Raw genomic sequence first — 51,638 nt, 5'->3', positions numbered from 1 at the left:
AACCGAACAAGTCCTGCGGGTACTCGGCTTTCTGTTCGCGCGCCATCAATCGCGCCAATCCTTCTGCGGGAGTCACACTTCCATGCAGCACGTCGCGTACCCCTTCCGCAATGGGAAGTTCGATGCTGTGCGCAGTCGCCAGCCGCATCACTTCGTCGGCGGTTTGGATGGACTCCACCACTTGACCAATTTCGCGCACCGCATCCTCGATCGAGGAGCCGCGCCCCAGCGCCAAGCCCAGCCGGCGGTTGCGTGACAGATCGCCGGTGCTGGTCAGCACCAAGTCACCCAAGCCGGCCAAGCCCATCAGGGTTTCCGGGCGGCCACCCAGGGCGATATTCAGCCGCAGCATTTCATTCAAGCCACGGGTGATCAGGCCGGCGCGGGCGTTCAGGCCCAAGCCCATGCCATCAGCCACACCGGTGGCCACCGCCAGCACGTTTTTCATCGCCCCACCCAACTCCGCCCCGCGCATGTCGCTGCCGGTGTAGGCGCGGAACGCCGGGCCATGCAGCACATCGGCCACTTGCCGGCAAAACGCGGCATCGTCCGAATGCACGGTCAGTGCGGTGGGCAGGCCTTGCGCCACTTCTTTGGCAAACGACGGTCCAGTGACCACCGCTAGCGGCACATCGTCACCCAAGATATCGGCAGCGACTTCGTGCAAAAACCGCCCACTGCCAGGCTCAAATCCTTTGGTGGCCCAGGCCACACCGGCCTGCGGCGGGCGCAGCGGGGCCAGTGCACGCAGGGTTTCGGCAAAGGCGTGGGAGGGCGTCACCACCAGCACCAATGCGGCATCAACTAGCGCTTCGTGTAGGGATGTGGTGGCACGCAGGTTGCCGGGCAACGCAATACCCGGCAGATAACGCGGGTTTTCACCGTCACCATCAATTGCTGCCACGGTAGCCACATCGCGACCCCACAACACGGTGGGATGACCATGGCGGGCAATCAGGGCGGCCAGCGCGGTGCCCCAAGAGCCCGCGCCAAGAACGGCAACCGCCGCGGTATTGGATGCTGTCATGCAGCCGGACGTATCAAGCGTTGCCGGCAGTTTCGGCATTGGCCAGGGCGTCGCCGCCTTGACCGATCTGCTCAGCGCGTTGGCGCAAGGTTTCGCCATACAGCGCATCAAAATTGATCGGCTGCATCGGGAACGGCGGGAAGCCGCCGGCGGTGATCAGCTGGCCAACGGCCGCACTGGCGTACGGGTACAGGATCGTCGGGCACTGGATGCCCAGCATGGCATCGATGATGTGGTCTTCCATGCCGCCCAAACCAAACACGCCGCACTGCTCGACTTCAGCTAGGTACGCAGTCTTGCCGTTCAAGGTGCAAGTCAGGGTGATACCCAAGCTGACTTCAAACGCGGTATCGGCCAGTCGCTGCACCTTTTGGTTCAGCTTCATCTGTAGGTCCGGCTGGCCCTGTTCGTTGAACACTTGCGGCGCATTCGGCGCCTCAAAGGACAGATCTTTCACATAGAGCTTTTCAACAGTGAAGACCGGGCCTTGCGGCTGGGCGTCGGCAACCGGAGTGGCACCGTTCAGGATTTCATCGGACATGGACAACTCCAAGGTATGCGTTTGAATGTGCGTATGGCACACAGGTAATAGGGAATTATCGCACCGTTGGCGGGCGATACGCTAAGACATGGGGTGGCGATGGCCATTCACAAGGGCAACCGCGCCGCCATTGATGCGCGCAAGCGGCTCAGCGCCCCTTGACTAGCGGCAGGTCGGCCGATTGCCACGCCTGGATGCCGCCTTCCAGCACCGCGACATGCGCAAAGCCGGCTTTACGCAAGCGCTTGGCGGCGGTGTGCGCGGTTTGCCCAGCTTGGCAAACCAAGACCACCGGCAACGCCTTGGCCGGTGCCAGCGCTTTGTTCTCGGGATCGAACTGGCTCATCTGCACGTTTTTGGCGCCGGCAATATGGCCTTTTTCGAAATCGCCGATCGCGCGCAAATCCACGACCAAGGCGTTATCGCGGTTGACCAAGGCGGTCAGTTGCGCCGGGCCGATGCGACGCACACCGCTCAGCAGGCCAAGGATTTCATTGACGATGATGGCCACCGTCAGGCCCACCAAGGCCAGCGACAACACGGGATTACGGCCAGCAAAGGCGGCCAGGTCGGCAAAGGTCACGGCAACTACCACGAATCACGGGGCGGCAATTGTACCTGCCGCCTCGTCCGTACGCGCTCACTTCGCGGGCGCGACTTTACTCGCCCTGCCACAAATCCGGCATCCCCGAGGTCAGCCACCAGGTTTTGGCGGCTTCGTCATAGCGCCAACGCTCGCGATAGCGCACGCTGCGTTCGGCCAAGGTGTTGCGATTGATGACGCCAATTTCGATGTCGCGCACCACTTCGCCCCCCAAGACACTGCTGCCGGTATCGCGATAGGTCGAAATTTGGACTTGTTTGAAGCGGGAAAAATCCAAATCGGTCATCGGATGGGCTTCGCGCACCTTGGGATCAACCAGACCCCATGCACCCTCGAAGTCACCCCAGCGAATCGCTGCCGACCAGGTGTACTGGATTTCATCCAGCGCGGTGCCTTTGCTGGCAGACTTGGGGCAACCCGCCAACATGGCCAAGCAGGCAATCAACACACAGCGCAGTAGCAATCGAAACATCGCGGACTCTCCGCCGGGGGAAGCTCGCATCCTAACGGGTTTATGGTTTAGGTCTTGCCAATCGCGACATAACGGCCCACAAACGTTGCCGCAACGCCACCTTCGGCCAGTATGGTCTTGGCGTGCAAGCGAATCCCCGCACGCCCTTGCCGACGCAGGGTTGCGGCCAGTTGCGCGTGTTCGCCGGCATCATCAAACACCGCTTCCACCACGATCGTTTCAAACACCGGCTTGAGATAGCGCACGCGACTGTCGGCCACAAAAATATCGGCATGCAACTGGGCCTGCGCTAATTCCAGCGACACCAGCCCCCAGCAGGCAATCGTCATCAGCGATACCAAACTGCCGCCGAAGGCACAGCCTTTGTCGTTGATGTTGGCGGCCAGCGGCGCCTGCACGCGCAACTTGCCGTGCTGCCAGTCCAGAATGTGCGGATGCATGCCGGCCACTGGCGGCATGCCATTGAAATGTGCGGCCAAAGCGTCCAGCGCCGCGTGCTGCGTGAGTGCGTCCATCTGCAAAGCCTGCCGTATGCGGGCCGGCTATGCCAAGCTTGGCACATGCCGCGTCTTGCAGATCAATCACTTCCGCTTCAACACTGCACCGTATTGTCGCTGCGACCGCGCGGACAGCACGCCAGTTTGCGGGCGGCATGCGCGCGGCATGGTGCGCGTCTTTTGGCATTGTCTCCACTCGCCATTACACCGCTGGCCAGCGTGCAGACGCGCACCGCGCTGCTCGCCGCACTGGCCGCCGATGTGCTGTTGTTTACCAGCCCCAATGCGGTGCGTGCCGCCGCCACCTTGCATCCCCTGCATGCGCGCCATGGCCAGCACTGGCTGGCAGTGGGCCGCGGCACCCAGCGCGCGCTGGCGCGTGCAGGCATCGCAGCGCTGGCGCCGACGCGGATGGACAGCGAGGGCTTGCTGGGCCTGCCGGCACTGGCCAATGTGCATGCCCTGCGCATTGCCTTGGTCACGGCACCGGGCGGGCGCGGCGTGATCGCCCCCACCTTGCAAGCGCGCGGCGCGCAGGTACTGCGCGTGGACGTGTATGCGCGCGCAGCGGTGACTATTCCGAAGCAACGTTGGGCCCTGCTTGCCACCGCATTACGCCAACCTGCGCATGTGGCGCTGGCGCTGAGTAGTGGCGAAGCCTTGCATGCGTTGTTGGCACAAACCCCGCCTGCGCTATTGCCCATTTTGCGCAAGGTCCGCGTGGCCGCCGCCAGTGCGCGGCTGGCGCAGGCAGCGCACGACGCTGGCTTCCGCCTTGTCGAACAAGCCAGCAGCGCCCGCCCTGCGGATGTCTTGGCTGCGATTGCACGCACATGGCCGCGCGCCAGCACGTGATGCTGCGAATGCTCTTTACACTAGCGCCATGAGCATAGTGATTCCCGACATCGACAACGTCCGCAGTTACCTGACCGGCCTGCAAGACCGCATTTGCATGGCGATTACCGCGGCCGACGGTTCCGCCGTGTTCGCCGAAGATGTGTGGCAGCGCAGCGAAGGCGGCGGTGGCCGCACCCGCGTGCTGCGCGACGGTGCGGTGTTCGAACAAGCCGGCATCGGGTTTTCCGATGTCTCCGGCAGCACGCTGCCGCCGTCGGCCAGCGTGGCGCGCCCGGAGCTGGCCGGCGCATCGTGGCGCGCAGTCGGTGTGTCGCTGGTGTTCCATCCGCGCAACCCCTACTTGCCCACCACCCACGCCAACGTGCGCCATTTCCGCGCCCAGCGTGATGGCGAAACGGTGGCCTGGTGGTTTGGTGGCGGCTTTGACCTGACCCCGTTTTATCCGTTTGATGAGGATGTGCTGCATTGGCACCGCAGCGCGCGCGACCTGTGCGCAGCATTCGGCGGGCAGGCACGTTACGACGCGCACAAACGCTGGTGCGATGAGTATTTTTTCCTGAAACATCGGCACGAGACCCGTGGCGTCGGCGGCTTGTTTTTTGATGATTTGCATACCGACTTCGACACCGACTTTGCCTACTTACAGGCGGTGGGTGACGGCTTTCTTGATGCCTATCTGCCAATCGTCGCGCGTCGCAAGCATCTGCCCTATGGCGAGCGCGAACGGCAATTTCAGTTGTACCGCCGTGGGCGCTATGTCGAGTTCAATCTGGTGTTCGATCGCGGCACCTTGTTTGGCCTGCAATCGGGTGGACGCAGCGAAAGTATCTTGATGAGCCTGCCACCCTTGGTGCGTTGGGAATACGGCTACAGCCCCGAACCTGCCAGTGCCGAAGCGCGGCTGCTTGACTATCTGCGCCCACGTGACTGGTTGCAGGAGCTGCGTTAACCCGGCTTGCTGTTGCGAAGCTCAATACTGATGTGCCCGTTGGTTTCCAAAATGGCGCGCTGGATATCCGCCACATTCTTGCACCCGGCTTGGCGCATCGCGGTTTCAAAATCGGCGGTACTCACCAGTTGTTTGCGCAACATCGCGTGATCCACATGCCCGGCATGCGCCAACACCACCGGCGCACCTTCCACCAACCGCCGGAACCCGGCGTGCCGCGCCGAACCCCACGCCACAACATAGTTCAACGCAATCAAGGTGCTGGCCATCACCAGTGCACCGGTCAGCGAGTTGTCGCCCCCGTTGATGCCGTTCTGCACGGCATTGCCGATCAAGATCAACAAGATCAGATCGAAGGGTGTGAACTGCCCCACTGCGCGCTTGCCGGAGATCCGCATCAGCACCATCACCAACACATAAATGACGGCGGCGCGCAGCACGAAATGCCACCAAGGCGCGGACAGTTGCAACAGGTCATTCACGGCGATCCCCACGGCTGGTGTTACCGCCGAGTGTAGCGGCCCGGGCAGCCCCTTCAGCACGCCTCCAGCCGGCAATCCCCCATCCTGCCCCACACTGCGCTAGGCTTGCGCCTCGCTACCTGCATCGGGGATGAGTGCATGAGCTGGTCGGAACTACAAGTAATGGTGGTTGAAGATCACGGCTTTCAGCGCCGTATTGCGCTGCGCCTACTGGCCGAGCTTGGCGTGGAGCGCACCTTGGAAGGTGCCGACGGCCTGCACGCGCTGGACGTGCTGCGGCAGCAGTCCAGCGCACCCGATGTGGTGTTGGTGGACTTGGACATGCCCGGCATGGATGGCATCGAATGTATTGGCCAAATCGCCCACGAACGTTTGGCGCGTTCCGTGGCCGTGGTCAGTGCATTGGACCCGGCATTGCTGCACACCGTGCAAAGCATGGCCCGCGCCTATGGCCTGCGGGTTTTGGGCAGCGTGGAAAAACCACTGACCCGCGAAAAACTGGAAATTTTGCTGGCGCGATTTGGTGAGCACACCGGTGAAACCCAAGACGAAGGCGCGGCCGACTTCAATGTGGCCGATCTGGTGGCCGCGCTGCAACAAGGCCAGGTCGTGCCGTGGTTTCAACCGCAGGTGGAATTTGGCAACGGCAAGGTGGTGGGTGTCGAAGCCTTGGCGCGCTGGGAGCGCCCCGATGGCAGCGTGGTGGGCCCGGTGCTGTTTGTGCCCGTGCTGGAGCGCGAGGGCTACGCCAATCTATTGACCGACCGCATGCTGGAGCAAGGCTGCCAGTGGTTACAACGCTGGCATCAAAGCGGCATGCGCTTGAAGTTGTCGGTCAATGTGTCGCCACTGGCGCTTGCCGATACCACCGCAGCTGATCGCTTCCAGGCCATCGTCGAAAACTACGGCATCTTGCCTGAGGATGTGGTGCTGGAAATTACCGAAAGCTCGGTGATGTCCGATGCCGCACGCGGGTTGGGTTTGCTGGCGCGTTTGCGGCTGAAAGGGTTTGGTCTGTCGATCGACGATTTTGGCACCGGCTATTCCTCGCTGGCGCAGTTGGCGCAGGTGCCGTTTACCGAGTTGAAAATCGACAAAGAGTTCGTGTTCACCGCGCATGCGCAGCCACGCAAGCGCGCGATGGTGGAAGCCAGTTTGGACTTGGCACGCAAGCTGAGCCTCGTCACTGTGGCCGAGGGCGTGGAAACGATTGAAGACTGGCAGATGTTGGCGGAGCTGGGTTGCGACATTGCGCAGGGCTGGCTGATTGGGCGACCTGTTCCCGGCAGCGAGATGCAAGCGGCGGTGGCGCGCTGGCGGCGCCCAGGCAACTGACGCCGACGCACGGACTGGCCATGCTGCTCGACCCTTCCAAATCCGGGATCCGCCACCAACTGTTGGGCCTGTTCGGGATGTTTCTGCTCACCGGCTTTTTGGTGCTGGTGCTGGATCAGTTTGGGCAGTTTTACATGCAGCGCTCGATGACCGCACTCCAAGACGATGTGCTGACTGGCATGCATCGCATTCGCCGCCTGTCCAATGCCTACGAACAGGATTTGATCGATACCACGTTCCGCACCCGCAATTACCTGATCGACTGGCAGCACGCCGAAAACGTTATCGAACACGCCCAAGCGACATCGCAGACACAGTGGCAGGCATTGCAAACGATGCCGATGGATCCCGAAGCAAAAGCGCTGTTGGTGCAGGCCCAACAAGCGCGTCCGCGTGCCGATGCCGCATTCGATCAACTGCGCACGATTTTGCGCCAACGCGACATCCTTGCCCTTGGCCAGTTTGCCGATCACGACTTGTTTCCCGCCACCGACCCACTGGTGCAGCGTCTGGAGCGACTCGACAGTCTGGTACAGACCCGCGCAACCACCCTCGTGGCCACCGAGCAAACCCGCACCCGCTGGCTGGGTCATATTCGCCTCGGTTTGTCCTTGCTGTGCCTGCTTTTGGTGGTGGTGCTGGGCCGGCGCATCTTGCGCAATGGCTATCGCGGGGTGGAAAGCCTGACCGCATTGGCGCGGGCGATGACCCACAACGACTACACCACCCAGCCGCGCTATCTCCCGCACGGCGAACTTGGCGAGGTGATGGACAGTTTTCTGCGCATGCGCGATCACGTGCGCCGCATCGAGGGCCAACTGACCGAGCAATTGGGCAATACCGAACGTGTGCGGGTTGCGCTGGAACGTCGCGAGCAATTCCAACGCCTGCTGCTGGAGGCCGCACCTACTGCAATTTTTGCGGTCGATGAAGATGGCGTATTTTCGCAGATCAACCCATTTGCGGAACGCTTGCTGGGCTGGCCGGCGGGCAGTTTGCTTGCCCGCGAAACACTGGATGTGGTGCTGGACCCGGAAGCACTGGGCGCGCTGGCGCGCTCGCTCAGTGAAGCCTATGGCAAGACGATTCCAGCCAATTGGACGGCGCTGCACGAGCTGGCCCGGCACCGCGAACCACCACGCGAATTTGCCCTGCGCCACCAACGCGGGCGCACCTTGCCGGTGTTGCTGGCACTGTCGGCGATGCGCGATGACAGCGGCACCATGGTGGGCCTGCTGGCGGTGGCCACCGACTTGACCATGCAAAAGCGGCTGGAACGTGCTCTGCGTGAGAGTGAAAGTCGCGCGCGCGATGCCAACCATGCCAAGAGCGCGTTCTTGGCCACCATGAGCCACGAAATACGCACCCCGATGATCGGTGTGACCGGCATGATCGAAGTGTTGGGCCACACCCATCTGGATCACGAGCAACGCCGCGCGCTGTCGGTCATCCAAAGCTCGGCTGAATCGCTGCTGCGCATCATCGGCGACATTCTGGATTTCTCCAAAATCGAAGCCGGCAAGATGGAGCTGGAGCCGTTGCCCACGTCGCTACCAGAATTACTGCGCAGCGTGACCGCCAACTACTCCGGCTCTGCATCCAGCAAGGGCTTGCTGCTGGAATGCAAGACCGACCCACGCATCGCACCGGCCCACTACGCCGACCCCGTACGGCTGCGGCAGGTACTCAGTAATTTCCTATCGAATGCGCTCAAATTCACCGAGCGCGGCCGCATCACGGTGGCCGCAGAATGTATCCGCCACGACCCGAATCATGGCGCGATGGGCAGCGATACCCTGGTGTTATCGGTGACCGACACCGGCATCGGCATCAGTGCCCAGGCGCAGGCGCGACTGTTCCAACCCTTTGCCCAAGCCGAGACCGACACCACCCGGCGCTTTGGCGGTACCGGCCTGGGGCTGGCCATCTGCCGCCGGATTGCGGAATTGATGGGCGGCAGCATCGACATGGCATCGGAACCCGGCAAGGGCACCCGCATGTGCCTGCACGTCAGTTTGCAGCGTGCGCCGGAAGAGGAATTGCCCGACCTGCTACTGCCCGGCAAACAAGCCCCCGGCTTCCACCCCCGGCAACTGCCCAGCGTGACCACGGCGGAACACGAACGCAGTTTGATTTTGTTGGTGGATGACCACGCCACCAACCGTCAAGTCATCCAACGACAATTGGCATTGGCCGGCTATGCCTCGGAAGTGGCCGAAGACGGCGTGCAGGGCGTGGCGGCGTGGCGCACAGGCCGCTATGCATTGGTGTTATCCGACGTGCATATGCCGCATATGGACGGCTACCAGATGGCGCGTGAAATCCGCCGCGACGAAGCCCAGCGTGGCCTGCCGCGCACGCCACTGGTGGCACTTACCGCATCGGCACTGAAGGGCGAAGCCGAGCGCTGCCTGGATGCCGGGATGGACGACTATCTGGCCAAGCCGGTCGGGATCGCCACCTTGGGCGCTTGCCTGCAACGCTGGTTGCCGCATACCCAAGGCGATGCCGATGCCAGTTCGGCCGATAGCCTGCGCATCCAGACCGAGAACAATCGTCAAGCCACCGCAACCGGACACATAACGCAACCGGAGAAGGCGCCGGGTAAAGATGCGGATGTGGATGCGGGCATCCTCGACCGTCAGGTGTTGACCGAACTGACCGGCGGTGATCCCGATGAATTCGCACTGCTACTTGCCGATTTTTTGGCCAGCACCGCCGCCGACATGGCCGAACTCGACCGCCTGCATGCTGCCGCTCTGCTACCCGACATGACCCGGCAAGCGCACAAAATCAAAGGCGCGGCGCGGCTGGTGGGCGCACACCACTTGGGCGAAACCGCCGCCGCACTGGAAGCCGCCGGTCGCAGCGGCCACGGGGACGCCGTCGCCATACTGATCGACCGCCTGCACGCTGCCGTCGCACAACTACAAGCGCACACACAGCACGCGGGGTAATCCACGGAAGTGCGGCATTGTCCTCACGTGGGCCACGTGGGCCAGCCGTGAAACCACGCAGAACCGTCGCGGCTCAGGGCAACGCCGCCGATGGCCTGAGCAATAAGCGAAAATCTTCGCCGACAATGGCGCTATCGACACGGTGCATCTGCATCCGCTGCGTCATTGCATCGATATGCAGGCCATCAAACAATGGCCGCGCTTGCTCGCCCAACACGACGGGGGCGACATACAGCAACAGCTCATCCACCAGGCCTGCCGACAAGAACGCGCCGGCCAAGGTGGCGCCGGCTTCCAGCTGCACTTCATTGATGCCGCGTGCAGCCAGCAGGCGCAACACGGCATCCAGATCAAAACGGGTGCCTTGCACCGGCACGGCGACGTGGTCGATTTCAATGCCGCGCGGCAATTTGGCATCGGGGGCGTGGATGTAGAGCGTGGGCGCAGCGCCTTCGCGGACATGCCCGCGCGTCACCGTGGCAAGGCCGGGGTCTAACACCACCCGCAGTGGCGGGATGAAATCGCTGCCGTCTTCCAAGCGCACGGTGAGATGCGGGTCATCGGCCAGCACGGTGCCCGCGCCGGTGACCAGCGCACCGCTGCGTGCGCGCCAACGCTGCACATCGCGGCGCGAGGCCTCGCCACTGATCCATTTGGAATCCCCCGAGGCCATCGCGGTACGGCCATCCAAACTGGTGGCCAACTTCACCCGCAACCACGGCCTCCCGCGCTCCATTCGGGTCAGAAAGCCGCGATTGAGTTCACGCGCCTGCGCTTCCATCAGGCCGAATTCAACCGCAATCCCCGCCGCGCTGAGCTTCTCGAAACCAGCCCCATCCACTTGCGGAAACGGATCGCGCATCGCCGCCACCACACGGCCGACACCGGCGGCGATCAAGGCGTCTGCGCACGGCGGCGTGCTGCCGTGATGCGCGCACGGCTCCAGCGTCACATATGCCGTTGCACCGCGCGCTTGCGCGCCTGCCGCTTGCAATGCAAACACTTCCGCATGCGGCCCACCCTTGCGCTGGTGCCAGCCCTCGCCCACCACGGCATCGCCTTGCGCGATCACGCAGCCCACCATCGGGTTGGGCCGCGTGGTGTAGAGGCCGCGTTCGGCCAAGCGCAGCGCGCGCGCCATCAGTGCGTGATCGGTGGCGGAAAAAGCACTCATCGTTTTTTCCCTTTCCCGCCGTCGGCGACCCCACCCAGCAATGGCAATTGCCCCTCACCCGGCAATTCGCGTTCCAGCCGGTCGAGTTCTTCGCGGAAGTCGGCCACGTCTTCAAAGCTGCGGTACACCGACGCAAACCGCACATAACCCACATGATCGAGCTTGCGCAGCTCATCCATCACAAAGCCGCCAACCCGGCGCGAATCAATTTCGCGCTCGGCGGTCATGCGCAGTTGATGCACCACTGCGCGCACTGCCGCCTCAATTTTTTCTTCCGATACCGCCCGCTTTTGCAGCGCACGGTCGAACCCCACCCGTAGTTTGCGCGCATCGAAGGCTTCGCGCCGACCATCGGATTTGATGATGGCCGGCAATTTCAGTTCGATCATTTCCAAAGTGGAAAAACGCTCGCCACAGGCCTCGCAACCGCGCCTGCGGCGAATCGTCGCGCCGTCTTCGGACACCCGCGAATCAATCACGCGGGTATCACTGTGCTGGCAGAACGGGCAGTGCAAGGCTTAGCCGTACACCGGGAACTGCTTGCACTGCAGTTCAACATTGCCACGCACGCCGGCGATCACGTTGTCGTCGGTGGGGTTGTCCAGCACATCGCAAATCCACTCGGCCAACGCCACGCAGTCGGCTTCCTTGTAGCCACGGGTGGTGACCGCCGGGGTGCCGATGCGCAGGCCCGAGGTGACGAAGGGCTTGCGCGGGTCGTTGGGCACCGAGTTTTTATTGACGGTGATGTGGGCCTTGCCCAGCGCCTCCTCGGCCTGCTTGCCGGACACGTCCTTGCCAATCATGTCGACCAGCATCAGATGATTTTCGGTGCCGCCGGAAACGATCTTGTAGCCACGCGCAATGATGACCTTCGCCATCGCCTGCGCGTTCTTCACCACTTGCTGCTGATAGGTCTTGAAGGACGGATCCAGCGCTTCCTTGAACGCCACCGCCTTGGCCGCGATCACGTGCATCAGCGGGCCACCCTGAATGCCGGGAAAGACGATGGATTGCAGCTTCTTTTCGATTTCGTCGGCCGCATCGCCCATCGCGGCGCGGCTGGCGATGATGATGCCGCCACGCGGGCCGCGCAGGGTCTTGTGGGTGGTCGAGGTGACAACATGTGCATGCGGCACCGGGCTGGGGTACACACCGGCGGCGATCAGCCCGGCCACGTGCGCCATGTCCACGAACAGATACGCACCCACCTTGTCGGCGATGGCGCGGAAGCGCGCCCAATCGACCACTTGCGAATACGCCGAGAACCCAGCCACCACCATCTTCGGCTTGTGTTCCAGCGCCAGCCGCTCGACTTCGTCGTAATCAATCAGGCCAGCATCGTTGACGCCGTATTGCACCGCATTGAACAGCTTGCCCGAGGCATTGACCTTGGCCCCATGGGTCAAGTGGCCGCCATGTGCCAGCGACATGCCCAGGATGGTGTCGCCCGGTTGCAGCAGCGCGAAATACACCGCCTGGTTGGCCTGCGAGCCGCTGTGCGGCTGCACATTGGCGTAGTCGGCTTGGAACAATTGCTTCAAGCGGTCGATCGCCAGCTGCTCGGCCACATCGACATATTCGCAACCGCCGTAATAACGCTTGCCCGGATAGCCTTCCGCATATTTATTGGTGAGCTGGCTGCCTTGGGCCTCCATCACCCGTGGGCTGGCGTAGTTCTCAGAGGCGATCAGCTCGACGTGATCCTCCTGGCGACGGTCTTCATCGGTAATGGCCTTGGCCAGTTCAGGATCAAAAGTGGCAAGCGTGTCGGCACGGGAGAACATGGGGGACTCCGGGGGGTTGGGGGGATTGCGATTGTAGCCCGAGGGCGGCGACACCGAGGATGCCGCCAACCTAATGGCATATCGATATGCAAAATCATCATGCCGCCGCCCAAAACCTGCAAAAATGACGGCTTCGGATTCAGAAACCCCCACCATGCTGCGTGTGTCCTCTGTTTCAGGTCTATGGCCCGGCCTGCTGTTGGCCTGTGTGCCTGCACTCTTGGCGTGGCTCGGCGGCATGGCATTGCCGCTGGTGGGCGGCGCAGTCTTGGCCATTGTGCTGGGGGTGGTCTTGCGCAGCGCATGGACGCCGCCCGCACGCTACCAGCCGGGAATTGAATTTACCGGCAAATACGTCTTGCAGGCCGCCATCGTGCTGCTGGGCTTTGGCCTGAATCTGCACGACGTGGCGCGCGTGGGCCAAGCCTCGCTGCATGTCACCTTGGCCACGCTGGCACTGGCCGGCATCGCCACGTGGCTGTTGCACCGCTGGCTGCAGATACCCGGAAAACTGGCAGTCTTGGTGGGTGTGGGCACGGCCATTTGCGGAGCTTCGGCCATTGCGGCGGTGGCCCCCATCCTGCGTGCCGACGAGCACGACACCGCGTTTGCGCTCTCCACGATTTTTCTGTTCAACCTGCTCGCCGTGCTGTTCTTTCCGCCCTTGGGCCACATGCTGGGGATGGATGCCAGCCAATTTGGGCTATGGGCGGGCACCGCCATCAATGACACGTCTTCCGTCGTCGCCGCAGGCTATGCCTATGGCCACGCTGCCGGCGATTACGCGGTGATCGTCAAACTGGCGCGGGCCAGCATGATTGTGCCGATCTGTCTGTTGCTTGCTGGCGCACTGGCCTTGCGCGCCCGCACGCACGCCACCGCCGGCCCAGCATCACCGCTGCGGGGCGGGTTTTTCCCGTGGTTCATTGTGTGGTTTATTGCCGCCTCGATGCTGCGCAGCGCCGGGTGGGTGCCCATCCGCGCCCTGCCAAGCCTGCATCTTGCCAGCGACCTTGCCATGGTGCTGGCACTGGCCGCCATTGGCCTGAGCGCAAACCTTGCGCAGATGCGCGCCACCGGCCCACGCCCTATTTTGCTGGGGCTTGGGGTGTGGTTGGCGGTCGCACTCGGAAGCCTTGCGGTGCAGGCGCTATAATTCACCGATTCCGCTTCCCTCTTCGCGGCCCTGCCCGGTGCAGGCCGCCATCGCACGCCCGGAGCCTGCATGTCCTCGCAATATATCTACACCATGAACCGCGTGTCCAAGATGGTGCCGCCCAAGCGGCAGATCATCAAGGACATCTCGCTGAGTTTCTTCCCGGGGGCCAAAATCGGCCTGCTGGGCTTGAACGGTGCCGGCAAGTCCACCGTGCTGAAAATCATGGCCGGGGTGGATAAGGATTTTGAAGGCGAGGCACGCCCGCAACCCGGCATCAAGGTGGGTTATCTGGCGCAAGAGCCCGAGCTCAACCCCGAACACACGGTGCGCCAGGCCGTGGAAGAAGGCGTGGGCGAGGTGCTGCAAGCGCAGGCCGCGCTGGATGCGGTGTATGCCGCGTATGCCGAAGACGGTGCCGATTTCGACGCGCTGGCCAAAGAGCAAGAACGCCTGGAAGCCATTCTCGCCGCCGGCGATGCGCATACCTTGGAAAACCAGTTGGAAGTGGCCGCCGACGCGCTGCGCCTGCCGCCGTGGGATGCCATTGTTGGCAAGCTGTCCGGTGGCGAAAAACGCCGCGTGGCGCTATGCCGCCTGCTGCTGCAAAAGCCCGACATGTTGCTGCTCGACGAACCCACCAACCACTTGGATGCCGAATCGGTGGAATGGTTGGAACAATTCCTGCACCGCTACACCGGCACCGTGGTGGCGGTCACCCATGATCGCTACTTCCTCGACAACGCCGCCGAATGGATTTTGGAACTCGATCGCGGCCGTGGCATTCCGTGGAAGGGTAACTACACCGAATGGTTGCAACAAAAAGATGAGCGCCTGAAGCAAGAAGACAATCAGGAAAAAGCCCGCCAAAAGGCCATCCAGAAAGAATTGGAATGGGCACGGCAAAACGCCAAGGGCGGCCGCAGCAAGGGTAAGGCGCGTTTGGCACGCTTGGATGAATTGCAGTCGGTCGATTATCAACGCCGCAACGAGACCAACGAAATTTTCATCCCACCGGGCGAGCGCCTCGGTAACAGCGTCATCGAATTCAAAAATGTGTCGAAGAAATTCGGCGACCGCCTATTGATCGACAATCTCTCTCTCATCGTGCCACCGGGTGCCATCGTCGGCATCATCGGTCCCAACGGCGCAGGTAAGTCCACCCTGTTCAAGATGATCACCGGACAGGAAAAACCCGACAGCGGCACGATCAACGTCGGCCCGACGGTCAATCTTGCCTACGTGGATCAAAGCCGTGGCGCGCTGGAAGGCAACCACACGGTGTTCCAAGAAGTGTCCGGCGGGCTGGACATCCTCAACATCAACGGCGTCGAAATTCAGTCGCGCGCCTACATCGGCCGCTTCAACTTCAAGGGCCAAGACCAGCAAAAGATGGTCGGTGCGTTGTCCGGCGGTGAGCGCGGCCGCTTGCATATGGCGAAGACACTGCTGCAAGGCGGCAATGTGCTGCTGCTCGACGAACCCTCGAATGACCTCGACATCGAAACCCTGCGCGCACTGGAAGACGCGCTACTGGAGTTCCCCGGCAACACCTTCGTGATCTCCCACGACCGCTGGTTCCTCGATCGCATCGCCACCCACATCCTCGCCTTCGAAGGCGACTCGCACGTGGAATTCTTCCAAGGCAACTACCGCGAGTACGAGGAAGACAAGAAGCGCCGCATGGGCGACGACGCCGCGCCGAAGCGCTTGCGGTTCAAGGCGCTGAAGTAATCCAACGCGACGACGTGGAACCAGACGCCGGGATTTCCCGGCGTTTTCCGTTTCTGGAGGCCACAAACTGGACGACCCGGCCTACATCCTCAATCTGGTCAAGCGCATCGTCACCGTGAGCGTGGAGACGATGAAGATCGTCAAGCGGCTTCCTCCGCTTGAAGAACTGAACTGAAACGCACCCGGGCTTGACTGCGCCCACCGGAATCGCCAAAGTAAGGAATCCTTGCTTTGGCGATCATCATGCTCACCAAACTCACCGCCAAGAACCAGCTCACGCTGCCCAAGGCTGCAACGGCGGCGGTGGGCGCGACGGAGTATTTCGACGTGCAGACCCGCGACGGCGTCATCATCCTGACGCCGGTGCGAATCCAGCGTGCCGACGCGGTCCGCGCCAAGCTGGCGGAGCTGGCATTGGATGCAGGTGATATCGACGATGCCGTGGCATGGGCACGTCGGCGGGTGACTGAACCCAAAGCGGCCTACCCCGTCAAACCCGCAGCGGCATTGCCAAAAAAATCGCCCGAGCCATCGTCCAAGACCAGCAAGCGCAAGCCGTGAGCCGCGCGATCCGGGTGGTACTCGACACCAATGTGGTGCTGTCCGCCCTTGTCTTTAGAAACCCGAATGCCGCAAAACTGCGGCAAGCATGGCAGCAAGGCGGCATTGTTCCCTTGGTGAGCACCGCGACTGTGCAAGAACTGCTACGCGTCTTGGCCTATCCAAAATTTCACCTAAGCGCCGATGACCAACACGAGCTGCTAGCCGACTACCTGCCGTACACCGTCAGCATCTTGATTGCGCACCCCGCCCCCGCAACCCCCCAGTGCCGCGATCCGTTTGACCTGCCGTTTTTGCAACTGGCCATCGCTGGCCGCGCGAACTTACTGGTCAGTGGGGATCGTGATCTGCTGGCATTGGCGGGGCAAACCCCGTTCGCTATTCTTACGCCTGCGGATTTTTTGCTGCAACTGCGCGAAAATACCGCCCCATGACCTTCACCCAAAAACTCCGCAGCCGCTGGCAGCAAGCCAACTCCCTTGTGTGTGTGGGGCTGGACCCCGATCCGGCAAAATTTCCGGATCACTTTGTTGCTGACGACGACGCGCTTTTCAATTTTTGCCGCGATATTGCGGATGCCACTGCCGAGTACGCTTGTGCGTTCAAGCCGCAGATTGCCTATTTCGCCGCGCACAATCATGGCGAGGCGGCGTTGCAACGCTTGATCGCGCATATCAACGGCGCGCACCCGGATGTGCCGGTGATTCTGGACGCCAAGCGCGGCGATATCGGCAGCACCGCGCAGCAATATGCCTGCGAGGCATTCGAGCGTTTTGGTGCAGATGCGGTCACGCTGAACCCATACATGGGCAAGGATTCGGCGCAACCGTTTTTGGAGTACAACGATCGCGGTTGCGTGTTTTTATGCCACACCTCCAACCCGGGTGCGCGTGATTTTCAAGAGTTGGATGTGGGCGGCGCGCCGCTGTATCAGCACATTGCCCGCACGATTGCCGCAGACTGGAACCGCGATGACAACTGCGCACTGGTGGTGGGTGCCACCTTCCCCGAAGAACTGCGCGTGATCCGCGCCATCGTCGGTGAGATGCCGCTGCTGATTCCGGGTATCGGCGCACAAGGCGGGGATGTGGAAGCGGTGGTGAAAAACGGTAAAACCGCCGACGGCAGCGGGCTGATGATCAATTCTTCGCGCGGGATCCTGTATGCCTCGCGCGGTGAAGGCTACGCCGACGCGGCGGCCGATGCCGCGCGTGAGTTGCGCGACAACATCAACCGTTATCGCTGAATTTGGCTAACCCAAAAACCCCAGTTTGGGCGCATTGAAATTACCAATGCCCGGAAAAATGGTGGCCAAGTTGGCATCGCCCACACCCAGCCAGCTGGCGAAAGTCGCGCCATATTGTTGCAGTGACGTGGTCGGGATCATCCGGCCACGGCCCACCGATTGTTCGCCGTCGAGCTCCAGCAGTGGGTATTGGCCCCACACCTTGCGCCCCTGCAACGCGCCACCATTGGCCGCCGCACCGCCCATCACCAGCTGCACGCCGCCCCAAGCGTGGTCGGTGCCATTGCCATTGCTGTTCAAGGTGCGGCCAAAATCACTCATGGTGAACGTGGTGACGTTGTTGAGCATGCCAATTTCTTGCAAGCCATTTCGGAAGGCCGCCAAAGCACCTGCGATTTGCCCCAGCAGCGCGGCATGCCGGCTGGGATCCATCTGATTGTCGTGCGTATCAAACCCGCCTAGACCGGCAAAATAGATTTGCCGCCGGTGCCCGATTGACGCGGTCTGACTGACTTTGATCAGCCGCGCAATCATGCGCAGTTGTGCGGCCAGAAACGTTGGCGGAAAGGTGGTGGCGATGTCGCCGTTGTTTTCCGGCTTCAAGGCGCTCCGCAGCACGCCATTGACGTCGATCGAGGTTCGCCCCAGCTTGCTGTAGCGGGCTTCCATTGGCTGTGGATGTGCGGCCTTCAACAACTCTTCTAACGCCTGCATGCGGATGGCATCGGCATTGCCGCCGGTGCTGCTCATGCGTGCCAGTTCAGCAGGGCCACTGGCCGCCAGTGCATACGGTAACGCGGCGGTGCCACTTTGATACAAGTTGTTGCCAAACAACGAAATCGTCGGCGGCAGTTCTTTCAAGCCAATATTTTGTGCGGCCAATAGATCGCCAGATAATCCGCCCCAGCCATTGGCCACATGGGTGCCGGTGGAATGCCCACGCATCCATTGCCGTTGTTGATCGTTGTGGGAGAACAGATAGGGCGGTAGCGGGTCAGTGGCGTATTGGCTCTTGCTCAGCGGTTGGGTCAAGCTGCCCACATTGGCCAAAAATGCCAGCTCGCCATTGGCGAACAACGGCGCGGCCTCGGCCATTGCCGGATGCATGCCCCAGGATTTACCACTGCCATCGGTGATGACGCTCAACGCATCACGCGCGATGCCCAGCCCGTATGGATTGCTGTTGGCGTCATACACGCCACCACGGCTGGCCAGATACAAGTTGTATTCGTCCTGCGCTTGCGGGATCAGCATATTGAACGAGTCATTGCCGCCGTACAGAAAAATGCATACCAGTGCGCGGTATTCGCCTACGGGGGGCTCTGCTGCCAGCGCACGACCCACCAAATCAAATTGCGGAATGAACGCGCTGGCGGCGCCACCCGCCAATGCGGCACTGAGCCCGCGCAAGAAGCGGCGGCGGTCTTCGCGTGTGGAATGTGACATGGGTGTGCTCCCGGTCTGCCGCTGCGTTGCGGCGGTACTGTCAATGGATGTGGATCAGCGTTGGATGGCGTATTCGGGCGAGAGCAATGCCACCAGCAACAACGAGCGCGCACGTTCGGAACTGTTGCGACCATCGCTGCGCAGTCTGTCCAGCATGGTCTTCAAGGTGGTACTGGTGGCGGTGGACATGCCGCCTGCAAACAGCAGCAGATTCACGTCTTGCACCATGCCCGCGTGATCCCCGGCATCGGCCAATTGCACCAAGCGGGTGATATCCACGATCGGCGCTTTGGTGTTTGCGGTCGGTGCGGCGGTGAGTGCGTAATTCCACAACAGCGCATCGCTTTGATTGTGCCCACTGGTGAAGGTGGACTCGTTGATGATTTGCAATTCGGGGGCATACACGCCCTGACTGCCATCGCTGGTGGGCAGACGATAATCGGGTTCAAAGAAGTTGAAGACCGACGGTGCGCGCTGTGAGTCCTGCGCGATAGGGATGCTCAGATCATCCATGCCACCAATGCGAAACCGCAGGCTGCCATCCGCAGGCGGCACGTACTTGGCCTCGTATGACCGCCACAGATGTGCAAGCCGCAACAACGGCTCGCGTGGCTTGCCGAAATTGGCATCGTTGCCGGCGGGTGGGTTGCGCGCGTCCGCATCCAACAAAATGGCGCGCAGCACTTGCCCAAGGTTTCCTTGATTGTCCGCCCACACCTTGCTGATACGACCAATGTAGGCGGGGCTGGGATTGCTGGTGACAAACCGCTGGATCAACTGGCGGCTGATGAACGGCGCGACATTGGCATGGTTGCTGAGTGCATCCAGGGTTTGATCCAAGTCTTTGGCGCAATCACTGCCATTGGCCACAACAATGCCGTGAAAAATTGTTTTGGGCGCGCTGTCGTGAAAGGCAGGATGGCACTCCATCGGCGCGTAACTGGTTGTATTGATCCGCCCAAACTGCGCGTCACTTTGCCCGGCATATGTCCAGCCGGTGAACACCCGCGCCATCGCCGAAATCACCGACTGATCATAGGTGGGGATTTGCTGCCCCTTGTTATCCAGCTTGGGACTGAAGTCGGGGTTACGCTCCAGCAGGCCAATGCTGAATAACTGCATCACCTCGCGGGCGTAGTTTTCATCCGGCTGGATTTTCCCGTCATTGCTGGCTTTGCGATTGCCGGCATGACTCAGATACACCCCCATCGCCGGGTGCAGGGTCACCGCTTTCAATACGTCGCGATATTTGCCAAACGCATTTCGTGCAAGTGTGTCCTGATAGTCGGCCACACGCGGGATCTGTGCACGCCCGCTTTCTTGATCGGACACCACAAAAATCTCACTCAGCGCCAGATCCATACGCATGCGCAGTTGATCGGGTGCGGTGGCGGCAAACCACAGCCATGCATTGCGCCGATGCGCCTGACTCAAGTCGTTTTGTGCCAAGCCATTGGCCAAAATCTGTTGAATATGCGGCAGCACCAAGGTTGTCGGCGTCTGCGCAGGATCCAGTTGTGCATCGATCCATTTGGCGTAGCCCAACTGCTTGACCTTGGCGATCTCGGCACGGGTGGGCCCAAACGTGGCTTGGGTCAAAAACCGCGCGGCGTCGGCATCGGTGATCGCGGCCGGTGGCGGCGGTGGCGGTGGCGGCGGTGGAGTGCCACCACCACTATTGCTGCTGCCACCGCCGCCACAACCGGCCAAGGCCAGCACGCTTACGAACAATCCCGTTGCAAGCAGGACTCTGGACTTGTGCATCGCTGGTCTCCCGTTCGCGCCTTGCGGCAGCACCCTTGCTAAACGCTAACGCCTCATTTTCACAAAGGTTGACAGAGCTAAATCAACTTTTCCATCGCCGCCAGCAGGCCTTGGCCACGGCCAAAGGCCATCTTGCCGCGATCATGGCAAACACCGCCAAGCGCGTGAAGACGCCACGTTGCGGCGCTTCAAATTTACTGAAGTAACGCCACAGGCCTCGGTGCTTGTGCCACTCCACAAACACAGGCCGCGATCGCGACGAGACACCACGCACATGCACCACGCGCACATCGTTGGCACAGCCCACATAAGCACCTGCCGCGCGCGCGCGCCGGCATAGATCCAAGTCTTCGGCATGCAGACGATAACCGGCATCAAAACCGTCAATACGCGCGAACAGCACGCGCGACAGCAACAGCAACGCGCCGGACACTGCATCCACCGCTTGCACGGTTTGCGTGGGCACCAACGGCAGGCCTAAGCGCGAACGCGAAGGGTCACGCAGCATCGCCGTAAAGTCGGGGTCACGCCTACGCGCGGCGGCATCGCGCAGGCCGTTTTCATCCACCAAATCCGCACCAATCAAGGCACAAGGGTGTGCTTGCGCGTGCGCGCGCAGCCGCACCAGCGTGTCGATTTCCACAAAACAGTCGGGGTTGACGAAGGCCAACCACGCCGCCTCGCTCGCAGTTGCACCTTGGTTGCAGGCCACCGCAAACCCGGGGTTGTCGGGGTTGGCAATGAAGCGCAGGCGCGGGTCGGCCAGTGCGTGACGCTGGATGATGTCCATGCTGCTATCGCGCGAGGCGTTGTCGATCACCCGAATCTGCGCAACACCCTCGGCAGCGCGTAAGCGTTGCAAGCACGCATCCAAAGTTTCTTCGCTGTTATAGGCCACCACGATAACGGCGATGGCCGCGCTGTCGAGGGTGGTCATGGCGATGTCGCAAACAGGTCCGGCTGTGGCGGCAGCCGTTGTCGCGTATCCAAATGCTGTTGCAAGCGCTGCCGTTGTGGTTGCAGCGGGTCATGCATCAGACAGTCGGCCAGCGCGGCATGCCAGCGCGGCCAACGGACCGCCAGCGCATCCAAATCACCGGGCTGCGGGGCGCTTTCCGCATCGCGCAGCACAAACGCGCTATCGCACAACACATTGCGCCCACCAAGGCCCGCCATGCGCAGCGACAAATCAATCAAGGCGGCATACCACGATTGAAAGCTGGTGGCATCCACGCCCCCTGCGGCCACCCGCGCGTGGCCGCGCAGCAACACGGCATGCGCCACCGCCGCGGGTAACGCGGGATAGTCGGGCGGCACCTCTGTGCAGGCCTCGGCCAAGCGTGCAGGCGCGTATGCCAGTGGCGTGATTTCACCGATGCGCGGCCACGCAGCGGTTTCGCCGGCATTGCACCACGGGGTCGCGGTCACACTGCGGGCATCGTGCAACAAGCAATTGCGCAACTGTTGCAACCAGCCGGGGGTTGGCCGTGCATCCTCGGCCAGCACCGCCACATCGGTCTCGCCGCAAGCGTGCAGGGCTTGTGCCAGATGTGCAGCTTCACCCAAGGGCCGGCTGCGGCGGGTATGCGCCGCTTGCAACCGGGTTGCTTGCAGCCAGCGCTGGATGATGGCCAACCCACGCGGGCCGGCTTGTGCATCATCGGCCAACCACACCCGCGTGCCGGCGGGTGTGCTGGCATCCAAGGCCGCCAAACACGCATCCAACGCATCCTCGTTGGTACCCACCGGCACCAGTACGATTGGCCAGGACGCGCCTTCCTGACTCACTGCTTCTTCGGTTTGTAGATCGGGTCAAGCGCGCGGAAACGACGCCCGTATTCGTCGGTCAAGTTGCGCGCTTCCAGTGGGTTACGCACCACCGTGGGGGTGATCAGCACCACCAGCTCATCACGGGTTTTGCTGCTGCCTTGCTGGCCGAACAAGCCGCCGATAATGGGAATCCGGCTGAGCCCCGGCACACCCGTTGACCCTTTCTGGGTGCCGTCGGTAATCAAGCCAGCCAGCACGATGGTGTCGCCGCTGGGGGCCACCGCACTGGTGGTGACTTTATTGGTGTCGATGCGCACATTGCCGTTGGCATCCGCAATCCCGGTGGGCTTGCTGACTTCCTGCACGATATCCAAAAACACCATGCCGTCGCGGGTGATGCGCGGGCGCACCTTGAGGATGATGCCGGTATCCAGATATTGCACCTGACTGTAGGTGCCATTGGTGCCGCCACCATTGGGGTTGAAGCTGACCGAGGCGATCGGGATCTTCTGGCCGACGTTGAGGGTGGCTTCGCGGTTGTTTTGTGCCAGCACCGAGGGCGACGACAGTGTGCGCACATCGGTGACCGAATCCAGCGCACTGACGATCGCCGCCGCACTGCTACCCAAGAATGTCCAGCTCAGCATATTGCCGGCATTGGGTACGTTGGCAATGCTGCTGGAATACGAGCTCCAGCTTTTGCGCCCGGTCGGGTACGGCAAGCCTTTGTCGCCCACGGCATGGTCAAAATACCAGCTCACCCCGTATTGCAGATCACCCTTTAATGCCACGCTGACCACTTGCGCTTCGATTTGCACCTGCATCGGTATCACATCGAGGCGCTCGATGACTTCGCGTATCGACTTCCACTGCGCGGCACTGGCGCGCACCAGTAGCGAATTGGTGTCTTCCACCGCCGACACGCCGACCTCGGCGCCGCCCACTTTCAAGGTCACCCGGCCATTGCCGCCGCGCGATTGCGGCAAGCTGCCGCCCTGCCCCAAACCGCCACTGCCACTGGTGGTGGAGGACAAACCCGAACGGTCATCATTACTGCCATCACGCAGCTCTACGCCTTGCACACCCGGCATCAGCGATCCCGCATCATCGCCTTGGCTGCTGCCCTTGCCACCGCCAAACACTTCGGACAGGCGGTCAGCCAGATCACGCGCCTTGATGTATTTCAATTCATACGAGAACAGCCGGCCATCACCGCTACCGCCTTCGATGCGGTCGATCCACTGGCGAATTTCGTCCAGATAATTGGGCTGGCTGCAAATCACCATCACCGAATTGGTGGCTTCCAATGGCATGAAGCGGAACATCCCCGCCACCGGGGTTTTGCCTTGTTCGCCAAACACGCGTTCCAAATCCTGCACCACGTCGGTGGCCTTGCCCGATTGCAGCGGGAAGACGCCCACCGACATGCTGGACATCCAATCCACGTCAAACACTTGAATGGTGCGCAGATAGTTTTCGAGTTCGGAACGGGTGCCGGCAATGGTGATCAGGTTGCGCGCGCCATCGACGGTGACGATGGAGCCCTGCCGCGCGTAAGGCTTGAGGATTTTTTCCATTTCGGTGGCCGACACGTAGTGCAGTGGCACCACCCGCGATTCAAACCCCCGCGCCAACGCCGGCGAACCGCTGCGCAACACCGCCCCGTTTTGCAAGGCCTGATCCGCCGGCACGATGTTGTAGCGACCATCGCTATACACCATGCGTGCGTTGTTTTGCGCCAACACCTGATCCAGCAGACTGAGTGCACCGGCCGAACCTACCGGTTTTTGGGTGGCCACGGTCACCGTGCCCTGCACCCCCGGCGCAATGCTGTAGCTCTGCCCCAGCATGTCGCCCAAAATGGCCTTGACCACCGCCTGCAAGGATTCCCCTTCAAAATTGAAGCTGGCCTGCCCGCTGCTGGCCAGTGCCGGCGGTGGCGCGCTGGCCACCTTTTGATTGATGGTGGCGCCACTGCCACGACGTATCACCGGCTGCGGGCCGTCACTGCCGAGCTCTTGCAAGACGTCCTTGCGAATATCACCGGTGCTGGCCTGCGCTGCATCCGCATCGACACGATGATTGCGGGATACCAACGGTTGCGGGGCGCTGGCGCAGGCGGCCAATGCCCCGGCCAACAAGGAAATCGAAACATTGCGCACAGTCATGGGCTGGAACATCCGGGTCATGGCATGGGGTTGGATCATTCTTTCACCTCCTGCAGCCCCGGTCGGGAACTGGCAGTTGTGCTGGTCGTATTGCTGGCCGCATTGCTGGCGTGTGGTACCGGTGGCGGCGGTGGATTATGTGATTGCAACTGCGCACGCCGGGCTTCGATGCGCTTGCGGATTTCTTCGATTCGCTTGGCTTCATCCGGCGTTGGTGGCGGCATCGGTGGACCTGCGGCGGCAGCTTCGGCGGCAGCGGCAGCTTCGGTGGCAGCCTTCACAACTCCAGCCGGTGCACCCGCCACACCAAAAGTGCGCAGGTCCAGCGTCATCTGCCCGCTCGGGCCTTCAAACACGGCGCGGCGCGGCTGCACGTCGAGCAGACGCCAGCCGGCGGCACCTTCCGGGGTGCTGCCCACGCGCACACGCTGGGACTGCCCGCCGCCATTGGGTTGCAGGATCGCCAAACGCACAGCGGGGCTGATCAACACCCCGGTCAGGATGAAATTCATGCTGCTACTGGCCGCAGCGTCGCCGTCTTCCGGTGCGGTGGCCAAAAACGCGCGCGGCTTGCGGTCTTCGGTAAACAAAGGCCGTGCCGCCGCTTCGGCATATTGCGCCAATGGCCCAATGCGATCGGGCACCACCGCCGCCGGCGATGGCAGTGCTTGCGCCGGCAGTGCTGGCATCGCGCCCGGACGCGCGCCCATGCCCAGCAAGCTGCCCAACCACAGCAGCAACGCCCAGGCGCAGACCGCCGCCAACACCCATGTCAACGGCCCGGCGCGCAGAAAACGCTGCATCCCCGCCTGTTCAGTGGCCACGTGCACCTCCCGGGCCCGGACGCAGATAGCCGTACAGATTGAAATTCACATCCAGCCCGCCTTCCTGCGGTTGGCCGCTGCCCGGCACCGCGAAATAGCGCTGCGCGGTAATGGCCAGACCGTCGATAAACAAATAGGGGCGCGCCGATTGCAGCGCATGCAGTACCGCCAAGGTTTCGGCATTGCCGCAACGCAGGCGCACTTGCACGGTGACCCGGCGATAACGCCCGTTTTGGGCTTCATCACCCAAGGGCGTGCGGTTGACCAAAGCGCAGCCGCGACTGCCGGGGCTGGCCTCGCTGACCACTTGTTCCAACTGCTGAATCAACCCGGCCGTGGCCAACTCGGCGGTGGGTTCGCTCAGAAATCCAGAACCACCCCCGCGCGCAGCCAATGCAGCCAAACGCTGTTCGACCAAGGTCTTTTGCCCCAGCACGCTACGCAGGCGTGCATCGCGGGTTTGCAGCTCAGCTAGCTCCGCATTGGCCTGTTGCAACGGTTGCCCGAACAGCGGCCACAGCAGCAGCCACAGCAGCCCTGATACCACCAGCAGCAGTGCCAGTGCCAGCCAGCGATCACGTGCGGAAGGCGTCTTGGTAGGACTCATCGTGGCCCCTCCGCTGCTGCCGGCGATGCGGCGGCTGTGGCCGATGCGATCGGCGTGGTGGTGCCCGGTTTGCCCGACAATTGCGCGACCAAGGTGAAGCGATCCATGCGCGTGCGTGGGTCTTGTTGCAACGCCCCACTCAATGCCGGCGCACTCCACTGCGGCGCACCTTCCAATTTGCCGACCAAGGCCGCAGCTTGGCTGGACAGGCCAATCACGCTGAGCTGGTCACCATCCACCGACATTTTTTCCAGATAGGTGCCGTCGGGCAGGCGTTGTGCCAGGGTTTGCATGACTTCGGCCACCGGTGGCCGGTCATTGCGCTGGGCGCGCAGATAGGCTTCGCCTTCCACGGTATCGAGCAAGCGTTGGCGTTCACTGGCAATCGTTCGTGCTTGGGTTTCACGCGCTTGCATTTGCGCCTTCAAGGTCATGGCCGCAGCGCGACGGTTGTCCACCAATTGCGCCATGCCCAACATCAGCGCCAACAAGGCCACTACCGCCAGACCCAGGTTCCACCAGCGCCAGCTGTCGTGCTGTTGGCTGCGCTGCGTAGGCGGCAGCAGGTTGACCCCCAGCAACTGCCCGTCGGCACCACTTAGGTCGACCGCAGACCATGCCTGCGCGGCACCGCCCAAACGCACGCAGGCGGCATCGAAATGCGCCTTCGGCAAAACCACCAATTCGACCTGCAACTGACCATCGTCACGCACATGCAGCAAACGCCCGTCGTACAGCACATCGGCTGTCGCAAATGGGGTTTGCCGTTCAATCTCAAACCCCAGCACTTCACGCAGGCGTTCGCGTGCTGCGGCCGGCAGCACCAAGCTGCGGCGCAGCCCCACACGGTCGGGCAGTAGCAGCCCCCGTGGATAATCGCGCGCCGGCTCGTGCAATACCCGCTGCAATGGGTCACTACCGGCAGGCAATGGCAATGGCAAAGCCGCCAACTCCCGTGGGCCGCCCTCGCCTTGTAACAGCAAATGCAGGGCATCGCCCTGCGGCTGCAACCACAGGCGTTGCTGGCCCGGCACCAAGACCCGGCGCATCCCTGCTGGCAACCACGCGGCCAGACTATGCCCCCACCATGTCAGCAGCCCGCGCAGCCCCACTCCGGACTGCGTCAGCCATGCCCCCCCTGCGCGCTGTGCACTCACGGAGCCACGCCCCCCGTCTGCCAGTGCAGCGTTGTGTATGTCGAACCTGGCAATCCGCTGCCCCCCATTCTGAGCACCACCGAAAGTCGTACGCTGCGCCCATTGGTGAGCCGGGCACGGCTTTCAATACTATACGTGCCGCTGCCCGGCAGCGGGGGCGCGGCTGGGTCGATGGGATCGGTTTTTTCCGGTGCCCCCATCGCTTTGCGCACCACGGCATCGGCAAAATTCACGTCCGGTAGCGGCTGCCCGGTGAACACGGTCAAGTGCGGGGCGGCGGCGGCAAACAAATCTGGCCGCATGCCCAAGACTTGTTCCAGCTCAGCCACCGATTCAAACGGTGCGTCCTTGGCCCCCCAGGTCAAGCCGGCCGCCAGATAGTCTGCATCCTCGGCACCACCGCCCGGCTGGGTCAGGTTGTCGGGGTCGCGCCAATCGACCACTGCACCGGCCAATTGATCGGCCGCTTCGCGCGGTTCGCCCAAGGTTTGGAACAGTTGGCTGATGAGGTCGAGCGATGCGGTATTGAGGTCGATCTTACCCGCCTCGTCGCGCACGTTGAGGGTAACCGGCACGCCATCGAAATCGAACCGGTACTGCCGCCCGTCCACCGCCCAACGTCGGCTGGGGTCTTGCTCCAACATGCGTGCAGCGGCGTATTCCACGCCGGCCCGGGCTGCCTCACGCGCAAGCAAACTACGCGCCATGCCATTGCCCTGCAACGACTCCACCCGCGCGGTCAGTGCATAGCCGGCCACCAGTCCGGCCAAGAGCAGCACCAGCCATAGCACCAGCAGCAGGGCCGCACCGCGTGCCGATGTTGGCTGTCTAGAGCGCGCACGCATCTGCATCATGATTTGGCCCGCCCGCCCGCCAGATAGCTACCCGCCTGCGGCAGTGAAATCACCACATCCGGCCATTCGCCCTGCGCGTCGGCAATCCGCACACGCACCTGGAGCGGCAACGCTTCGGGGTTCTCCCACGGCGCCTGCCACGCGCCCAGCTTGCCGCTGTCATCCAGTGAGCGATAGGCAAATTCAACCCGAGTCAGTCCTTCGGCCAAGGGCTCGGGTGGCCGCGTGGGTGCACGCGCCTCGGCGGCCTGCACCAGCCGAAACACCACCTCCAATGCCTTGCCTTTGCCGGTACCGTCATCACCCACGGACAGCACATGCAGATGCGGGCCGCCGCGTCCCAAATAATCAGGCAAGTCGGCGACGAAACGCAGCGACTGCGCAGTCCCTTCGAAGCGCAGGGAACGCCCGCTCTGGCGGTCGAACGCAAACACGATGCCCTGCGCGCCACCGATGCGCTGGCGCAAAAAATCCGATACCGCGCGCATGCGCTCATTGCGCTGGCTCACCAACTCGCCGCGTGCCACCGTGGCCCCGGCCGCACGCACCACCCCAAACCCCAGCGCCAAGGCCGCCGCCAGCAGGGTCACGGCTAGCAAGACTTCCAACAAGGTGAACCCGCCTGCCTGCCGCCTCACTTGCCTTCCTCCAGTTTGGGGGGCAGCACCAGACGCAGCGATGACACGTGCAATTGCTGCGTGGGGCCCGCATCGCCCCACTGCATATCCAACTGCACATGCAACAGGCGCGCCGCGAAAGGATCCTGTGGCGTCTGCGTCTTGCGCGGCTGCGGATCCTGCCACGGGGTGACCGCAAGCTGCCATTGGTAGCGCCCGTTTTCCAGCCGGCCTTGTTGTTGCAGTGGCGCTTGCAACAGTGCCAATCGGTCTTCCAATAGCGATTGCGCCAGCAAGGCGGCACGGCCTGCATCGCCGCCTTGACGCAGTTGCCGGCTAGCCCCGGACAAGGTGCCCAGCAATAAGGTCAAGCCCAACGCCAGCACGGCAAACGCGACCAGAATTTCGATCAGGGTAAAGCCAGCGTGGCGGTGCGGCGTCATGGTGCAGGCTCCGCACGTTGCACGCGGACTTCGCCGGTCAACCACCGCACATTGACATCCCAGCCGCTGCCACCTGCCTGCAAACGCAGACGCCCGCCGGTGGCCGCACCATCCGGAAAAAACCGCACCGCTCCTTGCTGGGCGTCGTCCGCTGTCACGATGCTCGATTTCACAATGCCCAATTGCGCGGCACCTGCGCCGGTAAACACGATTTCACCCGTTGCAGGCAATTGCCCATGCCGGCCCTTGGCCGCTGTCCATGTACGTGCCACCGGGTCGATCACCACGTCTTGCGGCTGTCCGCTGGCAATCGCCACTGCGCGTGAAAACCGCATTTGTGCGGCCATATCGTTGGCCGCCGCACGCAATTGGATGCCCCGCAAGCCGCCGCTGAAGGCCGCCATCGCCAACAAGGTGGCAGCAGCAATCAACACCAGCACCAGTAGCATTTCCAGCAACGAGAAACCAAGTGCGGGGCGCTGCGGACGCATCATCACGGTGGGTACGCGCAAGCAGACTTATTCGGACTTGATATCGGCGTTCACACTCTCGCCGCCAGGCTTGCCATCGGCGCCATAGCTGACCAGTTCGAACGGCTTACCCTCGCCCGGCACTTTGTATTGCAGCGGGTGCATCCATTGGTCATTCAAGTCACCGGCCTTGGCATACGGCCCCAACCAGCCTTGGGTACCGCTAGGCGCGGTGACCAGCGCATCCAAGCTGGGTGGCAGTGCGCCGGTGTCCATTTTGTACTGGTCGATTTTCTCGGCCAAGGTTTGCAACTGCGCCTGCGTCAATTTGACCTTGGCGCGATCACCACCACCCAAGATACGTGAGGCGGCAAACGCCACGATGCCGCCAATCAGCACCACCACCACGATGATTTCGATCAGCGAAAATCCGCACTGTGCGGCCTTCGATAGGGATGTTGAAAATTGACGCTTGCGCATGAACTCAGCCCACAGAATGAGGAAGAAATACCACGGATGTCGCCGCAATTGTCGCTCAAATGCCGGGTTTACCCCACCACATTGGTGAGATCGTAAATGGGCGTCAGCACCGACAAGATCACCACACCCACCACCACCGCCAGCAACAACGTCACCGCCGGCACCAGTGCCGCCAGCAAGCGATCCATCGCCACCGAGGTTTCCTGCTCAAAAGTGTCGGCAGTTTTCAGCAGCATGGCATCCAAGGCACCGGACTCTTCACCCACCTGAATCATCTGCAAGGCCAGGCGTGGGAAGCGCTTGCCCTTGCTCAATGCCATCGACAAACCAATGCCGTTTTTCACCTCACCAGCCGCCGCTTCCACATCTGCAGCCAACACTCGGTTATCCAGCACATTCCGGGCAATGCCCAGCGCCGCCAGCAGCGGCACGCCATTGCGCAGCAAGGTGCCCAAGGTGCGCGCCAGCCGCGCGGTATCCAGCTTGGCCACCAACGGCCCAGCCAATTTTTGCCGCAACAACCAGCGATCAAACGCCAGCATGAACGCCGGGTCGCGGCGTTTGCGCTCCAGCCACAGCAGCGCCAGCAAGGGCAGCGCCAAAATTAAAATCCACCAATGCCGCACAAACATCCCCAGCCCCAGCACCAGTTGCGAGAACCACGGCAATTTGGCATCCAGGCTTTCATACATCGCAGCAAACTGCGGCACCACATAGCCCAGCAAAAACAGCAGCGACAACCCCACCATCAACAACAAGATGGCCGGATACACCAAAGCATTGATCACCCGTCCACGCAGCGCACTGGCACGCTCCAGATAGTCGGCCAGACGCTGCAAGGTGTCGTGCAAACTGCCGCCAGCCTCACCGGCACGCACCATGTTCACGTACAGCCGCCCAAACGTGCCGTGCTGGCGTTCCAGCGCCGCCGACAGCGACGCCCCACCGCGCACGGCATCGCGAATATCGGTGATGGTGCGCTTGGCTGCCGCGTCTTCAGGCAATTCCAGCAAGATGCCCAACGCGCGGTCTAACGGCTGGCCGGCCCCCAGCAAGGTGGCCAATTGCTGGGTGAACTGCACCAGCTTCTGCCCGGCAAACAGCTGCGGCTTGAACAACCCACGCCACACCGATTCGGCACCCGCCGCACTGGCTAATTTGGCCTCCACCGGCAAGTGCCCTTGCTCTTGCAGACGCGATGCCACCTCGGCATCGCTGGTGGCCTCCATTTGCCCATCCAGCAATTCGCCGCGCGCGTTGAGGGCTTTGTAGCGGTAGAGAGGCATGAAGCAAACTCGGGACGGGTGAGGTCAAAGCATAGCCGGCTTACCAATGCCCAGTCACTGCCGCACGGATAGGTTCACCCCAAGCGTTGATGAGTCAGCCAAAAGAGTGCGCCTGCCTCAACCGCATTTGCTATATCCGCAATTCAAGCATGTCGCGCAGCCATCCATAATCACCAGCGCCTTGGTATTGCACTTGTGGCACAAGGTGGCACTGGGCGGAAAGGTGGCACCGTCGCCGGTGATTTCGATATCTTCGGGGTGACTGGCCGCACTGCGGATGACATCACTGCCCGCGATCAAGTTTTCCGTGTTTTTTTTTTGATTTTGCTCGTAGGCGCGGCGCTTTTCAGCAATCAATGCGCGCTGGGCATCGCTCATCTCCGGATCGTGCAACATGCCAATGGATTTGAGATGGTCTTCGACGATGCTGCCCAACTCTGCCACCAGTGACGGCATATACACGCCACCGGCTTTGAAGTAGCCACCGCGCGGGTCGAACACGGCTTTCATTTCATCGACGATGAAGGTGACGTCACCACCCTTGCGGAACACCGCCGACATGATGCGGGTCAGCGCCACGATCCATTGAAAGTGCTCCATCGACTTGCAGTTGATGAAAATTTCGAACGGGCGACGGTGCTCGTGCGTGGTATCGGCATTCAACACGATGTCGTTGATGGTCACATACATCGCGTGTTCCACCAGCGGCGACTTGATTTTGTAGGTGCTGCCAATCAGCACTTCCGGGCGCTCGATGCGCTCGTGCATCTGGATGACGTTATCGGTCGCAGCGCTATCGACCTGCGCCGCGACAGCCTCGGCATGGGCGCTTTGCTTCGCCTTGTCGTCTGCGGTGAGAACGGTGTAACCCTTGATTTTCTTGTCGATCCGGACGGTCATGCGCTTGACTCTGCTGTGTGCGGTAAATGTGTGCGTTGTTGCGGGTGTAGGTACCACGCCCGGCGAAGCCGGGCGGGCACGATGACGCGAAATTACTTGCTCGCGGTCTTCTTGACTGCCTTCTTGACTGCCTTCTTGGCTGCTTTCTTGGCTACTTTTTTGACCACTTTTTTCACTGCCGGCTTGGCAACGGATTTTTTGGTCGCTGCGGACTTGGCGGGCGCTTTCTTCGCAGTGACTTTTTTGGCTGCAACTTTTTTGGCTGGCGCCTTCTTGGCTGCGGCTTTTTTCACCGCAGGCTTCGCAGATGGCGATTTTGCCGCGGGCTTTTTGGCCGCCACTTTCTTCTTCAGGCTGGCCACTTCCTTCTTTGCATCTTTGCTGGCACTGGCCAATTTTTTCTTGGTCGTTGCCACTGCCTTTTTCACTGCTTTCTTGGCGTTGGCAACCTTGGCCTTCACGGTTTTTTCTGCCGACTTTGCTGCCTTCTTCATCTTGGCCACGGTCGCACTGGCAGTATTGGCGGCTGCACCGCCAAGTTCTGCCGCCTTTTCCTTCGCAGTTTCAACGGCATCCGACACCATTGCCGTCACTCCATCTCCATTGCTCATGTGCCCTCCTCATGGGGCGTGGTGGTTGGGGTGTTGCAAAACCGATGCTACGCCTGTGGCCGCTGCTTTAGACAGAGTTGTAGCCAGTGCTTTAAGCAGATTCAGAACTTGCCGTAATAGCCTTCTTTCAGCGCATCAAACAAGTTGGCGGCGGTGTGCAGCTCGCCGTCATATTCAATTTGCTCGTTGCCTTTCACTTCCACCACTTGCCCATCCTCCAGCTCGAAGCGGTAGGTGGTGTTTTCAAGATCGGCTTCCTTCACCAGCACGCCTTGGAAAGCCGCAGGATTGAAGCGGAAGGTGGTGCAGCCCTTGAGACCTTGCTGGTAGGCGTAGCGGTAGATGTCTTTGAAGTCTTCGTAGGGATAGTCGGTGGGCACATTGGCGGTTTTGGAGATGGAGGAGTCCACCCACTTTTGTGCCGCTGCCTGCACATCGACATGTTCTTTCGGACTGATGTCATCAGCACTGATGAAGTAGTCCGGTAACTTAGCCGTAGCATCTTCGGAAAAGGGCATCGCCTTGGCGTTGATCAGCTCGCGATAGGCCAGCAATTCAAACGAAAACACATCGACTTTTTCTTTGGATTTTTTGCCTTCACGAATCACATTACGGCTGTAGTGGTGAGCAAAGCTGGGCTCGATGCCGTTGCTGGCGTTATTGGCCAACGACAGCGAAATGGTGCCGGTGGGCGCAATCGAACTATGGTGGGTGAAACGGCAGCCCACTTCGGCCAATGCATCCACCAAGTCCGGTGCCACGCTGGCCACTTGCTGCATGTAGCGGCTGTACTTGGCGTGCAGCACGCGGCCTTCGATTTTCTGGCCGATTTTCCAACCGTCCTTGCCCATTTCCGGACGCTTGCGCAGCATTTCTGCGCTGACGTCGAACACCTCATCCATGATCGGCGCAGGCCCTTTTTCCTTCGCCAGCGCAAGACCAGTTTCCCAACCGGCCACTGCCATTTCGCGGGCGATGGCTTCGGTAAATTCGCAGGACTGCTTGCTGCCGTACTGCATCTTGAGCATGGTCATGGTGCTGCCCAGCCCCAAAAAGCCCATGCCGTGGCGACGCTTGCGCAAGATTTCATCGCGCTGCTGCCGCAGCGGCAGGCCGTTGACCTCCACCACGTTGTCCAGCATGCGGGTGAACACGCGCACCACTTCCTTGTATTCCTCCCAGTCAAACGTGGCCTGGTCGGTGAAGGCATTGCGCACGAACTTGGTCAAGTTGACCGAGCCCAGCAGGCACGCGCCATATGGCGGCAACGGCTGCTCGCCGCAGGGATTGGTGGCGCGAATGGTCTCGCACCACCAGTTGTTGTTCATCTGATTGACCTTGTCGATCAGGATGAAGCCCGGCTCGGCGTAGTCATACGTGGAGACCATGATCATGTCCCACAGGTGGCGGGCGCGAATGTGGCCGTAAATCTTGCAAGCCACCAAGCCATCATCACGCACGACATAGTTACGGTGCGCTGACCATTCGCGCCAGACCACTTGACTGGCATCGTCCAGATTGATTTCGCCGCGTTCTTTGCTATTCACCGGAAACACCAGCGGCCAGTCGGCGTCATCTTCCACCGCCTGCATGAAGCCGTCGGTGATCAGCAAGGACAGGTTGAACTGCCGCAGACGGCCGTCTTCGCGCTTGGCGCGGATGAAATCTTTCACGTCCGGATGTGACACATCGAACGTCCCCATCTGCGCGCCACGGCGGCCACCGGCGCTGGACACGGTGAAGCACATCTTGTCGAAGATATCCATGAACGACAGCGGGCCGGAGGTATACGCGCCAGCACCGGCCACGAACGCACCCTTCGGGCGCAACGTGGAAAACTCATAGCCAATGCCGCAACCGGCCTTCAGCGTCAGCCCGGCTTCATGCACTTTTTCGAGGATGCCGTCCATCGAATCTTCAATCGTGCCGGAGACGGTGCAATTGATGGTCGATGTGGCCGGCTTGTGTTCCTGCGCGCCGGCATTGGAGGTGATGCGGCCAGCCGGAATCGCGCCACGACGCAGCGCCCAAGTGAAGCGATCCTGCCAGTAATGCTGCAGCTCGACGGTGGGCTCGGCCAGTGCCAGCGCCTTGGCCACGCGCTGGTAGGTGGCGTCGATATCGGCATCCAACGCCTGCCCGGACTTGGTCTTGAGACGATACTTTTTGTCCCAGATATCCACCGACGCCGGCTGCATCGGGATCTCTTGATTTGCGTCCGTGTTCACCGCTTCCAACCTCGCCGTACTCATGCTGTTCGACTCTCCTGTCTATCCACTATCCGCATCGCACAACCTCTCATCACGGTCACGCGCTGGCGCATCAATCCCGTTGTTGCTCGCCGTAATCATCAGCGCCAACAGCCCCATCACCACCCCTTGCAACGCCCCCGCAGCCACAAGAAATGGGCATTCCCGAAAGAGCAACCACTAGATGTAGTGGGGATGCCAGCCGAGAACATTACCACTGGCCGGGCCCAAGTCAACGTCAAAATTTATCGCGCGCGCCTTGCAATTTTGCCCCTCAGGCTGACATCGGCCAGTGACGCGGGTTTCACGACAACAGCAATGCACCCTCCGTGAATCTGAATGCGAAACCCTTGCTGCGCTGCGCAATCAATCAGCCCATTTGCCCTAGCTTCAGCCGCGATTGCGTGATTGGCAGCAAGACTCGGCAATACTTGTCCTGACACCCTTACGTTTGCACGCAATCGCTCGATGAAAACCGCCACCAAAACCTTGCTCGCCCTGACCGCTGCCGCCGCATTTGGCGGCTTTGCTGCCACATCGTTGAATTTGCTGCTGGAACACCCCGCCAGCGCCGCCCCGGCCGCGTCGCCCGCACCAGTTGGCGGCACCTTGCCGATGGCGGTGGCCAACACACCGATGCCCTCACTGGCACCGATGTTGAAAAAAGTGCTGCCGACCATCGTCAGCGTGAATACCAAACAGCGGGTGCGGGTGAATACGCCATTTGGTGATGACCCCATTTTCCGCCGCATGTTTGGCATCCCTGAAGAACGCATCGCGCAGTCGCTGGGCTCAGGCGTGATCATCGATGCGCAGCGCGGCCTGGTGCTGACCAATAACCATGTGGTGGAGGATGCCGACGAAGTGCAGGTCACGCTGGCCGATGGGCGCACGCTGAAGGCGGAATTTGTTGGCAACGATGCCGACACCGACATCGCGCTGATGCGCATCCCCGCGCAAAATTTGGCCGCGCTTCCGGTGGCCGATAGCGACAAGCTGCAAATTGGCGATTTCGTCGTCGCCATCGGCAACCCGTTTGGCGTCGGCCAGACGGTTACCTCCGGCATCGTGTCGGCGGTTGGCCGCAACAACCTGCCCGGTGCCGGCTTCCAAAACTTCATCCAGACCGATGCCAGCATCAACCCCGGCAATTCCGGCGGCGCGCTGGTCAACCTCAACGGCGAACTGGTTGGGATCAATACCGCCAGCTTCAACCCACGCGGCTCGATGGCCGGCAATATTGGGCTGGGCTTTGCGATTCCCGCCAACTTGGCCACCCGCATCAAAGACCAATTGCTGCGCGGCGGTGTGGTGCGGCGTGGCACCTTGGGCATTGATACACAGGATGTGGATGCCCGGCTGGCCAAAGGCTTGGGTTTGAATGAAGCACGCGGTGCCATCGTGACCCGCGTGTATCCCGGTTCTGCGGCTGGTCTGGCCGGCTTGAAGGTGGGGGATGTGGTGGTGGCCGCCAATGGGCAGGCCATCGACAACGCCGAGGCGTTGCGCAACTTCCAAGGCCTGCAAGCCGCCGATGCCAAGGTGACATTGGAGGTGCGTCGCGACGGCAAGCCGCTGCAACTGCGCAGCGACCTGCGCGAAGCCCCCAAAGCGCTGGCCGGTGCGCCGCTGGATGCGCGCCTGAGCGGCGCCAGCTTTGCCGACCTGCCCGAATCCCTGCGCCGGCAAGGCTTGTCTGGGGTCTTGGTGGAAGATGTCAGCCGTGGCAGTCGCGCGGCACAAAACGGCTTGCAACGCGGCGATGTGGTGCTGGCCGCCAGCAGCGGCGAGTTCAGCGACCTTACCGGTTTCCGCGCCAGCCTGACCAAGCCGCCGCAGCAATTGGTGCTGCGGATCTTGCGCGGCAATGTCAGTGGGCAACTGCAAATGCGCTGAAAAATGCGCCGAAGCACACTTCAGTAAACGGTGCCACACTTGGCACTCCCCCACTTCCCAACGAGGCGCGGCAGATGAGCGAACACACCGAAGCAGTCAAGAGCAATCTGGGCGATGCCGGCTCGCATTTGAAGCAAGCCGCCACCGCAGCAGGTGGTGCTATCAAAAGCGCGGCCAGTGCCGCCGGCGATGAGCTGCGTGTGGGCAAGGCGCAGGTGAAATCCGAACTGGCCGACGGCGCAGTGGCCGGCTTGGGTGCAGCTGAACATCTGGGCGGTGCGGCTGGCGAACAAGTCAACGCCCTGATGGACAAAGGCCGCGACCTGTTGGACAGCGCTGCCGAATTGATCCGCGAGCGCCCACTGGCCGCGTTTGGCGTGGCCTTTGCCGCCGGCTGGATCATTTCCAAACTTGGCCGCAGCGACAAATAAACCGCCCCGATGCGTGGCGACGATCAAGCAACACCAGCCTCGGCAGACACGGCAGACACGGCAGAAGCAACCGCAGCCGCCGAGGCCGCACAGGCACTGGGCCAACAGGCCCGGGTGGCGGCGCAGTCCGCACTGGCAACGGGCAAGGCATTTTCAGCGTTGCTGGCCGCCGACCTGCATCTGGCCAGCCATGCCGCACTGCGCGTGCTGCTGTGCGCCGGGATCGCGCTGGTATTGCTCGGCTCCAGTTGGTTGTTGTTGATGGCGTGTTTGGTCGCCGTCTTGCAAGCCGCCGGCCTGTCGTGGCTAACGGCCCTGTTGCTGGCGGCCTTGCTCAGTTTGCTGGGCGCGGCGCTCGCCGCACTGTTGGCCTGGCGCTACAGCCAACACGCCAACTTTGCCGCCAGCCGTCGGCAGTGGGCCACGCTGGGGCTGGATGCGTGGCTGGCACGCAAGGACGCCGCATGAGTCTTGCCGCACAACGCGCCCGCGTCGCCCATGCCGAGCTCGTCCTGGCGGCCCATCGCCGCGATGCCGTGCTGCAAACACAACGCCTGCACCAATGCTGGCGTGCCAAGCTGACGCCCGGACGCATTGTGCTTGCCGGGCTGGCGGTGGGATTTTTGGTGGGCCGCGCACGCCCCCTGCAATTTGCCGGCAGTGGTGGCGTGCTGAACTTGCTGCGCTCGCTGTCCACCCTGCTGGCCGATGCGCAAGCGCAGTTGCGCGCCGCCGCCGCAGCCACAGAGACACCCGCCACCGTAGACGCAGACAGCGCGGCAACCCCAGACGCAGCGCACCCGCATGGGCAAGTGGATGCCGGCCTACAATAGGCCGGTGAATTTGCCTATCCGCGCCATCACCTTCGACCTTGACGACACCCTGTGGCCGTTCGCGCCGATTGGTGACCGCATCGAAACCGCGCTGCAAGACTGGTTCATCGAACACAGCCCGCGCACCGCCGCGCGGTTTCCGGTTGCCGAAATGCGCGCCCTGCGCGACCGCGTGTTTGCCGAATTCCCGCAACATGCCCATGACCTGGGCCTGCTGCGCCGGCTCAGCATCGAGCGCGCCCTACAAGAAAGTGGCGGTGACCCACAGCTGGCCCATGCGGCTTACGACACATTTTTTTGCGCGCGCAATCGTGTGGATTTTTATCCCGATGCCCTCGCTGGTTTGCAGCGCATTGCGGCGCAGCGCCCGATTGCAGCACTGACCAATGGCAATGCCGATTTGTCGATTATTGGCATTGCCGATCTGTTCCGCTTTCAACTTGCTGCGCGGGAATACGGCGCGGCCAAACCCGATGCCGGGTTTTTTCACGAAGCCTGCCGTCGCTTGGACTGCGCGCCTGCCGAAGTGCTGCATGTGGGCGATCATCCCCATATGGATGTGCGCGGTGCCGCGCAGGCGGGTTTACGCAGTTGCTGGATCGACCGCGGCGACCACACTTGGCCGGATGACGTGCCCGCAGCCGACTTGCATATCACCACCCTCACCGCATTGGCCGATTGGCTGGACGCCGGTGCTACGTTCGAGAACCACATATGACCTTACCCCACGGCTTCACCACGAACACTACCCATGCCTTGCCGCTGCATGTGGTGAACAAATCCGGATTTTCGACATGGCGCGCGCAGCAACCCGCCACCGTGCAAGCATGGTTGGATGCACAACAGTTTGATGGCAGCAGCGGCAGCGTGCAGACCTGGGCCGATGCCGCTGGCCACGTTGCCGGTGCCGTGATTGGCATCGACGATGCCCTTGATCCTTATGCCTACGCACATGCGCCGCGCGCGCTGCCGGCAGGTGTGTGGCAGCTTGTCGGCACGCACACACAGACCGCACGCCAGGCCTTGCAATTGGGCTGGGGCTTGGGCTGTTATCGCTTTGATCGCTACAAGCAGCACAACCGCGCGCTGCCACACTTGGCCGCAGATACGTTTGATGCCGACAGCTTCGCGCAATTGGCCGCCTGTGTGCGTGTGCGCGATTTGGTCAACACCCCCACCGAACACATGGGCCCAGCCGAATTGGAGGCAGTGGCGCGGGCAATTGCAGCCACGCATGCCGCCCACATCGAAGTCATCAGCGGGGAGGATCTACTCACCCACAACTACCCCACCATCCACGCGGTTGGTCGCGCCAGCCATCGCGCACCGCGCTTGATTGAGCTCAGTTGGGGGCAGCCCAGTCACCCGCATGTGGTGCTATGCGGCAAGGGTGTGTGCTTTGACACCGGCGGGCTGGACCTGAAAGCCGCCGCCGGCATGCGCAACATGAAAAAAGACATGGGCGGCGCAGCGCATGCGCTGGCCTTGGCCGAGCTGCTGATGGCGCGGCAATTGCCCCTGCGCATCACGCTGCTGATTGCTGCCGTTGAAAACGCGGTGGGCCCCAATGCATTCCGCCCCGGTGACATCCTCACCACCCGCAAAGGAGTGACGGTGGAAATCGACAATACCGATGCCGAAGGTCGGCTGGTGTTGTGCGATGCACTGACCCGCGCGTGTGAATTGCAACCCGATCTGCTACTGGATTTCGCCACCCTCACTGGTGCCGCGCGGATTGCCTTGGGGCCAGATTTGCCAGCGCTGTATGCCAATGACGACGCGCTGGCCAATGCTTGGCTGACCGCCGGCCAGCACGTGCGTGACCCGTTGTGGCGGATGCCGTTGTGGCGGCCTTATTTGCGCTACCTGACCAGCGGCATTGCCGACTTGGCCAATGCCAGCAATACCAGCATGGCCGGCAGCGTCACCGCCGCGTTGTATCTGGAACGCTTCGTCAACGATGGCACGCCTTGGGCGCATCTGGATGTGTACGCATGGAACGATAGCGACCGCCCCGGCCGCCCCGCTGGCGGCGAAGCACTGGGCCTGCGTGCGGCATACGCAATGCTGCAAGCACGTTGCGTTTGAGCTGCATCACAACCAACCTTTCTGCCGCGCCAAGCGATAGGCTTCGATGCGGTTGCCCACACCCAATTTGCCGATCGCCTCGGACAGGTAATTGCGCACGGTGCCGTGTGACAGGTTGAGTTGTTGTGCGATTTCGCCAGCCGACAAGCCTTCACCGGCCAACCGCAGCGCTTGGCGTTCGCGATCGCTCAAGGGGTCGGCTTCGCCCCAGGCATCGATGGCCAATTGCGGGTCGATGGCGCGGCCACCGCGTTGCACATTGCGGATCGCCTCGGCCAGTTGTTCGGCCGGCGCATCTTTCAGCAAATAACCGCGCACACCGGCATCCAATGCACGGCGCAAAAATCCGGCGCGGGCGAAGGTGGTGACAATCACCACCTTGATGGGCAGTTCGTGGCGGGCGATGCGCTGTGCTAATTCCAACCCGGTCAGGCCGGGCATTTCGATATCGGTCACCAGCACATCGGGTTTGAGGCGTTGCAATTCACGCCACGCCGCCTCGCCGTCGGCAGCACTGCCAACGACGTCGATATCCGATTCCAGCGCCAACAACGCCGCCAGCGCACCGCGCAGTAGGGCTTGGTCTTCGGCCAGCAAAATACGAATCATCCTTGCCCCTGTGTCGATGCTGCAAGCACCGGCGTGGCCACGGTGCGCAACGGCAACAGCGGCTCACGCCACACCAATGGCACCCGTACCAGTAGCCGGGTACCGCCGTTGCGTGGCGATTCCACGCTCAGGCTGCCGCCCAGCGCGCGCACGCGGTCACGCATGCCGGACAGGCCATTGCCATCGGCGGCCACGCCACCACGGCCGTTATCGCTGATGCATAACTGCACCGCCTTGTCCTCGCGTTTGAACTCCACCTGCGCCTGCGCGGCCTGTGCGTGGCGGCAAATATTGGTCACCGCTTCACGCAGTACCAGCGCCAACCCACGCTCAACTTCGGGCGGCAATCCCGGTGGCGAGGCACCGTAATCCAGTTGCACCTGCGCCGACTCCAACAGCAACTTTGCCGATGCCAACTCGGCAGCCAAGTCCGTCGCACGAATCCCCGTCACCGCACTACGCACTTGTGCCAGCGCATCGCGCACGACTTGTTCGGCTTCTTCCAGCTCGCGTTTGGATGTGGCCGGATCGCGTTCAAACAATTTGCGCGAGAGCTCCAGCTTCAGAGTAATCAGTGACAAGGTATGCCCCAGCAAATCATGCAGGTCACGGCCAATGCGCTCGCGCTCCGCGGTGGCGGCCAATTTGCGAACCTCTTCCTGTGACAACGCCAAGGCCGCGTCTTTTTCTTGGCTGATATGTTCAACATTGACGATGATGCCAATCACCAAGGTCATTGCCGGCACCCACAGCCACAACTCTCTGGGATAACCCAGCCACGTTGCCACACCCACGTACACCAGATTCATCGCCAGCAATTGCAGGATGTATTTACCCAGCGCAAGCCGCTGCGCTGAGATCCGCAACATCACGCAACCAAACACGAAATAACTAAGTCCCGAGGGATACCAGCGTAGCAACAGTAAACTCAACAGCGCCATGCCGATGGCATAGCGCCAGGCAATTTTGCGCGGTGCCAGCAAGGCCTTTGCATACAGCCACAGAAAGAGGGGATACGACAGCAGCGTCAGGCAGAGCCACAACACGGTGTAGTGGCCATCGCCCATCAATGGGGTCAAGAACACCCACAGCGACCACAGCAGATGCACACCGTCGGTCCATGGCGATTTGCCACGACGAATTTCTGCGGCAACTGTCGAATCCGGTGCCGGGGTGAAGTGGCGTCGCAACCATGCAGGCAGTGTCATCCGTGCATCCTAAGTCATTCGCTCAACCGTAGCGGCGCAGGCGGCGTGCGGCCAGCAGTAGGAATCCGATCGTGAAGCCGAGCAGCACCAGCACATGCGGCCAGATTGCGCCGACGTTGAAGCCTACTGCGTGTTGCGCAAGCACGTTGAGGTGATAGCTGGGCCAGATTGGTGCCAGTTGTTGCAGCAGCTTTGGCATCATCTGCAAGGGGAACCACAACCCCGATAAAAACGCCATCGGCAGATAAATCATGTTGAGCAGGCCGGGCGCGCCTTGGCCTTTCAACAACGTGCCCACCAGCAACCCCAGCGCGCAAAACGGCAACACGCCCAGGGCATCCACGCACAGCAATTGCAACACCTGCGCTGCCCCCAGGGGTGCATGCGCCACACCCAAGGCCAGCACCAGCAACAACGCGCCCACCACCGTTGCCACGCACACCGCCATCAGCATCTTGCCCAACAAGTACGCACCCGGCGGCATTGGCAGGGCGCGCTTCAAGGTCAACAGGCCACTGTCGCGCTCCAATGCCAGCGACACCCCAAACCCAAATAAACCCGGCGCCATCACCCCGAAGCTGCTGTAGCTGGCCAGCATGTAGCGTGCCGCTTCGTCGTTGCTGTGATTGAGTAGGACGCCAAACATCACGTAGAACACATTGGGGAACAGGATGATTGGCAACAGAAAGCCGGGGTTGCGCAGGTAGCGCAGAATTTCGCTGCGCGCTTCTTCCACATACGCGCCAAACACGCGACCGCGCGGCATGACCAAGGTGTCGGTATTCATCAGGCGGCCTCCGCCAATGCAGGTGAAGGCGATGGCTCGCGGGTGAGTTCGGTGAAGGCTTCGGCCAAGCCGGCGGCGCGCACTTCCAAGGAGGACAAGGTCATGTCTTCGGCAAGCAGCCGGCGCACCAAGGCTTCGACGTGTTCGGTGGATAGGCACACGCGGTCGCCATCGCTGCGCGCCTCGGCCACGTCCGGCCAGGTGGCGAGTTCCGCCAGCGATAGCTGGGTCGAACACCACACGCGCTTCAATGCAATGCGCGCGCGCAGTGCATCCACGCTGCCCTCGCTGATCACCCGGCCTTTCGCCATCACGCAAACGCGGTCGGCCAAGGCTTCGGCTTCTTCCAGATAGTGCGTGGTCAACACCACCGCATTGCCTTCGGCAATCAAATGCCGAATCGCGGCCCACAGTTTTTGGCGTGCCTCGATATCCATGCCCACGGTGGGCTCGTCGAGGAACAACAAGGCCGGCCGCCCGCACAAGGCCAATGCAAATTGCACGCGCCGCTGCTGGCCACCCGACAACTTGCCGTAGGGGCGCATCAACAAATCGGCGACACCGGCTAGCTCGGCGCTCTCAGTCACGCTGCGCGGGTTGGGATAGTAACTGGCGGTGAGCCGTAGCAACTCGCCTACACGTAGCGTTGGCGGTAGTTGCGCATCCTGCAACATCACCCCGATCTGCCGGCGCGCGGCGATGTCCTGTGGGTCGCGGCCAAACAATTCCACCGTGCCGGCATCAGCGCGTGCCAAGCCCAACAGCAGGCTGATCGCGGTGGTCTTGCCGGCGCCATTGGGGCCCAGCAACGCCAACACTTCGCCGCTGCGCAATGCCAGATCAATACCATCCAGTGCGCGCAACGTGCCATAGGTCTTGCGGACACCACGCAAACGCGCCAGCACTGTATCCAACACCATCATCGTGCGGCTCTCCTCGGGGAATGGCGGCCATCTTCGCGATTGTCACCCGGTGGTGATATTCCCCGCCGTCACGGCAATCACATGACAGTTGTCAGCGGACAGTGGCAGCGCTTGCCCCTACTCTGGCCGCCATTCCGCCGCATGGATGCGTGCACAATCTGCATCATCCCCCCACGATAAGCCTGCCGATGACCAGCAACGCTGACCTTCTCAACTCGCTGAAGATCAATCGCAATGCCGCGCCACCACCGCCCTCACGCACGCCGCTGTGGATTGGGCTGGCGGTAGCGGGTGTGGCGCTGTTGGGCGGCGGCGCGTGGTTTGCGCTTGGTCGCAACGCTGGCATCGCCGTCCACACCGCCGAGGCCACTGCGATTGGCGGCGGCAGCAATCATACGGCCTCGGTGTTGGATGCCACCGGCTATGTGGTGGCAAGACGTATGGCGACGGTGTCGTCCAAGGTCACCGGCAAGGTGCGCGATGTATTGATCGAAGAAGGCCAACGGGTTGAAGCCGGCCAGATACTGGCGCACTTGGATCCGGTGGATGCCGCGGCACAACGCACATTGTCCGCCGCGCAACTGGCGGCTGCGCAAAGCCAGATCAGTGGTGCGCAAGCGCAGTTGAAAGAAGCCGAAGCCAACACCGCGCGCTTGACCACCTTGGTGACGCAAAAACTGGTATCGCGTGCGCAGTACGACCAAGCCGTGGCCACCCGCGATAGCCTGCGCGCGCAGCTGACGTCGGCGCAGCGCAACGCGCAAGTGGCACGCGATGCGTTGCAGATTGCCGACAACGGCGTGGACAACACCATCGTGCGTGCGCCGTTTGCCGGCGTGGTGATTGCGAAGGCAGCGCAGGCCGGTGAAATCGTGTCGCCGTTATCGGCTGGCGGCGGCTTTACCCGCACCGGCATCGGCACGATTGTGGACATGAACTCGCTGGAAGCAGAAGTCGAAGTGGGTGAGTCGTTCATCGGCCGGGTCAAAGCCGGGATGCGCACCGAAACTCAGCTCAATGCGTATCAAGACTGGAAGATCCCCGGCCATGTGATCGCGATTATCCCGGCCGCCGATCGTGGCAAGGCCACGGTGAAAGTGCGGGTGGCGCTGGATGCCAAAGGTGATGCCCGCATCGTGCCGGAAATGGGTGCACGCGTGGGCTTTTTAGACGCCACACCCCCTGCGCAAACCAAGGTGGCTGCGGGCGTGCTGGTGCCGACCTCCGCGATTGCGTCGCGCAATGACAAGGACGTGGTGTTTGTGCTGGTTGGCGACAAGGTCAGCCAGCGCGCGGTGCAGTTGGGTCGCAGTCTGGGCGATGACCGTGAAGTGCTCAGCGGCCTTGCCGGTGGTGATGTGGTGGTGACCGATGTGCCCGAACAACTGACCGATGGCGCGCGCGTGAAGATGGTGCGTGAGGAAGCGTCTTCCGGCACGAACAACGACTAAGGCAACACTGAACACGTACCGTCATCCCCGCGAAGGCGGCAAGCACGAACAGACACCCCAGGAGCCAACATGTCCACCCTCGTCAGTATTCGCAACTTGCACAAGACCTACCAGCGCGGCCCCGAGAAGGTGGACGTGCTGCGTGGCATCGACCTTGACATTGCCGAGGGCGACTTCGCCGCATTGATGGGGCCGTCGGGTTCGGGCAAAACCACCTTGCTCAATTTGATCGGCGGTCTGGATTCGCCCAGTTCCGGCGAGATCGACATCGCCGGCGCACGCATCGACACCATGAAGTCCGGGCAGCTATCGCATTGGCGCAGCAACCATGTGGGCTTTGTGTTTCAGTTCTACAACTTGATGCCCACGCTGACCGCGCAAAAGAATGTGGAACTGCCGTTGTTGCTGACCAACTTGTCGGCCGCGCAGCGCAAACAAAATGCCGCCATCGCCTTGCAGTTGGTGGGCTTGGGTGATCGCGGCAAGCACCGCCCCAATGAATTGTCCGGCGGCCAACAACAACGTGTGGCGATTGCCCGTGCGATTGTGTCGGACCCCACGCTATTGATTTGCGATGAGCCTACAGGCGACTTGGACCGGCAATCGGCGGAAGAAATTTTGGGCCTGCTGCAAACGCTCAACCGCGAACACGGCAAAACCATCGTCATGGTCACCCATGACCCCAAGGCCGCCGAATACGCCAGCCACACCTTGCATTTGGACAAGGGTGTGTTGGTGGAACACGTCGTGCGTGCGGCGTAACGCCGCGTAAGCCCTTCTTCCGAGTGGAGAAGGAAAAGCTGGAGGTTCCATGAAATATTTTCATCTGATCTGGGCGGCGCTGTTTCGCAGCAAAACCCGCACCTTGCTGACCTTGCTGTCGGTCACCGCTGCATTCTTGTTGTTTGGGATGCTGGACTCGGTGCGGGTGGCGTTCAATTCTGGCGGTGATGTGGCCGGTGCCAACCGCATGGTCACGATGTCGCGACTGTCGATCACGCAGATGCTGCCGTACAGCCTGACCGAACAAATCCGCGCGGTGCCGGGGGTGAAAAAAGCTGCCTTCGCAGCATGGTTTGGCGGCATCTACCGCGACCCCAAAAACTTTTTCGCCAACTTCAGTGTCAGCCCCGACTATCTGGATCTGTATCCGGAATTCAAGCTGCCGGCATCGCAAAAAAAGGCATGGTTGGAGGATCAACGTGGCGCGATCGTCGGCGCATCACTGGCCAAGCAATTTGGCTGGAAGGTGGGCGACACCATTCCGCTGCAAGCCACCATCTTTCCGACCAAGGGCAGCAACGATTGGCAGTTCACCTTGCGCGGCATCTACAGCGTCGATGACCCCAAACAGAAAGCGCAAGAGCGCGTGCTGTTTTTTCATTGGAAGTATTTCAATGAAGCCAACGACTATGTGAAAGGCCGCGTGGGCTGGTTCATCGTGCAGCCGGACAAGAGCGCATCGGCCGACAAGATTGCCCACGCCATCGACAAGCTCAGCGAAAACTCCGATCACGAAACCAAGACCCAAAGTGAGGCCGCGTTCAACCAAGCCTTCGCCAAACAATTTGCCGATATCGGCCTAATTGTGACCGCGATCATGGGCGCGGTGTTCTTCACCCTGCTGCTGTTGACCGGCAACACCATGGCGCAGGCGGTGCGCGAGCGCATCCCCGAATTGGCGGTGCTCAAAACCATTGGCTTTTCCAACCGCAGCGTGCTGTGGCTGGTATTGGGCGAATCGGTGCTACTGGTGGTGTTGGGTGGCGTGATTGGGCTGGTGATTGCCTCGGTGCTGGTGCCGGTGGTTAGCGCCGCCAGTGGTGGTTTGATCCAGCTGCCGGGCATGCTGCCGCAAACCTGGGGTTTAGGGTTGCTGTTGATGCTGGCGATCGGTGCGGTGGTCGGCCTGCTGCCGGCGCTGCGCGGGATGCGCTTGAATATCGTCGATGCATTGGCCGGTCGCTAAGGAGACACATCAGATGAAACGCTTCTTCTCTAGCCTGCTCAGCCTGGTACTGCTGTTGGCCGCACTGGCCGCGTGGATCGTGTTGCCATGGCAGCTTGTGTTGGCGCTATGTGCTGCCATTGCACTGTGGATGGTTGTCACCCGCAGCGGGCGGCTGGCCCGCGAGGCCACCAAAATTGGGATTGCCAGTTTGCCGCAGCGCTGGGGTGCATCGCTGGTGATCGTGGTGGGCATTGCCGGTGTGGTGGGGGTGTTGGTGGCGATGCTGGCGATGGGCGAAGGCTTCAAGGCCACGCTCAATCAAACCGGCAGCGATGACACCGCAATCTTGCTGCGCGCCGGCTCACAAGCCGAAACCAATTCGGTGATTACCCGCGACCAAGCCCCGCTAATCGGCGCACTGCCCGGTATCGCGCATGCCAAAGACGGCAAGCCGATTACCTCGCCTGAGTTATCACAGGTGGTCAATCTGGCCAGCAAGAATGATGGCAGCGATGTCAATGTGCAGTTCCGTGGGGTGGGCCCGGAAGCTTGGGCGCTGCGCCCGCAGTTGAAGATCGTGCAGGGCCGTAAATTTACCCCCGGCCTACGCGAAATCGTGGTGGGCAAAGGCGCACAGCGACAATTTCGTGATATCGCGGTGGGCAAGCAACTCAAATTGGCCAATCAGCAATGGACGATTGTTGGTGTGTTTGCGGCCAACGATTCGCATGATTCCGAACTGTGGACCGATGCCGATGTGCTGGGCCCGGCATATCAGCGGCAGGCGTATCAGTCGATGACAGTGAAGCTGGACGGCAAGCGCGGCTTCAAGCAACTCAAGGCCGCACTGGCCGCCGACCCGCGCCTGAAACTGGATATCGCCACCACCCACGATTACTACAGCAAGCAGTCCGAGGCTCTGACCAAGCTGATCAAAATCTTGGGCACGGTGATTGGCGCGATTATGGCGATTGGCGCGGTGTTTGGCGCACTCAACAGCATGTACGCCGCCGTGGCCGGGCGCGCGCGTGAAATCGCCACCCTGCGTGCGATTGGCTTTCGTGGCCTGCCGGTGGTCACCGCGGTGATGTTGGAAACCATGCTGCTGGCCCTGCTAGGCGGGCTTGCCGGCGGTGCCATCGCGTGGCTGCTGTTCAACGGCTATACCGTCAGCACCTTGGGCAACAACTTCAGCCAAGTGGTGTTTCAGTTCAAAGTCACCCCGGAGCTTGCGTGGAGTGGCTTGAAATGGGCACTTGGTATTGGCCTGGTGGGTGGCTTGTTCCCGGCGCTGCGTGCCGCGCGGCTGCCGGTGACCGAGGCGCTGCGCGCGGCGTGAGCGCGTGTATCAAGCGATAGCAAGCCTGCTGCGTCGCGCACGTAGCAGGCCATCGCCGGCATACAGCGCCAACGCCGCCCAGATGAAGGCAAACCCGATGGCGCGCTCACGCCCAAACGGCTCACCCAGCACCAGCACGCCCACCAGCAATTGCAGCGTGGGCGAGATGTATTGCAGCAAGCCCACCAGCGAATACGGGATGCGCTGCACCGCCGCTGCAAACCCGATCAGCGGTAGCGCAGTCAGCACGCCGCCAAACACCAACAGGCCAAGCACGCGCGGCCCCCACGAAGCAGCATCGCCATGCGTGAGCAAATGACCCTGCCCCGCGCTTTCCATGTAGCCCAGATAGAGCAGTGCCGGCAGCAGCAGAAATAGGTTTTCCACGCCCAGCCCACGCACCGGTGGTGCCCCCAGCAATTTGCGCACCAGGCCATAGAGGCCAAACGATGCCGCCAGCGCCAGCGCAATCCACGGAAAGCCGCCGTAATTCAACGTCAACCACAGCACGCCGATGGCGGCAATGGCCACCGACAGCCACTGCACGCGGTTGAGGCGCTCGTGCAACACCAGCACCCCCAGCATCACGCTGAACAATGGGTTGATGAAATAGCCCAGCGCGGATTCCACCACGTGGCCCGCATTCACCGCCCAGATGTACAAGCCCCAGTTGAACGCGATCAGCACGCCACTGAATGCCAGCAACGCGGTGGCGCGCGGGCGCGACAGGGTTTCGCGCAGCCAACCATGCCCGTATTTGATGCCCAGCCAACCGCAGACCAGCAGCGCACTCCAGACCACCCGGTGCGCCATGATCTGCATCGACGGCACCACCTTCAGCAAATGCCAGTACAGCGGCATCAACCCCCAGGCCACGTAGGCGGCAACCGCAATCCACACCCCGCGCCGATCCAGTGCACCGGTACTGGTACTCATGCCGCCGCCTTCGGCTGCCGTGCCTTGGCCAAGGTGATCAGCACCACACCAAACAAAATGACGCCCATCGCCACCAATTCCCGCAGGCCGAAGTGCTCATGCGCCAGCCACGCACCCAGCAGCACCGCAATCGCCGGGTTGACGTAGGCATAACTGGTGGCCAGCGCCGGGCGCACGTGGTGCAGCAGCCAGACGTAGGCCGAAAACCCCGTCCACGAACCCAGCACCACCAAATACCAGAACGCACCGATGGCATGCGCCGTGGGCAGTCCGTGAAAGCGCTCACCCAGTGCTGCACCCACGATGCACATCGCGATGCCGCCACACACCATTTGCCCAGCGGCGGTCATGAAGGGGGATGGCAAATCGCGACCCTTGCTCCAGATCGAACCAAACGACCACGCGATGGATGCCAGTAACAAGGCGGCCAAACCCAGCGGCGTGCCGGCCAAACTGCCGCCCGCACTCAGCCATAGCACGCCCAAAAATCCAATCACCAAGCCTGCCCATTCCAGCAGGCTGGGCCGCTGCCCGCGCAGCGCCGCAAACACTCCCATCCACAGCGCCGATGACGACACGATGACTGCGGTCATCCCCGATGACACGGTTTTTTCACCGTAATTGACCAGGCCGTTTCCCATCAACAACAGCAACGCCCCCATCACCGCCAAATTGCGCCACTGCGCACCGCTAGGTGCCGCCACCCCACGCCAGCGCAGGAAGGCGTACATCAACCCACCGGCGATCACAAAGCGCACACCGCCCAACAGGAAGGGCGGAAAGCCACCTTCCAACGCGAAGCGAATCGCCAGATAGGTTGAACCCCAAATGACATACACCGCCGCCAGTGCCAGCGGCACACTGGCGGTAGCGGTGGAAGAAAGCGACGACGATGCGGTAGACATGGGCAAACCTTGCAGACAGCGCGGGCACCCGAAGGTGCCCGTGTTTATGACATGAAAATGGGGATGCGACGCGCCTTAATCGGCCCAATGCCCCGCCGCGTTATGTGTGGCCGGTAGCACCTGTGCGGCCAGCTTTGCATCCTTACCCAGCAGGCCGATGGTGTCGCCCAAGATCGCGGCCGATTCACGCAGTAGCGGGTCGGTCTGCTTTTTGGCGGCTTCTTCGCGGGCCACGGAATCGGCCACATTGCGCTCATCGGCGGTCAAACCATCATCGGTGCGGGCCGCCAACAGCGGGTCTTGGTTGATGCCCAGTTGCTTGCGCAGTTCCGCACGCTGCTTGCTTTGCGCATCAAATTTGTCACGCTCGGCGCGGCGTTCGGCTTCGTTCAAGGAAATGGATTTTTTCGCCGTTTCCTCGCGGTACTTGCGCACATCTTCAACCCACCATTGGTATTCCACATCCTTGGCTGCGCGCGCCGCGTGCAAGGCATCCAATTGCGGAAGCAACGGGGTGAAGTTGCCGTAGCGCACATGCGCTGCCGCCGCAATGCGGGTCCACGGCAGTGCATTGGGATAGGTGCTTTCGCCAAACTCGCTGGCATCCACGCTGGCCGGGAATGCCACGTCGGGCTCTACACCCTTGTTCTGGGTGCTGCTGCCATCCGGGCGGAAAAATTGCGCCACGGTCAGTTTGACTTCGCCAAAACGCGGTTTTTCATTGGCTGGCCAACGATCCAGGTCCACCATGGTTTGCACGGTGCCTTTGCCGAAGGTGGTTTCACCGATGATCAAGCCGCGCCCGTAATCCTTGATGGCACCGGCCACAATTTCCGAAGCCGACGCCGAGCCGCGATTGACCAACACCGCTAGCGGCCCATCCCATGCCACGCCCGCGTCTTGGTCGTATTGCACGCTGACCTTGCCGCCGGATTCGCGCACCTGCACCACCGGGCCCTTATCGATAAACAAGCCGGTCAGCTCCACCGCTTCACTGAGTGAGCCGCCGCCATTGCCGCGCAAATCCAAGACCACGCCATCCACTTTTTGCGCGCGGAAATCGGCCAGCATCTTGGCCACGTCGCGGGTGGCCGAGGCATAGGTTTTGTCACCACGCCGGCGGGCTTCAAAATCCTGATAGAAGCCGGGCAGTTTGATCACCCCGATCCGCCGCGCCGGCTGGTTTCCGGCGGTTGGCACCACAATCGTTTCGGCCTTGGCACGCGCATCTTCCAAACGCACTTTGGCGCGGGTG

Annotated in this window: 52 protein-coding genes (1 of these 52 only partly in view); 19 read left to right on the top strand and 33 right to left on the bottom strand. The window is 61.8% G+C overall.

Annotated elements, in window-relative coordinates; translation table 11 throughout:
- The 5 genes from PK789_RS00495 to PK789_RS00475 form a co-directional block, all read right to left on the bottom strand.
- Positions 1–1,027 (bottom strand): NAD(P)H-dependent glycerol-3-phosphate dehydrogenase (locus tag PK789_RS00495; protein ID WP_324306153.1); only part of this gene is annotated, 1,027 nt, incomplete at its 3' end.
- Between the two features lie 13 nt (positions 1,028–1,040).
- A complete protein-coding gene (gene secB / locus PK789_RS00490; RefSeq protein WP_324306151.1) occupies positions 1,041–1,568 on the bottom strand; it encodes a protein-export chaperone SecB in 528 nt (175 codons plus the stop codon).
- Positions 1,569–1,716: 148 nt separating this feature from the next.
- The gene (locus PK789_RS00485) at positions 1,717–2,151 is read right to left on the bottom strand and encodes a rhodanese-like domain-containing protein (RefSeq protein ID WP_324306149.1); all 435 of its coding nucleotides are present in this window, start codon (positions 2,149–2,151) and stop codon (positions 1,717–1,719) included.
- 76 nt (positions 2,152–2,227) lie between these two features.
- Entirely contained in the window at positions 2,228–2,644 is a 417-nt protein-coding gene (locus PK789_RS00480; RefSeq protein WP_324306147.1) for a hypothetical protein, read from the bottom strand.
- A gap of 47 nt (positions 2,645–2,691) precedes the next feature.
- Positions 2,692–3,159, bottom strand: coding sequence for a YiiD C-terminal domain-containing protein (locus tag PK789_RS00475; RefSeq protein WP_324306145.1), 468 nt, complete (start codon positions 3,157–3,159; stop codon positions 2,692–2,694).
- A 45-nt stretch (positions 3,160–3,204) separates the two neighbouring features.
- Here PK789_RS00475 and PK789_RS00470 point away from each other — a divergent pair, with 45 nt between their 5' ends.
- The gene (locus PK789_RS00470; RefSeq protein ID WP_324306143.1) at positions 3,205–3,996 is read left to right on the top strand and encodes a uroporphyrinogen-III synthase; all 792 of its coding nucleotides are present in this window, start codon (positions 3,205–3,207) and stop codon (positions 3,994–3,996) included.
- 28 nt (positions 3,997–4,024) lie between these two features.
- Positions 4,025–4,948 (top strand): oxygen-dependent coproporphyrinogen oxidase, encoded by a 924-nt coding sequence (gene hemF / locus PK789_RS00465; protein ID WP_503011848.1) that lies wholly within the window; start codon positions 4,025–4,027, stop codon positions 4,946–4,948.
- On the opposite strand, the gene PK789_RS00460 is transcribed toward hemF, so the two are convergent.
- Complete coding sequence (locus PK789_RS00460; protein WP_324306140.1) at positions 4,945–5,430, bottom strand: DUF421 domain-containing protein; 486 nt, start codon at positions 5,428–5,430, stop codon at positions 4,945–4,947. The two genes, hemF and PK789_RS00460, sit on opposite strands and share 4 nt — an antisense overlap.
- A gap of 138 nt (positions 5,431–5,568) precedes the next feature.
- Here PK789_RS00460 and PK789_RS00455 point away from each other — a divergent pair, with 138 nt between their 5' ends.
- Together PK789_RS00455 and PK789_RS00450 are read left to right on the top strand one after the other, a co-directional pair.
- Positions 5,569–6,765, top strand: a complete 1,197-nt coding sequence (locus PK789_RS00455; protein ID WP_324306138.1) for an EAL domain-containing response regulator — start codon at positions 5,569–5,571, stop codon at positions 6,763–6,765.
- Between the two features lie 20 nt (positions 6,766–6,785).
- Positions 6,786–9,722 carry an ATP-binding protein gene (locus PK789_RS00450; RefSeq protein WP_324306135.1) on the top strand — a complete coding sequence of 979 codons (2,937 nt, stop codon included), beginning with the start codon at positions 6,786–6,788 and terminating at the stop codon, positions 9,720–9,722.
- A gap of 73 nt (positions 9,723–9,795) precedes the next feature.
- Here PK789_RS00450 and ribD read toward each other — a convergent pair whose 3' ends face one another.
- From ribD to glyA, 3 genes are read right to left on the bottom strand one after another with little or no spacing between them, the layout of a single operon-like run.
- Positions 9,796–10,896 (bottom strand): bifunctional diaminohydroxyphosphoribosylaminopyrimidine deaminase/5-amino-6-(5-phosphoribosylamino)uracil reductase RibD, encoded by a 1,101-nt coding sequence (gene ribD / locus PK789_RS00445; protein WP_324306133.1) that lies wholly within the window; start codon positions 10,894–10,896, stop codon positions 9,796–9,798.
- Positions 10,893–11,411 carry a transcriptional regulator NrdR gene (gene nrdR / locus PK789_RS00440; RefSeq protein WP_324306131.1) on the bottom strand — a complete coding sequence of 173 codons (519 nt, stop codon included), beginning with the start codon at positions 11,409–11,411 and terminating at the stop codon, positions 10,893–10,895. Before nrdR ends, ribD begins: the two co-directional genes overlap by 4 nt.
- 3 nt (positions 11,412–11,414) lie before the next feature.
- Entirely contained in the window at positions 11,415–12,683 is a 1,269-nt protein-coding gene (gene glyA / locus PK789_RS00435; protein WP_324306129.1) for a serine hydroxymethyltransferase, read from the bottom strand.
- Between the two features lie 124 nt (positions 12,684–12,807).
- Between glyA and PK789_RS00430 the strand changes: the two genes are divergently transcribed.
- The 5 genes from PK789_RS00430 to pyrF all read left to right on the top strand — a co-directional run bounded on the left by PK789_RS00430 (position 12,808) and on the right by pyrF (position 17,380).
- Positions 12,808–13,839: a YeiH family protein gene (locus PK789_RS00430; protein ID WP_324306127.1), complete on the top strand. Its 1,032-nt coding sequence runs from the start codon at positions 12,808–12,810 to the stop codon at positions 13,837–13,839.
- 69 nt (positions 13,840–13,908) lie between these two features.
- Complete coding sequence (gene ettA / locus PK789_RS00425) at positions 13,909–15,573, top strand: energy-dependent translational throttle protein EttA (protein ID WP_324306125.1); 1,665 nt, start codon at positions 13,909–13,911, stop codon at positions 15,571–15,573.
- A 243-nt stretch (positions 15,574–15,816) separates the two neighbouring features.
- Positions 15,817–16,134 carry a hypothetical protein gene (locus PK789_RS00420; RefSeq protein ID WP_324306123.1) on the top strand — a complete coding sequence of 106 codons (318 nt, stop codon included), beginning with the start codon at positions 15,817–15,819 and terminating at the stop codon, positions 16,132–16,134.
- On the top strand, positions 16,131–16,568 hold the full coding sequence (locus PK789_RS00415; RefSeq protein ID WP_324306121.1) for a putative toxin-antitoxin system toxin component, PIN family: 438 nt from the start codon (positions 16,131–16,133) through the stop codon (positions 16,566–16,568). Before PK789_RS00420 ends, PK789_RS00415 begins: the two co-directional genes overlap by 4 nt.
- Positions 16,565–17,380: an orotidine-5'-phosphate decarboxylase gene (gene pyrF / locus PK789_RS00410; protein ID WP_324306119.1), complete on the top strand. Its 816-nt coding sequence runs from the start codon at positions 16,565–16,567 to the stop codon at positions 17,378–17,380. The genes PK789_RS00415 and pyrF overlap by 4 nt, the downstream gene beginning before the upstream one ends.
- A gap of 6 nt (positions 17,381–17,386) precedes the next feature.
- On the opposite strand, the gene PK789_RS00405 is transcribed toward pyrF, so the two are convergent.
- The 17 genes from PK789_RS00405 to PK789_RS00325 all read right to left on the bottom strand — a co-directional run bounded on the left by PK789_RS00405 (position 17,387) and on the right by PK789_RS00325 (position 35,029).
- On the bottom strand, positions 17,387–18,826 hold the full coding sequence (locus tag PK789_RS00405; RefSeq protein WP_324306117.1) for a DUF1501 domain-containing protein: 1,440 nt from the start codon (positions 18,824–18,826) through the stop codon (positions 17,387–17,389).
- A gap of 54 nt (positions 18,827–18,880) precedes the next feature.
- Entirely contained in the window at positions 18,881–20,590 is a 1,710-nt protein-coding gene (locus PK789_RS00400) for a DUF1800 domain-containing protein (protein WP_324306115.1), read from the bottom strand.
- 82 nt (positions 20,591–20,672) lie between these two features.
- Positions 20,673–21,527 carry a glycosyltransferase family 2 protein gene (locus tag PK789_RS00395; RefSeq protein WP_324306113.1) on the bottom strand — a complete coding sequence of 285 codons (855 nt, stop codon included), beginning with the start codon at positions 21,525–21,527 and terminating at the stop codon, positions 20,673–20,675.
- Positions 21,524–22,342 carry a glycosyltransferase gene (locus PK789_RS00390; protein ID WP_324306112.1) on the bottom strand — a complete coding sequence of 273 codons (819 nt, stop codon included), beginning with the start codon at positions 22,340–22,342 and terminating at the stop codon, positions 21,524–21,526. Before PK789_RS00390 ends, PK789_RS00395 begins: the two co-directional genes overlap by 4 nt.
- A gap of 32 nt (positions 22,343–22,374) precedes the next feature.
- Positions 22,375–24,540, bottom strand: coding sequence for a type II secretion system secretin GspD (gene gspD, locus PK789_RS00385; RefSeq protein ID WP_324306164.1), 2,166 nt, complete (start codon positions 24,538–24,540; stop codon positions 22,375–22,377).
- 23 nt (positions 24,541–24,563) lie between these two features.
- Positions 24,564–25,352, bottom strand: coding sequence for a type II secretion system protein, XpsN-like (locus PK789_RS00380; RefSeq protein ID WP_324306110.1), 789 nt, complete (start codon positions 25,350–25,352; stop codon positions 24,564–24,566).
- Complete coding sequence (gspM, locus tag PK789_RS00375) at positions 25,342–25,959, bottom strand: type II secretion system protein GspM (protein WP_324306108.1); 618 nt, start codon at positions 25,957–25,959, stop codon at positions 25,342–25,344. Before gspM ends, PK789_RS00380 begins: the two co-directional genes overlap by 11 nt.
- A complete protein-coding gene (locus tag PK789_RS00370) occupies positions 25,956–27,116 on the bottom strand; it encodes a PilN domain-containing protein (RefSeq protein WP_324306106.1) in 1,161 nt (386 codons plus the stop codon). The genes gspM and PK789_RS00370 overlap by 4 nt, the downstream gene beginning before the upstream one ends.
- Positions 27,113–27,970 (bottom strand): type II secretion system minor pseudopilin, encoded by an 858-nt coding sequence (locus tag PK789_RS00365; protein WP_324306104.1) that lies wholly within the window; start codon positions 27,968–27,970, stop codon positions 27,113–27,115. The genes PK789_RS00370 and PK789_RS00365 overlap by 4 nt, the downstream gene beginning before the upstream one ends.
- Positions 27,967–28,608, bottom strand: coding sequence for a prepilin-type N-terminal cleavage/methylation domain-containing protein (locus tag PK789_RS00360; protein ID WP_324306102.1), 642 nt, complete (start codon positions 28,606–28,608; stop codon positions 27,967–27,969). The genes PK789_RS00365 and PK789_RS00360 overlap by 4 nt, the downstream gene beginning before the upstream one ends.
- A complete protein-coding gene (xpsI, locus tag PK789_RS00355) occupies positions 28,605–29,030 on the bottom strand; it encodes a type II secretion system protein XpsI (protein WP_324306100.1) in 426 nt (141 codons plus the stop codon). The genes PK789_RS00360 and xpsI overlap by 4 nt, the downstream gene beginning before the upstream one ends.
- A complete protein-coding gene (xpsH, locus tag PK789_RS00350; protein WP_324306162.1) occupies positions 29,027–29,524 on the bottom strand; it encodes a type II secretion system protein XpsH in 498 nt (165 codons plus the stop codon). Before xpsH ends, xpsI begins: the two co-directional genes overlap by 4 nt.
- 24 nt (positions 29,525–29,548) lie before the next feature.
- Positions 29,549–29,980: a type II secretion system major pseudopilin GspG gene (gene gspG / locus PK789_RS00345; RefSeq protein WP_324306098.1), complete on the bottom strand. Its 432-nt coding sequence runs from the start codon at positions 29,978–29,980 to the stop codon at positions 29,549–29,551.
- A 68-nt stretch (positions 29,981–30,048) separates the two neighbouring features.
- On the bottom strand, positions 30,049–31,266 hold the full coding sequence (gene xpsF, locus PK789_RS00340) for a type II secretion system protein XpsF (RefSeq protein WP_324306096.1): 1,218 nt from the start codon (positions 31,264–31,266) through the stop codon (positions 30,049–30,051).
- Positions 31,267–31,383: 117 nt separating this feature from the next.
- Positions 31,384–32,166, bottom strand: a complete 783-nt coding sequence (locus tag PK789_RS00335; RefSeq protein WP_324306094.1) for a TSCPD domain-containing protein — start codon at positions 32,164–32,166, stop codon at positions 31,384–31,386.
- A 92-nt stretch (positions 32,167–32,258) separates the two neighbouring features.
- Positions 32,259–32,777, bottom strand: a complete 519-nt coding sequence (locus PK789_RS00330; protein WP_324306092.1) for a hypothetical protein — start codon at positions 32,775–32,777, stop codon at positions 32,259–32,261.
- Positions 32,778–32,878: 101 nt separating this feature from the next.
- Positions 32,879–35,029 carry an adenosylcobalamin-dependent ribonucleoside-diphosphate reductase gene (locus PK789_RS00325; protein WP_324306090.1) on the bottom strand — a complete coding sequence of 717 codons (2,151 nt, stop codon included), beginning with the start codon at positions 35,027–35,029 and terminating at the stop codon, positions 32,879–32,881.
- A gap of 465 nt (positions 35,030–35,494) precedes the next feature.
- Between PK789_RS00325 and PK789_RS00320 the strand changes: the two genes are divergently transcribed.
- The 6 genes from PK789_RS00320 (at position 35,495) to PK789_RS00295 (ending at position 40,274) form a co-directional block, all read left to right on the top strand.
- On the top strand, positions 35,495–36,922 hold the full coding sequence (locus PK789_RS00320; RefSeq protein WP_324306088.1) for a Do family serine endopeptidase: 1,428 nt from the start codon (positions 35,495–35,497) through the stop codon (positions 36,920–36,922).
- 74 nt (positions 36,923–36,996) lie between these two features.
- Entirely contained in the window at positions 36,997–37,353 is a 357-nt protein-coding gene (locus PK789_RS00315; RefSeq protein WP_324306086.1) for a hypothetical protein, read from the top strand.
- Between the two features lie 9 nt (positions 37,354–37,362).
- Positions 37,363–37,821 carry a phage holin family protein gene (locus tag PK789_RS00310; protein WP_324306084.1) on the top strand — a complete coding sequence of 153 codons (459 nt, stop codon included), beginning with the start codon at positions 37,363–37,365 and terminating at the stop codon, positions 37,819–37,821.
- Positions 37,818–38,186, top strand: a complete 369-nt coding sequence (locus PK789_RS00305) for a hypothetical protein (protein ID WP_324306082.1) — start codon at positions 37,818–37,820, stop codon at positions 38,184–38,186. The genes PK789_RS00310 and PK789_RS00305 overlap by 4 nt, the downstream gene beginning before the upstream one ends.
- A 4-nt stretch (positions 38,187–38,190) precedes the next feature.
- Positions 38,191–38,904 (top strand): HAD family hydrolase, encoded by a 714-nt coding sequence (locus tag PK789_RS00300; RefSeq protein ID WP_503011847.1) that lies wholly within the window; start codon positions 38,191–38,193, stop codon positions 38,902–38,904.
- Positions 38,901–40,274, top strand: coding sequence for a leucyl aminopeptidase family protein (locus PK789_RS00295; protein ID WP_324306078.1), 1,374 nt, complete (start codon positions 38,901–38,903; stop codon positions 40,272–40,274). The genes PK789_RS00300 and PK789_RS00295 overlap by 4 nt, the downstream gene beginning before the upstream one ends.
- A 6-nt stretch (positions 40,275–40,280) precedes the next feature.
- Here the strand turns inward: PK789_RS00295 and PK789_RS00290 are convergent, their stop codons facing one another.
- From PK789_RS00290 to PK789_RS00275, 4 genes are read right to left on the bottom strand one after another with little or no spacing between them, the layout of a single operon-like run.
- Positions 40,281–40,883 (bottom strand): response regulator transcription factor, encoded by a 603-nt coding sequence (locus PK789_RS00290; protein ID WP_324306076.1) that lies wholly within the window; start codon positions 40,881–40,883, stop codon positions 40,281–40,283.
- The gene (locus PK789_RS00285) at positions 40,880–42,091 is read right to left on the bottom strand and encodes a sensor histidine kinase (protein WP_324306074.1); all 1,212 of its coding nucleotides are present in this window, start codon (positions 42,089–42,091) and stop codon (positions 40,880–40,882) included. The genes PK789_RS00290 and PK789_RS00285 overlap by 4 nt, the downstream gene beginning before the upstream one ends.
- 22 nt (positions 42,092–42,113) lie before the next feature.
- Complete coding sequence (locus PK789_RS00280; RefSeq protein WP_324306072.1) at positions 42,114–42,878, bottom strand: ABC transporter permease; 765 nt, start codon at positions 42,876–42,878, stop codon at positions 42,114–42,116.
- Complete coding sequence (locus tag PK789_RS00275) at positions 42,878–43,801, bottom strand: ABC transporter ATP-binding protein (RefSeq protein ID WP_324306070.1); 924 nt, start codon at positions 43,799–43,801, stop codon at positions 42,878–42,880. Before PK789_RS00275 ends, PK789_RS00280 begins: the two co-directional genes overlap by 1 nt.
- Before the next feature lie 188 nt (positions 43,802–43,989).
- On the opposite strand from PK789_RS00275, the gene PK789_RS00270 reads away from it, so the two are divergent.
- The 4 genes from PK789_RS00270 (at position 43,990) to PK789_RS00255 (ending at position 48,542) form a co-directional block, all read left to right on the top strand.
- Positions 43,990–45,252: an efflux RND transporter periplasmic adaptor subunit gene (locus PK789_RS00270; RefSeq protein ID WP_324306068.1), complete on the top strand. Its 1,263-nt coding sequence runs from the start codon at positions 43,990–43,992 to the stop codon at positions 45,250–45,252.
- Positions 45,253–45,321: 69 nt separating this feature from the next.
- Positions 45,322–46,014: an ABC transporter ATP-binding protein gene (locus PK789_RS00265; protein WP_324306067.1), complete on the top strand. Its 693-nt coding sequence runs from the start codon at positions 45,322–45,324 to the stop codon at positions 46,012–46,014.
- Positions 46,015–46,063: 49 nt separating this feature from the next.
- On the top strand, positions 46,064–47,221 hold the full coding sequence (locus PK789_RS00260; RefSeq protein ID WP_324306065.1) for an ABC transporter permease: 1,158 nt from the start codon (positions 46,064–46,066) through the stop codon (positions 47,219–47,221).
- Between the two features lie 13 nt (positions 47,222–47,234).
- A complete protein-coding gene (locus PK789_RS00255; RefSeq protein WP_324306063.1) occupies positions 47,235–48,542 on the top strand; it encodes an ABC transporter permease in 1,308 nt (435 codons plus the stop codon).
- 9 nt (positions 48,543–48,551) lie between these two features.
- Here PK789_RS00255 and rarD read toward each other — a convergent pair whose 3' ends face one another.
- From rarD to PK789_RS00240, 3 genes are all read right to left on the bottom strand, one after another.
- Complete coding sequence (gene rarD, locus PK789_RS00250) at positions 48,552–49,478, bottom strand: EamA family transporter RarD (protein WP_324306061.1); 927 nt, start codon at positions 49,476–49,478, stop codon at positions 48,552–48,554.
- A complete protein-coding gene (gene yedA, locus PK789_RS00245; protein ID WP_324306059.1) occupies positions 49,475–50,383 on the bottom strand; it encodes a drug/metabolite exporter YedA in 909 nt (302 codons plus the stop codon). The genes rarD and yedA overlap by 4 nt, the downstream gene beginning before the upstream one ends.
- A gap of 75 nt (positions 50,384–50,458) precedes the next feature.
- On the bottom strand, positions 50,459–51,638 hold the 3' portion of the coding sequence (locus PK789_RS00240; protein ID WP_324306056.1) for a carboxy terminal-processing peptidase. It continues 1,004 nt past the right edge of the window; only the last 1,180 of its 2,184 coding nucleotides appear in the window; its start codon lies beyond the right edge, outside the window; the stop codon is at positions 50,459–50,461.

Source organism: Thermomonas sp. (genome assembly GCF_035369645.1).
Taxonomy (GTDB): Bacteria; Pseudomonadota; Gammaproteobacteria; order Xanthomonadales; family Xanthomonadaceae; genus Thermomonas.
The sequence above is the reverse complement of the archived record's forward strand: the minus strand, read 5'-3'. Positions and strand labels throughout refer to the sequence as shown.

Coding starts and splice junctions, on each gene's coding strand:
- PK789_RS00270 (WP_324306068.1), top strand. CDS start 43,990: ATGACCAGCAACGCTGACCTTCTCAACTCGCTGAAGATCAATCGCAAT.
- PK789_RS00275 (WP_324306070.1), bottom strand. CDS start 43,801: ATGATGGTGTTGGATACAGTGCTGGCGCGTTTGCGTGGTGTCCGCAAG.
- gspG (WP_324306098.1), bottom strand. CDS start 29,980: ATGCGCAAGCGTCAATTTTCAACATCCCTATCGAAGGCCGCACAGTGC.
- gspM (WP_324306108.1), bottom strand. CDS start 25,959: ATGAGTCCTACCAAGACGCCTTCCGCACGTGATCGCTGGCTGGCACTG.
- PK789_RS00430 (WP_324306127.1), top strand. CDS start 12,808: ATGACGGCTTCGGATTCAGAAACCCCCACCATGCTGCGTGTGTCCTCT.
- PK789_RS00470 (WP_324306143.1), top strand. CDS start 3,205: ATGCCGCGTCTTGCAGATCAATCACTTCCGCTTCAACACTGCACCGTA.
- xpsF (WP_324306096.1), bottom strand. CDS start 31,266: ATGCCTCTCTACCGCTACAAAGCCCTCAACGCGCGCGGCGAATTGCTG.
- PK789_RS00330 (WP_324306092.1), bottom strand. CDS start 32,777: ATGAGCAATGGAGATGGAGTGACGGCAATGGTGTCGGATGCCGTTGAA.
- PK789_RS00420 (WP_324306123.1), top strand. CDS start 15,817: ATGCTCACCAAACTCACCGCCAAGAACCAGCTCACGCTGCCCAAGGCT.
- rarD (WP_324306061.1), bottom strand. CDS start 49,478: ATGAGTACCAGTACCGGTGCACTGGATCGGCGCGGGGTGTGGATTGCG.
- PK789_RS00325 (WP_324306090.1), bottom strand. CDS start 35,029: ATGAGTACGGCGAGGTTGGAAGCGGTGAACACGGACGCAAATCAAGAG.
- yedA (WP_324306059.1), bottom strand. CDS start 50,383: ATGTCTACCGCATCGTCGTCGCTTTCTTCCACCGCTACCGCCAGTGTG.
- PK789_RS00305 (WP_324306082.1), top strand. CDS start 37,818: ATGAGTCTTGCCGCACAACGCGCCCGCGTCGCCCATGCCGAGCTCGTC.
- gspD (WP_324306164.1), bottom strand. CDS start 24,540: ATGTTCCAGCCCATGACTGTGCGCAATGTTTCGATTTCCTTGTTGGCC.
- PK789_RS00400 (WP_324306115.1), bottom strand. CDS start 20,590: ATGCACAAGTCCAGAGTCCTGCTTGCAACGGGATTGTTCGTAAGCGTG.
- PK789_RS00265 (WP_324306067.1), top strand. CDS start 45,322: ATGTCCACCCTCGTCAGTATTCGCAACTTGCACAAGACCTACCAGCGC.
- ettA (WP_324306125.1), top strand. CDS start 13,909: ATGTCCTCGCAATATATCTACACCATGAACCGCGTGTCCAAGATGGTG.
- PK789_RS00335 (WP_324306094.1), bottom strand. CDS start 32,166: ATGACCGTCCGGATCGACAAGAAAATCAAGGGTTACACCGTTCTCACC.
- PK789_RS00475 (WP_324306145.1), bottom strand. CDS start 3,159: ATGGACGCACTCACGCAGCACGCGGCGCTGGACGCTTTGGCCGCACAT.
- PK789_RS00295 (WP_324306078.1), top strand. CDS start 38,901: ATGACCTTACCCCACGGCTTCACCACGAACACTACCCATGCCTTGCCG.
- PK789_RS00315 (WP_324306086.1), top strand. CDS start 36,997: ATGAGCGAACACACCGAAGCAGTCAAGAGCAATCTGGGCGATGCCGGC.
- secB (WP_324306151.1), bottom strand. CDS start 1,568: ATGTCCGATGAAATCCTGAACGGTGCCACTCCGGTTGCCGACGCCCAG.
- PK789_RS00365 (WP_324306104.1), bottom strand. CDS start 27,970: ATGATGCAGATGCGTGCGCGCTCTAGACAGCCAACATCGGCACGCGGT.
- PK789_RS00405 (WP_324306117.1), bottom strand. CDS start 18,826: ATGTCACATTCCACACGCGAAGACCGCCGCCGCTTCTTGCGCGGGCTC.
- xpsH (WP_324306162.1), bottom strand. CDS start 29,524: ATGATGCGTCCGCAGCGCCCCGCACTTGGTTTCTCGTTGCTGGAAATG.
- PK789_RS00450 (WP_324306135.1), top strand. CDS start 6,786: ATGCTGCTCGACCCTTCCAAATCCGGGATCCGCCACCAACTGTTGGGC.
- PK789_RS00455 (WP_324306138.1), top strand. CDS start 5,569: ATGAGCTGGTCGGAACTACAAGTAATGGTGGTTGAAGATCACGGCTTT.
- PK789_RS00480 (WP_324306147.1), bottom strand. CDS start 2,644: ATGTTTCGATTGCTACTGCGCTGTGTGTTGATTGCCTGCTTGGCCATG.
- PK789_RS00280 (WP_324306072.1), bottom strand. CDS start 42,878: ATGAATACCGACACCTTGGTCATGCCGCGCGGTCGCGTGTTTGGCGCG.
- PK789_RS00395 (WP_324306113.1), bottom strand. CDS start 21,527: ATGACCACCCTCGACAGCGCGGCCATCGCCGTTATCGTGGTGGCCTAT.
- ribD (WP_324306133.1), bottom strand. CDS start 10,896: ATGAGTGCTTTTTCCGCCACCGATCACGCACTGATGGCGCGCGCGCTG.
- xpsI (WP_324306100.1), bottom strand. CDS start 29,030: ATGACGCCGCACCGCCACGCTGGCTTTACCCTGATCGAAATTCTGGTC.
- pyrF (WP_324306119.1), top strand. CDS start 16,565: ATGACCTTCACCCAAAAACTCCGCAGCCGCTGGCAGCAAGCCAACTCC.
- PK789_RS00320 (WP_324306088.1), top strand. CDS start 35,495: ATGAAAACCGCCACCAAAACCTTGCTCGCCCTGACCGCTGCCGCCGCA.
- PK789_RS00260 (WP_324306065.1), top strand. CDS start 46,064: ATGAAATATTTTCATCTGATCTGGGCGGCGCTGTTTCGCAGCAAAACC.
- PK789_RS00310 (WP_324306084.1), top strand. CDS start 37,363: ATGCGTGGCGACGATCAAGCAACACCAGCCTCGGCAGACACGGCAGAC.
- PK789_RS00285 (WP_324306074.1), bottom strand. CDS start 42,091: ATGACACTGCCTGCATGGTTGCGACGCCACTTCACCCCGGCACCGGAT.
- PK789_RS00255 (WP_324306063.1), top strand. CDS start 47,235: ATGAAACGCTTCTTCTCTAGCCTGCTCAGCCTGGTACTGCTGTTGGCC.
- glyA (WP_324306129.1), bottom strand. CDS start 12,683: ATGTTCTCCCGTGCCGACACGCTTGCCACTTTTGATCCTGAACTGGCC.
- PK789_RS00290 (WP_324306076.1), bottom strand. CDS start 40,883: ATGATTCGTATTTTGCTGGCCGAAGACCAAGCCCTACTGCGCGGTGCG.
- hemF (WP_503011848.1), top strand. CDS start 4,025: ATGAGCATAGTGATTCCCGACATCGACAACGTCCGCAGTTACCTGACC.